The organism is Escherichia sp. MOD1-EC5433, from assembly GCF_002966005.1.
GTDB classification, from domain to species: domain Bacteria; phylum Pseudomonadota; class Gammaproteobacteria; order Enterobacterales; family Enterobacteriaceae; genus Escherichia; species Escherichia ruysiae.
On sequence record NZ_PTRL01000002.1, the window covers coordinates 461190 to 505028 of the forward strand.

Here is a 43839-nt window from a genome sequence, read left to right on the forward strand (position 1 = left end):
CCGCAACAATACCGCCGACAACCTGGGCAATCACATAGCCAACGACTTCTTTTGCCGGGAAACGACCGCCTGCCCATAAACCAATAGTGACAGCCGGGTTAAAATGACCACCAGAAATATGACCAACAGCGAAGGCCATGGTCAGTACGGTCAGACCAAAAGCCAGCGCGACACCAGCAAAACCAATGCCTAATTCCGGGAACGCTGCTGCCAGCACCGCGCTACCGCAGCCACCAAATACAAGCCAGAAAGTACCAAAACATTCAGCTGCTAATTTTCTGAACATATCCACCTCAATTAAAAATTGACCCTGTGAAAAATATGGTCGTTTTATAGGGTCGTCGTAAAAAAGTGACGACAGAAATAATGCGTGGGTATTTTAAAAACGAAGGCGACTCATTCGCCAGATAAATAAATCCAGTAATTTTGATTTAGGGCAATAGTCAGTTCCCTCATATAGTCATTTGCCTGATTGACATTGTAGTGCAAACAACTGAATTAAGCCTTTGGAGGTAATAAAAATAATTCATAATGTAATTATTTGATTTCGTTGTTTTTTCAGGGGGATCGTTAAGAGGGGATATAACACAATTATTCGCTCATTTTTCAGACATTTGCCATGCTTAATTGTGATGACATCACGTATTGCCACGGCCTTTCTCGTTATACTGCCGGAGTAAAAGATAAATAACATATTTCTGGAGGGGATATGATTCTTGAGCGCGTTGAAATTGTGGGTTTTCGCGGCATTAACCGATTGTCATTGATGCTGGAACAAAACAATGTCCTGATTGGGGAGAACGCGTGGGGTAAATCCAGCTTGCTGGATGCCTTAACCCTGCTGTTATCGCCAGAGTCAGATCTCTACCATTTTGAGCGCGACGATTTCTGGTTTCCGACGGGAGATATCAATGGGCGGGAACATCATCTGCATATCATTTTGACCTTCCGTGAATCGCTGCCAGGCCGGCATCGGGTGCGCCGCTATCGTCCGCTGGAAGCGTGCTGGACGCCGTGCGCCGATGGTTATCACCGTATTTTTTATCGCCTGGAAGGGGAGAGTGCGGAAGACGGCAGCGTAATGACACTCCGCAGTTTTCTCGATAAAGACGGACATCCAATTGATGTCGAGGATATTAACGATCAGGCACGCCATCTGGTGCGTTTAATGCCAGTGCTGCGCTTGCGTGATGCCCGCTTTATGCGCCGTATTCGTAGTGGCACGGTGCCAAATGTCCCCAATGTGGAAGTCACCGCACGCCAGCTCGATTTTCTCGCCCGTGAGTTATCCTCGCATCCACAAAATCTCTCTGATGGGCAGATTCGGCAGGGACTTTCGGCAATGGTGCAATTGCTTGAGCATTATTTCTCCGAGCAGGGAGCCGGACAGGCGAGATATCGTTTAATGCGGCGGCGAGCCAGCAATGAGCAACGAAGCTGGCGCTATCTGGATATCATCAACCGGATGATTGACCGGCCCGGAGGTCGTTCGTATCGGGTTATTTTGCTTGGCCTGTTTGCCACTTTATTGCAGGCAAAAGGGACATTGCGGCTGGATAAAGACGCCCGTCCATTATTGCTGATAGAAGATCCAGAAACCCGTTTACACCCCATTATGCTTTCAGTTGCCTGGCATCTGCTGAATCTTCTGCCATTGCAGCGTATTGCTACCACCAACTCTGGCGAACTGCTTTCGTTAACGCCGGTAGAACATGTTTGCCGCCTGGTGCGTGAATCTTCTCGCGTTGCCGCCTGGCGTCTGGGGCCGAGTGGCTTGAGTACCGAAGACAGCCGACGCATCTCCTTTCATATTCGTTTTAACCGTCCGTCATCGCTGTTTGCCCGTTGCTGGCTGCTGGTGGAAGGGGAAACAGAAACCTGGGTTATTAACGAACTGGCGCGTCAGTGCGGACATCATTTCGATGCCGAAGGGATTAAGGTCATTGAATTTGCCCAGTCCGGGCTAAAACCGCTGGTCAAATTTGCCCGGCGAATGGGGATTGAATGGCATGTGCTGGTCGATGGCGATGAAGCCGGGAAGAAATATGCCGCTACGGTGCGCAGCCTGCTGAATAACGATCGGGAAGCTGAACGAGAACATTTAACGGCGTTACCGGCGCTGGATATGGAACATTTTATGTATCGCCAGGGGTTTTCCGATGTGTTCCATCGTGTGGCGCAAATCCCGGAAAACGTGCCGATGAATCTGCGCAAAATTATCTCGAAGGCGATCCATCGCTCTTCCAAACCCGATCTCGCCATTGAAGTGGCAATGGAGGCCGGACGTCGTGGGGTGGAGTCCGTGCCGATGCTGCTGAAAAAAATGTTTTCACGCGTGCTGTGGCTGGCGCGCGGTCGGGCAGATTAACCGCGAAACATTGTTGTCATCTGTGGCTGAATGGCGTCGAGCATCTCATAGCGCCGACGGTATTCAGCTCGTTTTTTACTGGCGATTTCGGCAATCTCTTTTCGTGCTATCTGTGCCGGAAGGCGGTAATGGTGTTCAGCATCACATACGCCGCCAACCGATTCCCAGAAAGCGTTGTAATCAGCATGGATCTTGCCTTCTTTATCGCGATAACGCAGGCTGCGGTAAATATGCGTTTCATTACTGACGGCAATGATCTGCTCTACCTGTAAACGTTGGGCAAACAGGCAGGCCGCTTCCATCACGAGGCGTTTTGGAAATAGCCCGTGACAGGCTTTCGTCGCATTCTGGATTTCCTGATGCGGAATTTCCCATTTTGCACCTTGCAGTCCGCCAATAAACATCGTTCTTTTCCCCTGATATTCACACAGGGTAAAAGTGATCTCCGCCAGAGGAATACCCTCACTATTACGGAACAGGATTGTGCTGTCACCTTCTTTATCCATTGAGATCATCATGGTCAGCTCAAGCGTGAACTGCTCGCCGTTTTTGCCTTCCAGCTTCGCCAGTTGCAGGCCGGGGGTATTCAAATATAAGCTGAATTCTTCTGCCGACATACACGCACGCAGCAATGCATAATGGTAACGTAGCGCCTCGAGCAATTGCTTACGGTTAAGATTGGCGGCAAGGTAAGGGCGATGCAGACGAACAGGCAGTCGCGGCTGGCGTGTTAACAGCGTATTGAGATTAGGCCAGTGGGATAGTTCGTTCATCCACTCAACGCTTAAGCGCGGCATAATCAACGAGCGCAGCAAAAATTTCTGACGAAAGCTACGTCGGTGCCAGAATTTACCTGGTCGACACTGTCCGCGTGCCAGACTAAGAAAAAGAGACAGGCTGCTGAGAGATTCAGATGGCGTAAAGGACCGTTCAGTTAGCTGCGACATATTCATGAAATCAATGGTTATACATGACGCCGATTTCACCATTGCGTATCTTAACCAAACATCAATAGTGTGATTACTAACGTAAATTTTAGGGTTTTGTTGATATTTCGTTGAAGTTGATGACCCGGATTGGCATATGGAGTATTCAGAATATTTATGAAAAATCGGAGAACCGTGAAGAAACGTTACGTTATTGCGCTGGTGATAGTCATCGCCGGGCTGATTGCGTTATGGAGAATTCTCAACGCGCCCGTGCCGACTTATCAGACACTGATTGTGCGCCCCGGTGATTTGCAGCAAAGCGTACTGGCGACCGGAAAGCTGGACGCGCTGCGTAAGGTTGACGTGGGGGCGCAGGTCAGCGGTCAGTTGAAAACGCTGTCGGTGGCGATTGGCGATAAAGTTAAAAAAGATCAGCTTTTAGGGGTTATTGATCCTGAACAGGCAGAAAACCAGATCAAGGAAGTGGAAGCCACACTGATGGAGCTGCGCGCGCAGCGGCAGCAGGCGGAAGCGGAGCTGAAACTGGCGCGGGTGACGTATTCACGTCAACAACGTCTGGCGCAAACGCAGGCGGTTTCACAACAGGATCTCGACACCGCCGCGACGGAGATGGCTGTGAAACAGGCGCAAATCGGCACTATTGACGCGCAAATTAAGCGCAATCAGGCCTCTCTCGACACAGCTAAAACTAATCTCGATTACACCCGCATCGTGGCTCCAATGGCCGGGGAAGTCACGCAAATCACCACTCTGCAAGGTCAGACGGTGATTGCCGCACAACAAGCACCGAACATTCTGACGCTGGCAGATATGAGCACTATGCTGGTAAAAGCGCAGGTTTCTGAAGCGGATGTTATCCACCTGAAGCCGGGGCAAAAAGCCTGGTTTACGGTGCTTGGCGATCCGCTGACGCGCTACGAAGGGCAGATTAAAGACGTGCTACCGACGCCGGAAAAGGTTAACGATGCCATTTTCTACTATGCCCGTTTTGAAGTGCCAAACCCCAATGGTTTGCTGCGGCTGGATATGACGGCGCAGGTTCATATTCAGCTCACCGATGTGAAAAACGTGCTGACGATCCCTCTGTCAGCGTTAGGTGATCCGGTTGGTGATAATCGTTATAAGGTCAAATTGTTGCGTAATGGTGAAACACGCGAGCGTGAAGTGACGATTGGCGCACGTAACGATACCGATGTTGAGATTGTCAAAGGGCTGGAAGCGGGCGATGAAGTGGTGATTGGTGAGGCCAAACCAGGAGCTGCGCAATGACGCCTTTGCTCGAATTGAAGGATATTCGCCGCAGCTATCCCGCTGGGGATGAGCAGGTCGAAGTGCTGAAGGGCATCAGCCTTGATATTTATGCCGGTGAGATGGTGGCGATTGTCGGCGCTTCGGGTTCCGGTAAATCGACCCTGATGAATATTCTCGGCTGCCTGGATAAGGCCACCAGCGGCACCTATCGCGTAGCCGGTCAGGATGTTGCCACACTGGACGCCGATGCGCTGGCGCAACTGCGCCGCGAGCATTTCGGCTTTATTTTCCAGCGTTACCATTTGCTTTCGCATTTAACCGCCGAGCAGAACGTTGAAGTTCCCGCCGTCTATGCCGGTGTTGAGCGAAAACAGCGACTGCTGCGTGCCCAGGAATTGCTGCAACGACTGGGGCTGGAAGACCGTACAGAGTATTACCCGGCACAGCTTTCGGGTGGTCAGCAACAGCGCGTCAGTATCGCGCGGGCATTGATGAACGGCGGTCAGGTAATACTTGCCGATGAACCGACAGGCGCACTGGACAGCCATTCTGGCGAAGAGGTCATGGCGATCCTGCATCAGTTGCGCGATCGCGGGCACACGGTGATTATCGTCACCCACGATCCGCAGGTCGCGGCTCAGGCCGAGCGGGTGATCGAAATTCGCGACGGCGAAATCGTGCGCAATCCGCCCGCTATTGAAAAGGAGAATGTTGCTGGCGGGACGGAGCCTGTAGTCAAAACGGCGTCTGGCTGGCGGCAGTTTGTCAGCGGTTTTAACGAGGCGCTGACGATGGCGTGGCGGGCGCTGGCAGCGAATAAAATGCGTACCTTACTGACCATGCTGGGGATTATTATCGGTATTGCGTCGGTGGTTTCTATTGTCGTAGTGGGCGATGCCGCCAAACAAATGGTGCTGGCGGATATTCGTTCTATTGGTACGAATACTATTGATGTCTATCCCGGGAAAGATTTTGGCGATGACGATCCGCAATATCAACAGGCGCTAAAATACGACGATTTAATCGCTATTCAAAAACAACCGTGGGTCGCCTCTGCCACCCCCGCTGTCTCGCAAAACCTGCGCCTGCGTTATAACAATGTTGATGTTGCTGCCAGTGCCAACGGCGTGAGCGGCGATTATTTCAATGTCTATGGCATGACCTTCAGCGAAGGGAACACCTTTAATCAGGAGCAACTTAACGGTCGCGCGCAGGTCGTCGTTCTCGACAGTAATACCCGCCGTCAGCTTTTCCCGCATAAAGCGGATGTGGTTGGCGAGGTGATTCTGGTTGGTAATATGCCAGCGAGGGTCATCGGCGTGGCGGAAGAAAAACAGTCGATGTTTGGTAGTAGTAAAGTGCTGCGCGTGTGGTTGCCTTACAGCACGATGTCCGGGCGAGTTATGGGACAGTCGTGGCTTAACTCAATTACCGTAAGAGTGAAAGAAGGCTTTGACAGCGCCGAGGCGGAACAGCAATTGACGCGTTTGTTGTCGCTGCGTCACGGCAAAAAGGATTTCTTCACCTGGAACATGGACGGCGTCTTGAAAACCGTTGAAAAGACCACACGTACTCTACAACTGTTTCTGACGCTGGTAGCGGTGATTTCGCTGGTGGTCGGAGGCATTGGTGTAATGAACATTATGCTGGTGTCAGTGACCGAGCGAACGCGGGAAATTGGCATTCGCATGGCTGTAGGGGCGCGAGCCAGCGATGTACTGCAACAGTTTCTGATCGAAGCCGTGCTGGTTTGTCTGGTGGGCGGTGCGTTGGGGATCTCTCTTTCGCTGTTAATCGCTTTCACCTTGCAGCTTTTTTTACCCGGCTGGGAAATTGGCTTTTCTCCGTTGGCGCTGCTGCTGGCGTTTCTTTGCTCGACCATTACCGGGATTTTATTCGGCTGGCTGCCTGCGAGAAATGCGGCACGGCTGGATCCAGTGGATGCTCTGGCGCGAGAGTAGTATTTGAGATAAAAATGCCAGCCGATCGGGCTGGCATTTTGCCTGTAGGATGTACACAATGAGACAGAAGAGCTATGCGACTGCCGCTTCTACTTCGACGGGCACAATAACACTGGCATGATTGCCTTTTGGCCCCTGGTGGACATCAAACTGAACGGATTGCCCAGCTTTTAGCGTTCTGTAACCATCCATCTGGATGGTGGAATAATGAGCGAAAATATCTTCGCCGCCGCCTTCAGGGCAGATGAAACCAAACCCTTTGGCATTGTTGAACCACTTAACAGTACCCTTTTCCATGCTTCGACATCCTTCGCAAATCTTATACAAGTAAGATGGAATAAACCGGGGTCAGAGAGGGGGCAGTTCAAAACCTCGCCAACTCTAGAAATACAATTTAGAGAAATAGGGCGAGTCGTCAAGCGTTTGACAGAGGCCAGGGGGTAGGTATGCATCAAAAATTTGAAGCAGTTAACGCTATTGACAGTAATGTGACTGATGTCGCTGATGCCAACGATAGATGATACTTATCTATTATGTGGAGTAGATTGGTCAGGCAAATAAGCTCTTGTCAGCGGCAGAGCGTTCTGCCGATAACCGTAACCGAAGATGATAACTGACAATGGGTAAAACGAACGACTGGCTGGACTTTGATCAACTGGCGGAAGAAAAAGTGCGTGACGCGCTAAAACCGCCATCTATGTATAAAGTGATATTAGTCAATGATGATTACACTCCGATGGAGTTTGTTATTGACGTGTTACAAAAATTCTTTTCTTATGATGTAGAACGTGCAACGCAATTGATGCTCGCTGTTCACTACCAGGGGAAGGCCATTTGCGGAGTCTTTACCGCCGAGGTTGCAGAAACCAAAGTGGCGATGGTGAACAAGTACGCGAGGGAGAACGAGCATCCATTGCTGTGTACGCTGGAAAAAGCCTGAATGCAGGCATAAAAATTGGGGGAGGTGCCTATGCTCAATCAAGAACTGGAACTCAGTTTAAACATGGCTTTCGCCAGAGCGCGCGAGCACCGTCATGAGTTTATGACCGTCGAGCACTTGTTACTGGCATTGCTCAGTAATCCGTCTGCTCGGGAGGCGCTGGAAGCATGTTCCGTGGATCTGGTGGCGCTCCGTCAGGAACTGGAAGCCTTTATTGAACAAACCACACCCGTTCTGCCTGCCAGTGAAGAGGAGCGCGACACGCAGCCGACGCTGAGTTTTCAGCGGGTACTGCAACGTGCGGTCTTCCATGTTCAGTCCTCCGGTCGCAGTGAGGTTACCGGTGCGAATGTTCTGGTTGCTATCTTTAGCGAACAGGAGTCACAGGCGGCGTATCTGTTGCGCAAACATGAAGTCAGCCGTCTCGATGTGGTGAACTTTATTTCTCATGGCACGCGTAAAGACGAGCCATCTCAGTCTTCTGAACCCGGAAACCAGCCGAGCAGTGAAGAACAAGCTGGTGGGGAGGACCGTATGGAGAATTTCACGACTAACCTGAACCAGCTTGCACGCGTGGGAGGAATCGACCCGTTGATTGGTCGTGAGAAGGAACTGGAGCGCGCCATTCAGGTTCTCTGTCGCCGCCGTAAAAACAACCCGCTGCTGGTCGGGGAGTCTGGCGTCGGTAAAACCGCGATTGCGGAAGGTCTTGCCTGGCGTATTGTTCAGGGCGATGTACCGGAAGTGATGGCTGACTGTACGATTTACTCCCTCGATATCGGTTCTCTGTTAGCGGGCACCAAATATCGCGGCGACTTTGAAAAACGTTTCAAAGCATTGCTTAAACAACTTGAGCAGGATACAAACAGCATCCTGTTTATTGATGAGATCCACACCATCATCGGCGCAGGTGCAGCCTCTGGCGGTCAGGTGGATGCAGCTAACCTGATCAAGCCGTTGCTCTCCAGCGGTAAAATTCGCGTGATTGGTTCGACGACGTATCAGGAGTTCAGCAACATTTTCGAGAAAGACCGTGCTCTGGCGCGTCGCTTCCAGAAAATTGATATTACTGAACCGTCGATCGAAGAAACTGTTCAAATCATCAACGGCCTGAAACCGAAGTATGAAGCGCACCACGACGTGCGTTATACCGCGAAAGCGGTGCGTGCGGCGGTAGAGCTGGCGGTGAAATACATAAACGATCGTCATCTGCCGGATAAAGCGATTGACGTTATCGACGAAGCGGGCGCTCGTGCACGCCTGATGCCGGTAAGCAAGCGCAAGAAAACGGTCAATGTGGCGGATATTGAATCCGTGGTAGCCCGTATTGCACGTATTCCAGAGAAGAGCGTTTCTCAGAGTGACCGCGATACGCTGAGAAATCTCGGCGATCGCCTGAAAATGCTGGTCTTCGGTCAGGATAAAGCCATTGAAGCACTTACCGAAGCCATCAAGATGGCGCGTGCAGGCTTAGGTCATGAACATAAACCTGTCGGTTCGTTCCTGTTTGCCGGTCCAACCGGGGTCGGGAAAACCGAGGTGACGGTACAGCTTTCGAAAGCTTTGGGCATTGAGCTTCTGCGTTTTGATATGTCCGAGTATATGGAACGTCATACGGTTAGCCGCCTGATTGGAGCGCCTCCGGGGTACGTTGGTTTTGATCAGGGTGGTCTGCTAACCGATGCGGTGATCAAACATCCGCACGCGGTGCTGCTGCTGGACGAAATCGAGAAAGCGCATCCGGACGTGTTCAACATTCTGTTGCAGGTGATGGACAACGGCACGCTGACCGATAACAACGGACGCAAGGCAGACTTCCGTAACGTGGTGCTGGTAATGACCACCAACGCCGGGGTACGTGAAACCGAGCGTAAATCCATTGGCCTTATCCACCAGGATAACAGCACCGACGCGATGGAAGAGATCAAGAAGATCTTTACGCCGGAATTCCGTAACCGTCTCGACAACATTATCTGGTTCGATCATCTGTCAACTGACGTGATCCATCAGGTGGTGGATAAATTTATTGTCGAGTTGCAGGTTCAACTGGATCAGAAAGGTGTTTCTCTGGAAGTGAGTCAGGAAGCGCGTAACTGGCTGGCTGAGAAAGGTTATGACCGGGCAATGGGTGCACGTCCGATGGCACGCGTCATTCAGGACAACCTGAAAAAACCGCTCGCTAACGAACTGCTGTTTGGCTCGCTGGTGGACGGCGGCCAGGTCACCGTTGCACTGGATAAAGAGAAAAATGAGCTGACCTACGGGTTCCAGAGTGCGCAAAAGCACAAGGCGGAAGCAGCGCATTAATCTGATGGTGTAAAGCCTTTTAAGTAGGTTGATAAAGTCCGTAATCCTGTATGGGGTTACGGACTTTTTTCTTTGTGAGGTGAGGGCGGTTGTAACCCTAATTTTTATGGTTACTGTAACTTATTGATAATTAATGCTGCTGGAAGGTAAGGATAAAAAAGGGTAGCAGCAGGGAAATTAGATAGTTTTACTTTATTAACAACGGGCTAAACGTGTAGTATTTGAGTTCACTGCCGTACAGGCAGCTTAGAAAAGAAGATGTCTGCATTCATTACTGCGTATACCGTTCACTGCCGTACAGGCAGCTAAAATACAAAAAAAGCTCGTACTTTCGTACGAGCTCTTCTTTAAATATGGCGGTGAGGGGGGGATTCGAACCCCCGATACGTTGCCGTATACACACTTTCCAGGCGTGCTCCTTCAGCCACTCGGACACCTCACCAAATTGTTTTGTTGCCTGACCTCATGGGGGGCAACGGGGCGCTACTATAGGGAGTTGGAGTAAAACGGTCAAGAAGAATTTTAATGATAATTATTGTTTGCTCATACTGTAAACAAGTTGTGCAGTATATCTACATCGAGACAAGTTATGGATTTATACTTCCAAAGTATTTCATACATATCACAAAATAAAAAGGCCGGTTAAACCGACCTTTTACTCGTTCTTTCTCTTCGCCCATCAGGCGGTAAAACAATCAGCGACTACGGAAGACAATGCGGCCTTTGCTCAGGTCGTACGGGGTCAGTTCAACAGTCACTTTGTCGCCCGTCAGGATGCGGATGTAGTTTTTGCGCATTTTACCGGAGATGTGTGCAGTAACCACGTGACCGTTTTCTAACTCTACGCGGAACATGGTGTTAGGCAACGTTTCAAGAACGGTGCCTTGCATTTCAATATTGTCTTCTTTGGCCATCTAATCCTCTGGGGTATCACTACCGTAATTTGAACCGGCAAGATAATGCCGAAGTTCTGTAAATAAGTAAAGATTTGCGCGCTAAATCGCAACAAACAGGTTTGGCACATAACTCCGAAAACACACGGCTAAGCCGCACCAAAAGCGCAACGTATAAGGGAGCGGTGAGATAAACGATGGGCGTTACCTGACGCGAAAAATTCCTTATCGGCAGCGGAGTAATGAGCGTAACCAACTCTGCGACCGCAATTATAACACTCTGGAGAGAAATGTGCCGAAAACATTCATTTCTGAGGCGAAAACAATTGCCGTGGCACCCAGAAGTTATTTGGCAATCGTTCCGGGCGCATTTGATTAAGATAATTGAGGTAATCCCTGCGGGGAATTTCGCAGGCGCCAAGCGAAGCTGTGTGATCATTAAGCACCTGACAGTCGATTAATTTGCCGCCGTGATGGATAAATTCTTCGCAGAATACCAGGAGCGCCGTTTTGGACGCATTTTCCATGCGGCTGAACATCGACTCACCACAAAATAACGTTCCCTGCGCCACGCCATATATGCCGCCGACAAGCTCGTCTTCACGCCAGACTTCAATAGAGTGGGCATGACCCAGCTCGTGCAGGCGGTAGTAAGCTTCAACCACGTCGCGCGTGATCCAGGTTCCTTCATCGCGATCGCTGGCACAACCTTCAATAACCTGACCAAATGCGTAATTCATCGTGACACGATAGGGCGAGCGTCTATGAAAACGTTTCATACTGCGACTAATATGCAGTGATTCTGGCCATAATACCGCGCGAGGGTCGGGCGACCACCACAGAATAGGGTCGCCAGGAGAAAACCACGGAAAAATACCGCGTTGATAAGCCATCAACAGACGCGCAGGGCTTAGATCGCCCCCCAGCGCCAGCAAGCCGTTAGGCTCACGTAATGCGCCTTCCGGGGAAGGGAAGGCTATTGAATGGCGAGAAAGCTGAACCAGGCGCATGACCGCAAAACTCCACTACGCAAGTCGGATCGTTCAATAATAGCTTACAAACCCTGCTTAAACTGGTAATAACGCCCCTGTCTGGCAAGCAGTTCTGCATGAGTACCTTGCTCAATAATTTGTCCGTTGTCCATCACAATTATTTGTTGGAAACGAGAGAGTCCGCGAAGTCGATGTGTAACCATTAATACCGTTTTCTCGTGCATCATTTCTGCAAGCAATTCAAGGATCTGGCTTTCAGTTGTGGCATCTAAGCCTTCGGTTGGTTCGTCCAGCAATACCAGCGGCGCATCGTGTAATAGCGCACGGGCGATAGCCAGACGGCGCAGTTCGCCACCGGAGAGTTGGCGTCCACCTTCACCCAGCCAACTGTTGAGTCCTGCGTCTTCAAGCAGCTTCTCCAGACCGACGCGGCGCAAGATCTCCGCCAGAGCCTCATCACAGCTGCCTGGTGCTGCAAGTAACAGATTATCTCGCAGCGTTGCGCTAAACAGATGTACACGCTGTGGCACAACGCTGATGGCCTTACGCAGAGCCGTTTCATTCAGGCTGGCTATAGGGCTACCGTTAAGCAAAATCTCGCCCTGTTGCGGATCCCATGCGCGGGTCAGCAGTTGTAATAGTGTCGACTTGCCGCATCCCGTTCGACCGAGAATCGCAATATGTTCTCCGGCGTTTGCCTGAAGGGAAATCTCTTTAAGAGCTTGCTGTGATTGCTCAGGATAAGTGAACTGAACATCACGTAACGTCAGGGAAACCTGATCGGCAGCATGAGTTTGGGTATCAGGGAAGGTGACTTCTGGTTTTTGATCCGTTAAGTCAGTAATCCGTACTGCAGAGGCAATGACTTGCCCCAGATGCTGAAATGCACCTGTCACCGGCGCCAGAGCCTCAAACGCAGCTAACGCACAGAAGACAAACAAGGCAATTAACGCGCCCGGTTGAGCATTGCCGCCAACGCCGCCAGACGCCATCCACAGCATCAGGATCACCGCTAACGCGCCAATTAGCAGCATTATCGCTTGCGATAAAGCGGTCAGTTCAGATTGACGGCGTTGCGCTTCCAACCACTGTATTTCAGTATTCTCTAACTGCGTGCGATAACGATCGCTGGCACCAAAAATGGTCAGTTCAGCTTGCCCTTGCAGCCAGGCGGTCAGTTGCTGGCGATACTGCCCGCGAAGATGAGTCAGATTATGCCCTGTGCTTTTACCAGCACGATAAAATAGCGGAGGCATCAGGAACAACGTCAGCAACATAATGCCGCCCAGCGTGAAGGCGAGGGTGAAATCAAGGAAACTTAACCCGATTGTCACCACCATAATCACCACAAAAGCGCCCACCAGCGGTGAGATAACGCGCAAATAAAGATGATCGAGCGTATCAACATCCGCCACGACGCGGTTGAGCAATTCGCCCTGACGATAGCGCGCAAGCCCGGCAGGGGAGAGCGGCAAAAGTTTACTGAATGTGTAAATGCGCAGATGCTGCAATACGCGGAAAGTCGCGTCATGACTCACCAGACGTTCAAAATAACGCCCTGCGGTACGGGTGATTGCTGCGCCACGCACCCCTGCGGCGGGGAGCATATAGTTGAAGCTGTACAGTCCTGCAACGCCCGCAACCGCAGAGGCGGAGAGGAACCAGCCGGAAAGTGTCAACAGACCGATACTGGCGAGCAGAGTAATAATCGCCAGCACAATACCAAGGCTTAACATCCATTTATGACGTTTATACAGAGCCAGATAGGGTAGCAAAGCGCGCATTTAAATCTCCTCCTGACGATGGGCCAGCAATGTAGCGAAAGGACCGTTAGCCACGCTTAATTCCGCGTAACGTCCTTGCTCGACAATCTGACCATCCTGCATTACCCAAATGACATCCCAGTCAGCAAGATCTTCTAACTGGTGGGTGACCATTAACGTAGTCTGGCGTAGCGAGGCGGCATTCAGCGCCTCCATCACGCGCTGTTCGCTGTGTGCATCCAGGCTGGCAGCGGGTTCATCCAACAGTAATAGCGAACAGGGATGCAGTAATGCACGCGCCACCGCCACGCGCTGCGCCTGACCTACGGAAAGGCGGGCAGCCTGGTCGCCAACAGGCGTATCAACTCCTTGTGGCAGGAGCGGTAGAAACTCACTGACCCATGCGTTATCCAGTGCTGTTTGTAACTCTTGTTCGCTGGCATCAGGTCGCGCCAGTAGCACATTGTCCCGTAGTGTTGCTGCTGGTAGTTGTGGATTCTGCCCAACCCAGGAGAGATGTTTGCGCCATGATTCCGGTGATAAATCGCGCAATTCGATACCGTTGACCCGTAGCGATCCCTGATATGAGAGGAAACCGGAAAGTGCATTCAACAGTGAGCTTTTACCTGAACCGCTACGGCCAACCAATACAGCTCGTTGGCCTGCTGGCAAAGTAAAGTTCAGCGGTCCGGCCAGCGTTTTACCTTCCGGCGATGTGATAAACAGATCCTCGGCCTCAATGGTCACCGGATCGGTTGATGCTAATTCCGTCTCACCGCGCTGCGGATGGGCGAGCGGGGTTTCCATAAACGTTTTCAGACTGTCAGCCGCGCCAACAGCCTGGGCTTTAGCATGATAAAACGTACCGAGATCGCGCAATGGCTGGAAAAACTCCGGCGCAAGGATCAGTGCCAGAAAACCCGCAGCCAGCGTCACGCCAGTATCATAGTGACCAAAATCCAGCTCGCCGAGATAGGAAAAACCAAAGTACACCGCCACAAGGGCAATCGACAGCGAGGTAAAGAATTCCAGAATGCCGGAGGATAAAAATGCCAGTCGCAACACTTCCATTGTCCGTTGACGGAAATCTTCAGAAGCAGAACGAATGCTTTCAATTTCAGCTTCACCACGACCAAAAATACGCAGCGTTTCCATGCCGCGCAGGCGATCGAGGAAATGCCCACTTAAGCGAGCAAGTGCGAGAAAGTTACGTCGGTTAGCATCGGCGGCGCCCATTCCAACTAACGCCATAAACAACGGGATTAACGGCGCAGTGCCCAGCAGAATAAGCGCCGCAGCCCAGTTAGAAGGGAATATTGCTACCACAATCAGCAGCGGCACTGACACCGCCAGCGCCATTTGTGGCAGGTAGCGAGCATAGTAATCATGCATATCGTCAATTTGCTCAAGTACCAGCGTCGCCCAACTCCCCGCCGGTTTGCCCTGAATCCACGCCGGTCCTGCTTGCTGCAAACGGTCGAGAACCTGGCGGCGGATGGCAAAACGGATATGCTGTCCGGCGTGATACCCCACCCGTTCGCGCAACCAGACCACCCATGCGCGCAACACAAAGGTCAGTACCAGTAAAGTAAAGGGAAGAAGCAGGGCTTCGCGGGGGATGTTCTCCATAATCATGTGCTGCAGAATACGCGCCATGAACCAGGCCTGGGCAATTATCAATATGCCACTCACAAAGCCCAACAGACGAGAAATATTCAGCCAACGTTGGGAGATGACGCTTTGCTGTTTTAACCAGCGGGTTAACTCTTTTTGACGGGATTTATTCATTGCACGCTTAGCAGGTGAGTTATCAGAATTTTTTGCAGGGCAATGTTACAACGGAGGAATAATAAAGGCGACCCATAGTCGCATGGTGTCGCCTTCTTTACTTTTGTTACTGATTTGTAAAATTATTTTGCGTCAGCTAAACCGTCGAGGTAGCGTTCAGCATCAAGTGCCGCCATGCAGCCTGTACCGGCGGAAGTAATGGCCTGGCGATAAATATGATCCATCACGTCACCTGCCGCAAAGACGCCCGGAATGCTGGTCTGGGTGGCATTACCATGAATACCCGATTGTACTTTGATGTAGCCGTTTTCCAGTTCCAGTTGCCCTTCGAAAATGGCGGTATTCGGGCTGTGGCCGATAGCAACAAACAGACCGGCAACGTCGAGTGACTCGATGTTATCGCTGTTTTGCGTATCGCGAAGACGAACGCCAGTGACGCCCATCTGATCGCCGGTCACTTCTTCCAGCGTACGGTTGGTGTGCAGAATGATGTTGCCGTTCTCCACTTTATCCATCAGACGCTTAATCAGAATTTTTTCTGCGCGGAAAGTATCGCGGCGGTGAATCAGGTGTACTTCAGAAGCAATGTTAGACAGATACAGCGCCTCTTCAACAGCGGTATTACCGCCGCCGATAACCGCAACCTTCTGATTGCGATAGAAGAATCCATCGCAGGTCGCACAGGCAGAAACCCCACGCCCTTTAAAGGCTTCTTCTGAGGGCAGGCCGAGATAGCGTGCAGAAGCTCCGGTAGCAATAATCAGCGCATCGCAGGTGTACTCGCCGCTGTCGCCAGACAGACGGAACGGACGATTCTGCAAATCCACTTTGTTGATGTGATCAAAGATGATTTCAGTTTCAAATTTGGTGGCATGTTCATGCATGCGTTCCATTAATAACGGACCGGTCAGATCGTTTGGATCGCCTGGCCAGTTTTCCACTTCCGTGGTGGTGGTCAGTTGGCCGCCTTTTTCCATGCCGGTAATCAGCACGGGTTGCAGGTTGGCGCGCGCCGCGTAGACAGCAGCGGTATAGCCCGCCGGGCCTGAACCCAGGATAAGCAGTTTACTGTGTTTGGTCGTGCCCATGAGATCCCCATAGTTGTTGGCAGACAATGGGCAGGATTGTAGGGAATTTACAGACGTAAAAAAAGAGTATGACGATTTTGTTAACGATTTGTGCAATCGTCAGAAGCGATAAGCGTGTCAAATTCTTCTGTCATTATCACGCCTGCTACTTAATTTTTTCGGTTTATAAGCCGATTAAATGATGATTAAACGCGACTGTTAATGAATAACTGGCATGTTGTACTAAAAAACGATGTTTTGCTTTGACAATCACCTGGCGTTTTGCGAAAACATTCGAGGAAGAAAAAAACAGTATTCTTATATGCGCATAATCATGCATGTAAATACCATGTTTACCGTGCTAGTGAAATCTACGCATGGCGTGGACAGACGCCATTCGTGATGTCGATAGCGGCCTCCAGGCAACGGTCTTCTCACCGTAGACCCAGGCATTGCGCGCCGTGAATCTTAATGATTTCGGTCTATCGTGACGGGTAGCGACTCTGAACAGTGATGTTTTCAGGGTCAGACAGGAGTAGGGAAGGAATACAGAGAGACAATAATAATGGTAGATAGCAAGAAGCGCCCTGGCAAAGATCTCGACCGTATCGATCGTAACATTCTTAATGAGTTGCAAAAGGATGGGCGTATTTCTAACGTCGAGCTTTCTAAACGTGTGGGACTTTCCCCAACGCCGTGCCTTGAGCGCGTGCGTCGGCTGGAAAGACAAGGGTTTATCCAGGGCTATACGGCACTGCTGAACCCGCATTATCTGGATGCATCACTTCTGGTATTCGTTGAGATTACTCTGAATCGTGGTGCTCCGGATGTGTTTGAACAATTCAATACCGCTGTACAAAAACTTGAAGAAATTCAGGAGTGTCATTTAGTATCTGGTGATTTCGACTACCTGTTGAAAACACGCGTGCCGGATATGTCAGCTTACCGAAAGCTGCTGGGGGAAACTCTGCTGCGTCTGCCTGGCGTCAATGACACACGGACATACGTTGTTATGGAAGAAGTCAAGCAGAGTAATCGTCTGGTTATTAAGACGCGCTAACACGGAACAGGTGCAAAATCGGCGTATTTTGATTACACTCCTGTTAATCCATACAGCAACAGTACTGGGGTAACCTGGTACTGTTGTCCGTTTTAGCATCGGGCAGGAAAAGCCTGTAACCTGGAGAGCCTTTCTTGAGCCAGGAATACACTGAAGACAAAGAAGTCACATTGACAAAGTTAAGCAGCGGGCGCCGACTTCTGGAGGCGTTGCTGATTCTTATTGTCCTGTTTGCCGTCTGGTTGATGGCAGCTTTATTGAGTTTTAACCCTTCGGATCCTAGCTGGTCGCAAACGGCCTGGCATGAGCCTATCCATAATTTAGGCGGGGCACCTGGTGCGTGGCTGGCCGATACCCTGTTCTTCATTTTTGGCGTGATGGCTTACACCATCCCCGTCATCATTGTCGGTGGCTGTTGGTTTGCGTGGCGTCATCAGTCCAGCGACGAATACATTGATTATTTTGCCGTTTCGCTACGTATTATTGGCGTGCTGGCGCTCATCCTTACCTCCTGTGGTCTGGCAGCCATTAACGCCGACGATATCTGGTATTTTGCCTCCGGTGGCGTAATCGGTAGCTTATTAAGCACCACGTTACAGCCTCTGCTACACAGCAGTGGGGGAACAATTGCGCTGCTTTGCGTCTGGGCAGCGGGCCTGACGCTGTTTACCGGCTGGTCCTGGGTGACTATTGCCGAAAAACTGGGCGGCTGGATTTTAAACATTCTCACCTTCGCCAGTAATCGTACCCGTCGCGATGATACTTGGGTTGATGAAGATGAGTATGACGATGACGAAGAGTACGAAGATGAAAACCACGGTAAACAGCATGAATCGCGCCGTGCTCGTATTCTTCGTGGCGCGTTAGCGCGTCGTAAACGCCTGGCGGAAAAATTCATTAATCCGATGGGGCGGCAAACGGACGCTGCGTTGTTCTCCGGCAAGCGGATGGATGATGAAGAAGATGTTACCTACACTGCGCGCGGAGTAGCGGCCGATCCTGATGACGTCCTGTTTTCGGGCAATCGTGCAACGCAGCCTGAATATGACGAATACGATCCTTTATTAAATGGTGCGCCGATTACCGAGCCTGTAGCTGCCGCAGCGGCTGCAACCACGGCGACGCAAAGCTGGGCCGCGCCGGTTGAACCTGTTACTCAGACGCCGCCTGTTGCCTCTGTTGATGTTCCACCTGCGCAACCTACTGTATCCTGGCAGCCTGTACCGGGGCCGCAAACGGGCGAGCCGGTTATTGCTCCTGCAGCAGAAGGTTACCCACAGCAGCCACAATATGCGCAGCCTGCGGTGCAATATAATGAGCCGCTGCAACAGCCTGTACCGCCACAGCAGTCATACTATACGCCTGCAGCGGAACAACCTGTGCAACAACCTTACGACACCCCTGCGCCTGAACAGCCGGTTCAGCAACCATATTACGCGCCTGCAGCGGAACAACCGGTTCAACAGCCGTATTATACATCTGCACCGGAACAGCCGGTGGCAGGTAATGCCTGGCAAGCCGAAGAGACGCAATCCACTTTTGCTCCACAGCCTACATACCAGGCGGAGCAAACTTACCCGCAGCCAGCCGTTCAGGAGCCGTTGTACCAACAGCCGCAACCTGTTGAACAGCAGCCTGTCGCGACACCGGAGCCTGTTGTAGAAGAGACAAAGCCTGCGCGTCCGCCGCTTTACTATTTTGAAGAAGTGGAAGAGAAGCGTGCCCGTGAACGTGAACAACTTGCGGCCTGGTATCAACCAATTCCTGAACCGGTTAAGGAACCAGAACCGATCAAATCTTCGCTGAAAGCACCTTCTGTTGCAGCAGTACCTCCAGTAGAAGCCGCTGCCGCTGTTTCACCGCTGGCATCGGGCGTGAAAAAAGCGACCCTGGCGACGGGAGCCGCAGCGACGGTTGCTGCGCCTGTTTTCAGCCTGGCAAATAGCGGTGCGCCGCGTCCGCAAGTGAAAGAGGGCATTGGCCCGCAGTTACCTCGACCGAAGCGTATCCGCGTACCAACACGTCGTGAACTGGCGTCATATGGCATTAAGCTGCCATCGCGGAGAGCGGCGGAAGAAAAAGCCCGTGAAGCCCAGCGCAACCAGTACGATTCTGGCGGGCAGTATAACGATGATGAAATCGATGCGATGCAGCAGGATGAACTGGCTCGTCAGTTTGCCCAGACGCAGCAGCAACGCTATGGCGAGCAATATCAACATGATGTGCCAGTGAACGCGGAAGATGCAGATGCTGCGGCAGAGGCTGAGCTGGCTCGTCAGTTTGCCCAGACTCAGCAGCAGCGTTATTCCGGTGAACAACCGACTGGGGCGAATCCGTTCTCGCTGGATGATTTCGAATTTTCACCGATGAAAGCGTTAGTGGATGATGGTCCACACGAGCCGCTGTTTACGCCAATTGTTGAACCTATTCAGCAGCCGGTAGCACCGCAGCCGCAGTATCAACAGCCGCAGCAATCGGTAGCGCCGCAGCCGCAGTATCAACAGCCGCAGCAACCGGTAGCACCGCAGCAGCACTATCAGCAGCCGCAGCAACCGGTAGCGCCACAGCCGCAGTATCAGCAGCCGCAACAACCGGTAGCACCGCAGCATCACTATCAGCAGCCGCATCAACCGACAGCACCACAGCCGCAGGATACCCTGCTTCATCCGCTGTTAATGCGCAATGGCGACAGTCGTCCGCTACACAAACCGACGACGCCGTTGCCTTCTCTGGATTTGCTGACGCCGCCGCCGAGCGAAGTGGAACCCGTAGATACCTTTGCGCTTGAACAAATGGCGCGTCTGGTAGAGGCGCGCCTGGCTGACTTCCGCATTAAAGCCGATGTCGTCAACTATTCTCCGGGGCCAGTTATCACTCGCTTTGAGCTGAACCTGGCACCGGGCGTAAAAGCTGCGCGTATTTCTAACTTGTCACGTGACCTGGCCCGTTCGCTATCAACTGTGGCGGTTCGTGTCGTTGAAGTTATTCCGGGTAAACCTTACGTAGGTCTGGAGTTACCTAACAAAAAACGCCAAACCGTTTACCTGCGCGAAGTGCTGGACAACGCTAAGTTCCGCGATAACCCATCGCCATTAACGATAGTGCTGGGTAAAGATATCGCTGGTGATCCGGTCGTTGCCGATCTGGCAAAAATGCCGCACTTGTTGGTTGCGGGGACTACCGGTTCCGGTAAGTCTGTCGGTGTGAACGCTATGATTCTGAGTATGCTCTATAAAGCGCAGCCGGAAGATGTGCGTTTCATTATGATCGATCCGAAAATGCTCGAGCTTTCAGTTTATGAAGGTATCCCGCACCTGTTAACGGAAGTCGTGACCGACATGAAAGATGCTGCCAACGCTTTACGCTGGTGCGTCAACGAAATGGAGCGTCGATATAAACTGATGTCGGCTTTGGGTGTACGTAACCTGGCGGGTTATAACGAAAAAATTGCTGAAGCTGACCGTATGATGCGCCCAATACCAGACCCGTACTGGAAACCGGGCGACAGTATGGATGCTCAGCATCCGGTGCTGAAAAAAGAGCCTTATATTGTTGTTCTGGTGGACGAATTTGCCGACCTGATGATGACGGTGGGTAAAAAAGTGGAAGAGCTGATTGCACGTCTGGCGCAAAAAGCCCGTGCCGCAGGAATCCACCTCGTACTGGCAACGCAACGTCCATCAGTTGATGTTATTACAGGTCTGATTAAAGCGAATATTCCAACTCGTATCGCCTTTACGGTATCCAGTAAGATTGACTCGCGTACCATTCTTGATCAGGCTGGTGCCGAATCGTTACTGGGAATGGGCGATATGCTCTACTCCGGGCCGAACTCCACCATGCCGGTACGTGTTCATGGTGCCTTTGTTCGCGATCAGGAAGTTCATGCCGTGGTGCAGGACTGGAAAGCGCGTGGTCGTCCGCAGTATGTCGATGGCATCACTTCCGACAGTGAAAGTGAAGGTGGAGCCGGTGGTTTCGATGGCGCAGAAGAGCTGGATCCGTTGTTCGATCAGGCGGTGCAGTTTGTCACTGAAAAACGCAAAGCGTCAATTTCAGGCGTACAGCGTCAGTTCCGCATTGGTTATAACCGTGCGGCGCGTATTATCGAACAGATGGAAGCGCAGGGGATCGTCAGCGAACAGGGTCACAACGGTAATCGTGAAGTGCTGGCTCCACCGCCGTTTGACTGATTAGGGCATTGTAGGCCGGATAAGACGCGATAGCGTCGCATCCGGCACACTATCAACTGAAAATTCAGTATTTTCTTCTTTCCTCAAGCTGATTATTAGCCTGGAATAGAGAGTAGAGGGAACTCCCGTTTGGGAGTGACGTAATTTGAGGAACCATGATGAAAAAAATTGCCATCACCTGTGTATTACTCTCAAGCTTTGTGGCGAGCAGCGTTTGGGCTGATGCCGCAAGCGATCTGAAAAGTCGCCTGGATAAAGTCAGCAGCTTCCATGCCAGCTTCACGCAAAAAGTGACTGACGGTAGCGGCGCTGCAGTACAGGAAGGTCAGGGCGATCTGTGGGTGAAACGTCCTAACTTGTTCAACTGGCATATGACTCAACCTGATGAAAGTATCCTGGTTTCTGACGGTAAAACACTGTGGTTCTATAACCCGTTCGTTGAGCAGGCTACGGCAACCTGGCTGAAAGATGCTACCGGTAATACGCCGTTTATGCTGATTGCCCGCAACCAGTCCAGCGACTGGCAGCAGTACAATATCAAACAGAATGGTGATGACTTTGTCCTGACGCCAAAAGCCAGCAATGGCAACCTGAAGCAGTTCACCATTAACGTGGGGCGTGATGGCACAATCCATCAGTTTAGCGCGGTGGAGCAGGACGATCAGCGCAGCAGTTATCAGTTAAAGTCCCAGCAAAATGGCGTTGTGGATGCAGCGAAATTTACCTTCACCCCGCCGCAAGGCGTAACGGTAGATGACCAACGTAAGTAGAGGCACCTGAGTGAGCAATCTGTCGCTCGATTTTTCGGATAATACTTTTCAACCTCTGGCCGCGCGTATGCGGCCAGAAAATTTAGCACAGTATATCGGTCAGCAACATTTGCTGGCTGCGGGGAAGCCGTTGCCGCGCGCTATCGAAGCCGGGCACCTGCATTCTATGATCCTCTGGGGGCCGCCAGGTACGGGTAAAACGACCCTTGCCGAAGTGATCGCCCGCTACGCAAACGCTGATGTGGAACGTATTTCTGCCGTTACCTCTGGTGTGAAAGAGATTCGTGAGGCGATCGAGCGGGCGCGGCAGAACCGCAACGCCGGACGCCGCACCATTCTGTTTGTCGACGAAGTGCACCGCTTCAACAAGAGCCAGCAGGATGCTTTTCTACCGCATATTGAAGATGGCACCATCACTTTCATTGGCGCGACGACTGAAAACCCCTCGTTTGAGCTTAATTCGGCGCTGCTTTCCCGTGCCCGCGTTTATCTGCTGAAATCCTTGACGACCGAGGATATTGAGCGAGTACTTACTCAGGCAATGGAAGACAAAACGCGCGGCTATGGCGGGCAGGATATTGTTCTGCCAGATGAAACACGCCGTGCGATTGCTGAACTGGTGAATGGTGACGCGCGTCGGGCGTTGAATACGCTGGAAATGATGGCGGATATGGCCGAAGTCGATGGCTGCGGCAAACGCGTTTTGAAGCCCGAATTGCTGACGGAAATCGCCGGTGAGCGTAGCGCCCGCTTTGATAACAAAGGCGATCGCTTTTACGATCTGATTTCCGCGCTGCATAAATCTGTGCGTGGTAGTGCACCCGATGCGGCGCTGTACTGGTATGCGCGCATTATTACTGCTGGTGGTGATCCGTTATATGTCGCGCGTCGCTGCCTGGCGATAGCGTCTGAAGATGTCGGTAATGCTGATCCACGTGCGATGCAGGTAGCGATTGCTGCCTGGGATTGCTTTACCCGCGTTGGTCCGGCAGAAGGCGAACGCGCCATTGCCCAGGCGATTGTTTACCTGGCCTGTGCACCAAAAAGTAACGCTGTGTATACCGCGTTTAAAGCCGCGCTGGCCGATGCTCGCGAACGTCCGGATTATGACGTGCCGGTTCATTTGCGTAATGCGCCGACAAAATTAATGAAGGAAATGGGCTACGGGCAGGAATATCGTTACGCTCATGATGAAGCAAACGCTTATGCTGCCGGTGAGGTTTACTTCCCGCCGGAAATAGCACAAACACGCTATTATTTCCCGACAAACAGGGGGCTGGAAGGCAAGATTGGCGAAAAGCTCGCCTGGCTGGCTGAACAGGATCAAAATAGCCCCATAAAACGCTACCGTTAATGTTATCGTTGCGGTAATGTTGTTACTGTATCCCTGTGGTCGCAGGCTGTGGCCACATCTCCCATTTAATTCGATAAGCACAGGATAAGCATGCTCGATCCCAATCTGCTGCGTAATGAGCCAGACGCAGTCGCTGAAAAACTGGCACGCCGGGGCTTTAAGCTGGATGTAGATAAGCTGGGCGCTCTTGAAGAGCGTCGTAAAGTATTGCAGGTAAAAACGGAAAACCTGCAAGCGGAGCGTAACTCCCGATCGAAATCCATTGGCCAGGCGAAAGCGCGCGGGGAAGATATCGAGCCTTTACGTCTGGAAGTGAACAAACTGGGCGAAGAGCTGGATGCAGCAAAAGCCGAGCTGGATGCTTTACAGGCTGAAATTCGCGATATCGCGCTGACAATCCCTAACCTGCCTGCAGATGAAGTGCCGGTGGGTAAAGACGAAAATGACAACGTTGAAGTCAGCCGCTGGGGCACCCCGCGTGAGTTCGACTTTGAAGTTCGTGACCACGTGACGCTGGGTGAAATGCACTCTGGCCTCGACTTTGCAGCAGCGGTTAAGCTGACCGGTTCGCGCTTTGTGGTGATGAAAGGGCAGATCGCACGTATGCACCGCGCATTGTCGCAGTTTATGCTGGATCTGCATACCGAGCAGCATGGCTATAGTGAAAACTATGTCCCGTATCTGGTTAACCAGGATACGCTTTACGGTACAGGTCAGTTGCCGAAATTTGCTGGCGACCTGTTCCATACCCGTCCGCTGGAAGAAGAAGCAGACACCAGTAACTACGCGCTGATCCCAACGGCAGAAGTTCCGCTGACCAACCTGGTGCGCGGTGAAATCATTGATGAAGATGACCTGCCGATTAAGATGACCGCCCATACTCCATGCTTCCGTTCTGAAGCCGGTTCTTATGGTCGTGATACCCGTGGTCTGATCCGTATGCACCAGTTCGACAAAGTTGAAATGGTTCAGATCGTGCGCCCGGAAGACTCTATGGCGGCGCTGGAAGAGATGACCGGTCATGCAGAAAAAGTCCTGCAACTGTTGGGTCTGCCGTACCGTAAAATCATCCTTTGCACTGGCGACATGGGCTTTGGCGCTTGCAAAACGTACGACCTGGAAGTATGGATCCCGGCGCAGAACACCTACCGCGAAATTTCTTCCTGCTCTAATGTCTGGGACTTCCAGGCGCGTCGTATGCAGGCACGCTGCCGCAGCAAGTCTGACAAGAAAACCCGTCTGGTGCATACCCTGAACGGCTCCGGTCTGGCTGTTGGCCGTACACTAGTTGCGGTAATGGAAAACTACCAGCAGGCCGATGGTCGTATTGAAGTACCAGAAGTTCTGCGTCCATACATGAACGGACTGGAATATATTGGCTAATACCCAATTTTTCTGAATCTAAAAAGCGCCTGCGGGCGCTTTTTTTGTCTCCCTTTGATACCAAACAATAATTACTCGTTACTTAAGCGCAATACTACTTACGAGTGAAAATCTACCTATCCCGTTGATTTTCAAATCATTCGATGTATACAAACCTATATAGCGCCAGCTATAAAAATAATTACACAATACGGTTTGTTACTGGAATTAATCGTGAGCAAGCTTGAGTGAGCCATTATGAAAACGAAAATCCCTGATGCGGTATTGGCTGCTGAGGTGAGTCGCCGTGGTTTGGTTAAAACGACAGCGATCGGTGGCCTGGCGATGGCCAGCAGTGCATTAACATTACCTTTTAGTCGAATAGCGCACGCTGTCGATAACGCCATTGCGGCAAATTCTGACGAGAAGGTTATCTGGAGCGCATGTACAGTTAACTGCGGTAGCCGCTGCCCACTGCGAATGCATGTCGTGGACGGTGAAATCAAATACGTCGAAACGGATAATACCGGTGATGACAATTACGACGGCCTGCATCAGGTACGCGCCTGTCTGCGTGGGCGTTCGATGCGTCGTCGCGTTTATAACCCAGATCGCCTGAAATATCCGATGAAACGCGTCGGGGCGCGCGGTGAAGGCAAATTCGAGCGTATTAGCTGGGAAGAAGCCTACGACATTATCGCTACTAATATGCAGCGACTGATTAAAGAGTACGGTAACGAATCCATCTATCTGAACTATGGCACCGGTACGCTGGGCGGCACAATGACCCGTTCCTGGCCACCGGGAAATACCCTGGTCGCGCGCCTGATGAACTGCTGCGGCGGTTATCTGAACCATTATGGTGATTATTCCTCCGCGCAAATTGCAGAAGGGCTGAACTATACCTATGGTGGCTGGGCGGATGGCAACAGCCCGTCAGATATCGAAAACAGTAAGCTGGTGGTGCTGTTTGGTAATAACCCGGGCGAAACGCGAATGAGCGGTGGCGGGGTAACTTATTACCTTGAACAGGCTCGTCAGAAATCAAATGCTCGCATGATCATCATCGATCCGCGCTATACCGACACCGGTGCCGGGCGTGAAGATGAGTGGATCCCGATTCGTCCGGGGACAGATGCCGCACTGGTTAACGGTCTGGCGTACGTCATGATCACCGAAAATCTGGTTGATCAGGAATTCCTCGATAAATATTGCGTTGGCTACGACGAGAAAACCCTGCCAGCCAGTGCGCCGAAAAATGGTCACTACAAAGCCTATATTCTGGGTGAAGGGGCAGACGGCGTTGCCAAAACGCCGGAATGGGCATCGCAAATCACTGGCGTTCCGGCAGACAAAATCATCAAACTGGCACGTGAAATCGGCAGTACCAAACCGGCGTTTATCAGCCAGGGGTGGGGGCCGCAGCGTCACGCTAATGGTGAAATCGCTACTCGTGCTATCTCAATGCTGGCAATTCTGACCGGCAACGTCGGGATTAACGGTGGTAACAGCGGCGCGCGCGAAGGTTCATACAGCTTACCGTTTGTGCGGATGCCGACTCTCGAAAATCCGATCCAGACCAGCATTTCCATGTTTATGTGGACCGATGCCATTGAACGTGGCCCGGAAATGACGGCGCTGCGTGATGGTGTTCGCGGGAAAGATAAGCTGGATGTGCCGATCAAGATGATCTGGAACTATGCCGGTAACTGCCTGATTAACCAGCATTCAGAAATTAACCGTACCCATGAAATCCTTCAGGATGATAAGAAGTGTGAGCTGATTGTGGTTATCGACTGCCACATGACATCATCCGCGAAATACGCTGATATCCTGCTGCCGGACTGCACCGCTTCCGAACAGATGGACTTTGCGCTGGATGCATCCTGCGGGAATATGTCTTACGTGATTTTCAACGATCAGGTGATTAAACCGCGCTTTGAATGTAAGACCATCTATGAAATGACCAGCGAACTGGCAAAACGTCTTGGCGTTGAGCAACAGTTTACGGAAGGTCGTACTCAGGAAGAGTGGATGCGTCACCTGTATGCGCAGTCGCGGGAAGCGATCCCTGAGTTGCCGACCTTTGAAGAGTTCCGCAAGCAGGGGATCTTTAAAAAGCGCGACCCACAAGGGCATCACGTTGCTTATAAAGCCTTCCGTGAAGATCCGCAGGCTAATCCACTGACCACGCCATCGGGCAAAATTGAGATCTATTCCCAGGCGCTGGCTGACATTGCCGCTACCTGGGAATTGCCGGAAGGCGACGTGATCGATCCACTGCCGATCTACACGCCAGGTTTTGAAAGTTATCAGGATTCGCTGAACAAACAGTATCCGCTGCAACTTACAGGTTTCCACTATAAATCTCGCGTTCACTCCACCTACGGCAACGTAGACGTGCTGAAAGCGGCTTGCCGCCAGGAAATGTGGATCAACCCGCTTGATGCGCAAAAACGTGGTATCAGCAACGGCGATAAGGTCAGGATCTTTAACGATCGCGGTGAAGTTCATATTGAGGCGAAAGTGACGCCACGAATGATGCCGGGCGTGGTCGCACTGGGCGAAGGCGCCTGGTATGACCCGGATGCAAAACGTGTCGATAAGGGCGGTTGTATCAACGTACTGACCACTCAACGTCCGTCTCCTCTCGCCAAGGGGAATCCGTCGCATACAAACCTTGTTCAGGTTGAAAAGGTGTAAGGAGTAACCGATGACAACCCAGTATGGATTTTTTATTGATTCCAGCCGTTGCACCGGTTGCAAAACCTGCGAACTGGCTTGTAAAGACTACAAAGATTTGACGCCAGAAGTCAGCTTCCGCCGCATTTATGAATATGCTGGCGGCGACTGGCAGGAGGATAACGGTGTCTGGCATCAAAACGTGTTTGCCTACTATCTCTCGATTTCATGCAATCATTGCGAAGATCCGGCGTGTACCAAAGTCTGCCCGAGCGGTGCGATGCATAAACGTGAAGATGGTTTTGTCGTTGTTGATGAAGATGTGTGCATCGGCTGTCGTTACTGCCATATGGCTTGCCCGTACGGTGCACCGCAGTATAACGAAACCAAAGGGCATATGACCAAATGCGACGGCTGCTATGACCGCGTTGCGGAAGGTAAAAAGCCGATCTGCGTCGAATCTTGCCCGCTGCGGGCGCTGGATTTCGGCCCCATCGACGAGCTGCGTAAAAAACACGGCGATCTGGCGGCCGTTGCGCCATTGCCACGAGCGCACTTTACCAAACCGAATATTGTGATCAAACCTAACGCCAACAGCCGCCCAACCGGGGATACCACTGGCTATCTGGCAAATCCGAAGGAGGTGTGAGATGGGAAGTGGATGGCATGAATGGCCGTTGATGATCTTCACGGTCTTCGGGCAGTGCGTCGTGGGCGGTTTTATCGTTCTGGCATTCGCCTTGTTGAAAGGCGAGCTTCGGGCCGATACCCAACAGCGGGTGATTACCTGTATGTTTGGCTTGTGGGTACTGATGGGCATTGGCTTTATCGCCTCAATGCTTCACCTTGGCTCACCCATGCGCGCTTTTAACTCACTCAACCGGGTTGGCTCTTCGGCATTGAGTAACGAAATCGCCAGTGGTTCGATCTTTTTTGCCGTAGGTGGCATCGGCTGGTTGTTGGCAGTGCTGAAAAAGCTGTCACCGGCATTACGCACGCTGTGGCTGGTGGTGACGATGATTCTCGGCGTGGTGTTTGTCTGGATGATGGTGCGAGTTTATAACAGCATCGATACCGTACCGACCTGGTACAGCATCTGGACACCGATGGGCTTCTTCCTGACTATGTTTATGGGAGGCCCGCTGCTGGGATATTTGTTACTGCGTCTGGCGGGGGTTAATGGTTGGGTGATGCGTTTACTTCCGGCCATTTCAGTGCTGGCGCTGGTGGTGAGCGGCGTAATGTCTGTAATGCAGGGGGCTGAACTCGCTACGATTCACTCTTCTGTACAGCAGGCAGCGGCGTTAGTGCCGGATTACGGTGCGCTGATGGCCTGGCGGATTGTGCTTATCGCCGTGGCACTGTGCTTGTGGATTGTACCGCAGTTAAAAGGTTCTCAGCCTGCGGTATCGCTGCTTTCCGTGTCATTCATCCTGCTTCTGACTGGTGAGTTAATCGGGCGCGGCGTGTTCTACGGGTTGCATATGACTGTAGGGATGGCCGTTGCCAGCTAAGATGTTTATAACCGGGGTCTCGGCCCCGGTTTTCTTTTATTTCTGTTTCGTTAAGGTGTCATAACTGGTCATCAAATTACGATAATCAGGAATGTGGTTAGAGAACAGCGTCGCCAGACCTTCGATATCGTTGCGCCAGTCACGGTGCAGTTCGCAGGCGACACCAAACCACGTCATCAATTGTGCCCCTGCTTGTGACATACGATCCCATGCCGAATGCCGGGTAATTTCGTTAAAGGTTCCTGACGCGTCAGTCACCACAAAGACATCGAAACCTTCTTCAATCGCCGAAAGTGCCGGGAATGCTACGCAAACTTCGGTGACCACTCCGGCAATAATCAACTGCTTTTTACCTGTCGCCTTGACCGCTTTAACAAAATCTTCGTTATCCCAGGCGTTAATATTTCCCGGACGGGCAATATACGGTGCATCCGGGAACTGTGCTTTCAGTTCAGGGACTAATGGGCCGTTAGGACCGGTTTCAAAACTGGTAGTAAGAATGGTGGGTAGATTGAAATATTTGGCTAAGTCACCCAGCGCCAGCACGTTATTTTTAAATTTGTCAGGTTCAATATCCCGCACGAGGGAAAGTAAACCGGCCTGGTGATCAACTAACAAAACAGCAGCATCATTTTTATCGAGACGAACATACGGTTTGGTCATTCTCTTCTCCTTTCGAGAGTCAGTGGTACGCCTGAAATCGTTCAGACGCGATGCGTTGCCCTGAAAGCATAGACGGGAAATTCAGGTTTGCAGTGACCATGAAATTTTTCGACTGAACTAAACATATGAACGTTACGTTAGATCAATAAAAACAATTAGATGAGACTGATTATCTTTTCGTTATTAGTGTTATGAATGAGTAATATAAATCGATAATACAGCCGCTGCGTTATGTACGTATTTTCACCCATTGACAATGTTTTTGGCGGTGGCATGATGCGCATGAAATTTGAACTTCCTCACGGTTTTCATTCATGTCCACGTATACCCGGCCTGTCATGCTTTTGCTGTCTGGCCTACTTTTGTTGACTCTGGCGATCGCGGTGTTAAATACACTCGTGCCGCTATGGCTCGCCCAGGTACACTTGCCCACATGGCAGGTCGGCGTCGTCAGTTCGTCTTATTTTACCGGCAACCTGGTCGGTACTTTACTGACAGGGTATGTCATTAAACGCTTTGGGTTTAATCGCAGCTATTACCTTGCTTCCTTTATTTTTGCTGCGGGTTGTGCCGGGCTTGGCTTGATGATTGGTTTCTGGAGCTGGTTAGCCTGGCGTTTCGTCGCAGGCGTTGGTTGCGCCATGATTTGGGTGGTGGTAGAAAGCGCGCTGATGTGCAGCGGTACGTCACGTAACCGTGGGCGGTTACTTGCCGCCTATATGATGGTTTATTACGTGGGGACGTTTTTAGGTCAGTTACTGCTCAGTAAAGTTTCAACAGAGTTGATGAGCGTATTGCCGTGGGCTACAGGGTTGACCCTGGCAGGGATCTTGCCGCTGCTGTTTACTCGTATCGTGAATCAGCAGGCTGAGAACCATGCTTCGACGCCAATTACGTCAATGCTAAAACTTCGTCAGGCGCGGCTTGGCGTGAACGGCTGTATTATCTCGGGAATCGTTCTGGGTTCTTTGTATGGCCTGATGCCGCTGTACCTCAATCATAAAGGGATTAGCAACGCCAGCATTGGCTTCTGGATGGCGGTTCTGGTTAGTGCTGGTATCCTTGGGCAATGGCCAATTGGTCGTCTGGCAGATAAATTTGGTCGCCTGCTGGTACTACGCGTTCAGGTATTTGTCGTCATTCTCGGTAGCATTGCGATGTTAAGTCAGGCGGCAATGGCACCTGCGTTGTTCATCCTCGGTGCAGCCGGTTTTACGCTCTATCCGGTGGCGATGGCCTGGGCTTGCGAGAAAGTTGAACATCATCAGCTGGTGGCAATGAATCAGGCGTTATTGTTAAGCTATACCGTCGGTAGTCTGCTTGGCCCGTCTTTTACTGCCATGTTAATGCAGAATTTCTCTGATAATCTGCTGTTTATCATGATCGCCAGTGTGTCGTTTATTTATTTACTCATGCTGCTTCGTAACGCCGGTCATACACCAAAACCCGTTGCTCACGTGTAAATGAATGAGTGCAGAGTGTGAACTGCCTGTTTCGCACTCTGTTTTTTGTTTCCTCTGTACAACTATCTTTTAGCAAATTTTATTCGTAAAAAAATAAAGTGTGCAGCAGGTTATAATTTTGCATTCCGCTATTTCCGCACGTCTTGTTTGCCGCGCATAATTCCTCGTTTTCTAAATATCCATTAAATATTGGCGAAGGATCGATCTATGGCTGGGAACGTTCAGGAAAAACAGTTGCGATGGTACAACATTGCTTTGATGTCATTTATTACCGTTTGGGGCTTTGGCAACGTTGTAAATAACTATGCCAACCAGGGACTGGTGGTTGTTTTTTCATGGGTATTTATTTTTGCGCTCTATTTCACACCTTATGCCCTGATTGTCGGCCAGTTAGGTTCGACCTTTAAAGACGGGAGAGGGGGCGTTAGTACCTGGATTAAACATACCATGGGACCAGGGCTGGCTTACCTTGCAGCATGGACCTACTGGGTGGTGCATATTCCTTATTTGGCACAAAAACCACAGGCAATACTGATCGCGCTCGGTTGGGCGATGAAAGGCGATGGTTCGTTAATCAAAGAATATTCGGTCGTAGCGTTACAGGGGTTAACGCTGGTGCTGTTTATCTTCTTTATGTGGGTTGCCTCCCGAGGCATGAAGTCACTGAAAATTGTTGGTTCTGTGGCAGGGATTGCAATGTTTGTCATGTCGCTCCTTTATGTGGCGATGGCGGTAACCGCGCCTGCGATTACTGAAGTGCATATTGCGACTACTAACATTACCTGGGAAACATTCATACCACATATCGATTTCACCTACATTACCACCATTTCAATGCTGGTTTTTGCGGTTGGTGGTGCTGAGAAGATTTCTCCTTACGTTAACCAAACACGCAACCCAGGAAAAGAATTTCCAAAAGGGATGTTGTGTCTGGCGGGGATGGTAGCAGTATGTGCGATTCTCGGCTCACTGGCGATGGGGATGATGTTTGACTCGCGCAATATTCCCGATGATTTGATGACTAACGGTCAGTATTACGCCTTCCAGAAGCTGGGGGAGTATTACAATATGGGTAATACCTTAATGGTGATTTATGCCATTGCGAACACTCTGGGGCAAGTTGCCGCACTGGTATTTTCGATTGATGCACCGCTTAAAGTGTTATTAGGCGATGCCGACAGCAAATATATTCCTGCCAGTTTATGTCGTACCAACGCTTCCGGTACGCCCGTGAATGGCTATTTTCTGACTCTGGTGCTGGTGGCGATCCTGATTATGCTCCCGACTCTCGGCATCGGTGATATGAACAATCTCTATAAATGGCTGTTGAATCTTAACTCGGTAGTGATGCCACTGCGTTATTTGTGGGTATTTGTTGCGTTTATTGCTGTCGTTCGCCTGGCGCAGAAATATAAACCAGAGTATGTCTTTATTCGTAATAAGTCGCTGGCAATGACCGTTGGGATTTGGTGTTTTGCCTTTACCGCGTTTGCCTGCCTGACAGGAATCTTCCCGAAAATGGAAGCCTTCACTGCAGAGTGGACATTCCAACTGGCACTGAACATTACTACGCCATTTGTCCTCGTTGGACTGGGGCTGATATTCCCGCTGCTCGCACGTAAAGCGAATATAAAATAGTCATCATGCCCCGGTTCTCCGGGGCTATGATATTAAATAGATTAAAATTAGAGCAGGTCTACCAAGGCAAAAGTTAAGTTTTTCTTAAGGGATGAAAGAATATCAACGCTGCCGTGATAATACAAATTTTAGTTATCGGAGACCTTTATTTTTAGATATGGTGATAGTTTTAATTATTGGTTATTTTGCAAGTTATTATTTGGAGCTCTGGAGTAAACTCTTGCGCATCGTAATAACATGATTTTTACGGCTAAATTTTCAACAAAGAGTGGTAATGTAAACTTGGATTTTTTGATCTGCATCAATAAATTTGCACGTTGCTAATTATGGTTAAATTTTCTGAGAATGATTGCAATTATTGTTTGGTTATGCAGATGGTATATTGATTTCTTGGTGCAATATTCTGGTAAAGCTATATTTTATAGGATTTTAATCCAACAAGAATCATCTCCCGACAGAATCTTCTCATACCTGGTGTAGTTCACAGTCTTTTGTTTTAAAAATAAAATAGTGCTCTAATGTTGCATCTATTGTTTTATCGAACGTGTACTCCTGAAAATATTTATCTGTTAGGTTGATGGACAAATTACAGCCCTGGCAGTGAAATTTTCGCGATCACTTTCTGACTAAATCTTACTTTAAGGTTACTGATTAATATATTTTGGGCTAAGAGAGTCGTATTACACATGTCTTGAATAAGATAAATAAACAGAATGGATTACTGATAATAGATACTAATACCTCTTTTGGATAATTATAGAGTAGATGTCACAACTCGGCAGGATGTGCTAGTTGTGTTGTTATAGGGTAATTTTTTCATATCTAAATTATTTCGTTGAAAATTTAACGAAAGGCGGTAGCGTGGGTGAAAGATACAAAATGAGTGTTACATATAACAATATTACCTTGGTTAAAATAGAATGAATGATAATCACTTTTGGAAATTAAGAAAAAATTAATCTTCTCATCATGACATATTTGTTATATGGGAATAATGAAATTAAGAAAGTCATAAAGAGAAGGGTAACATCGTCTAATATACAGAACTTTATACGATATTATATTAAAGCAATTGATAACATTTTAGTCAGAACACCAGTATGTATAGCATTACCGAAAAATTAAACTCAAGATTTAACACTGCGGTTATATTAGCTGTTACTGTCTATATTGTCTTGTCATTTATTACCGCAATTGATTTCCATAAAAAAATAGCAGAAAACTCTTCACGGATTAACCTTATACTCATCAATAACAATTTGAATAATTTTTTTTCTAAAGTTGAAAAAGAGGCTGATGCATTAAAAGATGCAATTTATCTGTTAAATGATGAAGATGAGATAAAGCGAGCAGTCCTTCATCGCATGAAAAAAATAGACGCGGTTAATTTAGTGGGGATAATGCTCAATAATGGAAGCTATCTTAGCTTTATTCGAGCGGAGAATGGTGAGGTAAAATTCCTGGGAAAATCAGAACCCGGTAAACCTTTTATTGGGGACGATGGTAATATTAGCGATAACTACTTTAACCCGGAATCACGTCCCTGGAATAAATTACCGGCAGGGACTTATTCAAAATGGTCACCATGGTATAATTGTTATGGTATTGCCGGAAAAAAATGTTTTTCATTTTCTCTACGACCATCCGAAGAAGAAAAAGATTCATTTGCTCTGAAGTTAATACATCTGGATCTTGATGAAAGATATTTCAGTAATTTTTTAAATAAACTAGGTGGTGATGCTGATATTCTATTCATGGAACAAAATAAAAGGATTATGGTAGGTAATGAAAAATCAATGTTACATCTTATTGTCCGCGAGTCATCGGGAAGTTATAACATAAGTAATAATAGTGGCAACTATATAGACAATATTATCTCACTCCCCAGGCTTCCTGATGTCAGATTCCATTACTTTTACTATCAAAAAGCAGAAGATGCAAACATCAATAAATATTTTACATTGATGTTTTTATGTGGCTTGGTTTGTTTTTGTTTATTATGGTATATCGTTGAAAAAATAACAAAAAAAATTAAAGGCGAATCCAGCAAACTAATAGAACATCTGAAAAAATTAGCTAATTCAGTATATCGCAACGACACAATTGATATTGTGCAAAATGATAGTAGCGAGATTGTTGAACTCAAAAAAATCATTAATAATATCAGTTATAAATACAAGGAGCGTATGGATCGTTTACTTAATCTTGTGTCCTATGAACAAGGAAGTAGCTTCTATATAAATAAGGCTGTTATTGAAACTAATAATAAAACCTATTTGGCAGTTGGTATGCTTTGCATCTATGGATTAGAGTTTGTTGAGGCGATATATGGAAGTCAGAAATTTTATGAAATTGTTAATGATATAAAATCGAAGATATCACAAAAATATTCAAAATATTGTGATATCGTAAAAGTCTCAACTGAAACATACTTGTTGCTGTGCCACACTCACTGCGAAGAGTTCATCGAAAGATTATCTGTTTTAAACTTCCCTGAACATATATTTTGCATAAGAAATATTTATATTCATAAGATTGCCATTTGTGAAACTTTTTCAGGGGAAAATGTTTCGATTTATGAAGGGAAGCTGAAACTGGCATTAACAGCTATGCGGGAAAATAAAGAATCTGAATTTATGTTTTATGATGACATCAAAGTTCATGAACTTGATCAGAAGGTCTGGGTGGCAGGAAATATAAAAAAAGCGATTTCGAGTAGTGAAGTTTATTTAGTATATCAACCGATTGTTGATATGGATAATAATAGGGTTGTAGGCGCTGAGGCGTTATGCCGCTGGTTATCCGTCGAAAATGGGGCAATACCGCCATCAATTTTTGTACCTGTTGCTGAAGAAATAGGATTAATTAAAGAACTGGGTGATTTTGTTCTCGAAACGGCTATTAGCGAATTTGGTGTCTTTAGTCGTGAATATGAGGTTGCTAATGATTTTCTCCTGCATATCAATGTTTCTCCATGGCAATTAAATGAATTTGACTTCCACACTCGTGTTCTTACTTTAATTAATGCATTTGATGTAAATGCTGAACAAATCTGTCTGGAGATCACCGAGTCAGCAGTAAAAGATATAAATGATAGCTTTTACAATAATATAAAAATTTTAAAAGAAAACGGTATCAAGATTTCTCTTGATGATTTCGGTAGTGGATTAGCTGACCTGAAAAAACTTTATAAAGTAAGACCTGATAGTATTAAAATTGATTCAGAGTTTACCTCTGGTATTTTCAATGAAACTAACAAAATTGTGTATTTTATATCCAGTCTTGCTCGTGAAGAAAATATGCCGGTAATAGCAGAAGGTGTTGAAACTGAAAGTCAGGCCAGAGAATTGCAAAAATTAGGGTTCTCTCATGTTCAGGGATACTTATACCAGAAACCGTTACCGTTTTCAGAATGGCATATAGACAGCAAACCGAAAAAAAGAAAATAAAGCAATGTTCAAGTATAAGAAAAAGGCGGCAGTAATCTGTTTTTTGTATTTTTTGTTCGTCGCTGTAGTAACTTGTTATTTATACACCATTTATGTTAAGGGCCGCATTAATTCGGTGAATGTATCTATTGTAGATAGTGGGCTTGCAATAGCTAATGTTTCTGAGTATCGCCGCTCAGTATCTAATAATATATTTTATGAACTAGATATTGCTCCAGAAGAATTGGTGAAAAAAATACGCAATAGCTTTGCTGGCTATGAAAATCCTGGATATTTGTATGATCTCGGTCCTTATATTATTAGCGATGGTAAATGTATCAAAGTTACAACGAAATGGGATGATTTTTGTGACGACATACTTTCCTCTATTCGGGTAATGAACGAATTTGAGAGAGGCGTTATTGGTTTAAAAGATAAGTACTATGTTTATTATGCTCATCCCATTGCCAAACGAACAAGTCTGATATCAGTGGTAGATCCTGAACGTTATTTATCTTTGATTAGAAATCAGTCAGGGGAACGAGAAGATATCTATATCTCATTTTATGATATTAATGATAATGAAAAGAAAATCGCAGGTGATGATTTTTTGATAAATGATGCTGTATTTGAGATGTCAGCTATCACTCTGTCGTATTCTTACCTTCCAGAAATGATGTTTATTGTTGCCTATAAAAAAAGTAAATATCTCTATATATGTATGCTATTCGTTTTTGCATCGGCAATATCTGCAATCATACTGTATATTAATTATATTAAATTACTGCGGAATATTATAAATAAGGGTAGATTGGAAAAAGAATCTATATTGTCGAATCATCAATATGATTTACGTGGAGAAAATCTATTCTTTAATGCGGAAGAGATTAATGCAATTCGAGAGATATATGACTTTGGCACTTGTGATGCATTAACTCGGGCTTCTGGTCGCCGGAGTTTTGATAAGGAAATCAAGATGCTGAGCAAGAATTTTGGCTACCTGTGTCTATTTGATGTGGATAAATTTAAAACCATTAATGATAAGTTTGGCCATCTGTTTGGTGATGAAGTACTCATCAAACTTGTTAACCTTATTAAAGATGAGTTACCCCGTCGTGAAGGGGAAATATACCGGTTTGGCGGTGATGAATTTGCTATTATTTATTATGAGAAGGATAAAAATAAACTATCAAGAATTTTGCACAGAGTTGTTCATTTCGCAATCGGTGGGTTAAATTGTAGTTGCAGCATAGGGGTTGCCAGTACAGATGAGTGCATGAATAACATTGAACGGTTGAAATTGCTGGCAGATGAACGGTTATACAAAAGTAAGCAAAATGGTCGAGCGCAGATAACGTGGTGTTGATATTTTAATTTGCATAGCAATGGTCGTCTATGTTTATAAAACTCACACTGTTTAAGTTATAGTATTAATGAATCGTTAAGTGCAATGATCTTAAAAAATAAAGAAGTGTCAAACAAAATCCTTGTGGTTGTTGCTATATTGCTATGTTTTGTTTTTTTATCAATTGTTGAGCAGCCACTTGGATTTTATCAACAAACATTATTTTCAATTATTATTTGCATCGCTGTCATTATCCTTAATTTGCTCAAGGGAAGGATGATTACCCTGATTTTAATGGGTGTTGGAATACTCATATCATCCCGATATCTATGGTGGCGTTACTCCTCTTCAGTCATCCTGAATGAATTTCCAGACTGCTTATTTTCAGTCACGTTATTAGCTGCTGAAACGTATGCCTGGTTTGTTTTATTACTTGGTTACTTTCAGGTTTGCTTCCCGCTGAACAGAGAAAGTATACCCTTACCAGAGAATAAAGAAGAATGGCCCATCGTAGATATATTAATACCCACATATAACGAACCCTTTACAGTCGTGAAGAATACAGTTTATGGTGCGTTGGCTTTAGACTGGCCAAAGGATAAATTACATATCTGGATCCTTGATGATGGCGCCAGGGACGAGTTCAGGAAATTCGCGAACGAGTCAGGAATTTACTATGTCGCAAGAGAAACACATGAACATGCTAAGGCCGGAAATATAAATAATGCGCTTAAAATAGCTAATGGCGAATTTGTTGCTATTTTCGATTGCGATCATATACCGTCGGTATCTTTTTTAAAGAAAACGATGGGCTGGTTTATTGCCGATAAAAAATTATCGATGTTGCAAACACCACATCATTTTTTTTCCCCCGATCCTTTTGAGCGAAATTTGGGGCAGTTTCGGCAAAAGCCAAATGAAGGACACCTCTTTTATGGGTTAATCCAGAATGGTACGGATACATGGAATGCTTCATTTTTTTGCGGTTCATGTGCAATCATCCGTAGATCTGCTCTGGATGAGGTTGGAGGCATTGCAGTCGAAACAGTAACTGAAGATGCGCATACGTCGTTACGCTTGCATCGTGCAGGTTATAGCTCTGCATATCTTCGCTATCCTCTGGCTGCCGGGCTAGCCACAGAAACATTGTCTGCTCATATTGGGCAACGGATTCGATGGGCTCGAGGCATGATTCAAATCTTGCGTATTGACAATCCATTATTGGGCAAGGGGCTGACATTATCACAGCGCCTTTGCTATCTCAGCAGCATGATGCATTTTTTATCAGGTGTGCCACGACTGATTTTCTTGTTCGCACCTTTATGTCCTATTTTCTTTTCAGTCAACCTGATCGATGCATCAGTTGCAGATATTATGTCTTATGTTTTACCTTATCTATTTGTTATTATTTTAACTAATTCAAGAGTACAAGGTAAATACAGACATTCATTCTGGAATGAGATTTATGAAATGGTTCTGGCCTGGTATATTACGCTACCAACGCTTGTAGCTTTACTTGCGCCAGCAAAAGGGCGTTTCAACGTTACGGCCAAAGGAGGGCTGATAAAAAATAAGTTTGTTGACTGGCGAATTTCCTACCCCTATCTTATTTTTGCCATTTTAAATGTAATTGGACTGATAATAGGTATTGTTAATGTTTATAGTTTGCAAGGGCATATCGCCATCCTGAATTTGTTTTGTTTGATTTGGCTGTTTTATAATACAATTATTATTGGCGCAACTTTGGCTGTTTCTATTGAACAAAAGCAGGTGCGTTTTTCTCCCCGTATTGATGTTTCTTTCAAGGGCGTTTTACAACTGAAAGATGGACGGAGCTATCCTTGTTCTGTTCTTGATTTTTCCGAAGGAGGATTAGGCGTTATCCTTGATAATATCTCCGACGTAAAAACTATTGTTAAAACACAGCGGTTGTCTCTTTATCTGGATGATAGTAACGAAAAGTGTGATATACCGGTAGAAATAGTTCATGCCTACAATAATAAAATTGGTCTGAAGATTATGCCAATGAGTCATGAACAAAATGTTAATTATGTAAGAGCAACGTTTTCTCGTGATTCACTATGGAAAGAGTGGAATGATAAAATTAAACGAGACAATATTCTAAAGAGTTTTATTGAAATATGTTTTATTTCTCTGAAAGGTTATTGCAATATGGTTTTTTATATTCTCCGGACACTGAAAGGCAGTTCCAAAAGTTAGTTCTAATTTCTAATTAAATATATTGTTTTTATTTATTATGGTTGTTGAATTTTTTAAAATGGAAAGAAAATTTTTGAGATTAAGTGCTGCAATAATTGGCTTGGGGTTATTATGTTTTTACCAGGCAAATACAGCATCGGCTACAGTAATTCATAAGCCTTCCTCAGGAGGAGTATTACCCGCTATCCAGAAGGAAAATATCTCTGCTTATGCGAAAGAACCATCTCGCCATTTTAAACTCCCATTTACACAAATCGCACCAACGCCAGGAAACATAGTCCTGAATGGAGTTAACCCACAGGGGCAAATTGAGTTTGGTATGCGTAGCGATGAAATAGTGTCAGAAGCGAAACTAAAACTTGAATACACTCCATCACCGTCGCTGATCCCTGTCCAGTCACAGCTTAAGGTCTATCTTAATGACGAGTTGATGGGGGTATTGCCGATTACCAAAGAACAACTGGGAAAGAAAACGCTGGCGGAAATAACTCTTAACCCATTGTATTTTTCGGATTTTAATCTCTTGCGCCTCGAATTAATTAGTCACTACCAGAGCGCCTGCGAAAACCCGACCAGCAGCAATTTGTGGCTTGATATTGGACGTACCAGTGAACTTGAACTGGTAGTTCAGAGACTCAATTTGAAAAATGATCTTTCATATCTTCCTGTACCGTTCTTTGATCCGCGAGATAACCGCCCTAATACATTGCCGATGGTTTTTGCCGGTACTCCTGGGACTGGTTTGCAGCAGGCATCAGCTATTGTCGCTTCGTGGTTTGGTTCGCAATCTGGCTGGCGTGGTCACCGATTTCCGGTTTTCTATAACCAGTTACCGGAAAGTAATGCAGTAGTCTTTGCCACTAACAATAGACGCCCAGACTTTCTGCGCGAGCATCCGTTGGTGAATGCGCCTGTTATTAAAATGATCAGTCATCCACAAAATCCCTTTGTCAAATTGCTGGTGCTTTTTGGCCGCGATGATAAAGATTTATTACAGGCGGCAAAAGGTCTTGCACAGGGAAATATACTATTTCGCGGCGATAGCGTGGTCGTAAATGACGTGAAGCCGTTACTGCCGCGTAAACCTTATGATGCGCCAAACTGGGTACGCACTGATCGTCCTGTAACTTTCGCAGAGCTTAAAAATTATGAAGGGCAGTTACAGGCAAGTGCCCTGGAGTCTGCGGCAATTAATGTTTCATTTAATTTGCCACCTGATCTCTTTCTATTGCGTAATCGTGGGGGTGAGATGAAGATTAACTATCGTTATACCACGCCAACGACAGGTGGTTCACGCATGGATGTCAGTCTTAATAACCAGTACCTTGAATCTTTCCGGCTAAGTCCGAAATCTGCTACCGATAGATTGTTGTTACGTTTACCGTTATTGCAAGAATTGTTGGATGGTAATAATGAAATTAACATTCCTGCGCTGACGTTAGGGGCGCTTAATCAATTGCGATTTAATTTCGAGTACGTTAATACTATGCCGCGCTCTGATGCCGATAGCTGTATTATTTCCCGGCCTCTAAAAAATCATGCGGTTATTGCAGATGATTCCACTATCGATTTTTCAAAGTACCATCACTTTATCGCAATGCCAGATTTACGCGCTTTTGCCAGCTCAGGCTTTCCATTTAGCCGCATGGCCGATCTATCAGAAACGGTTGTGGTTATGCCTGAAAACCCTGGCACAACGCAAGTTGAAACATTATTAAATACCCTTGGACTGATTGGTGCTCAAACTGGATTCCCGGCAATTAATCTGACAATTACTAATGATATAGGTTCTGTTCAGGGCAAGGATTCAGATATCCTGTTAATAGGAAGACTTCCGCAAGAATTTGCAGACAATCAGCAAATTAACCTGCTCATTGAGGCAACAACAAGTTGGGTAAAAAGCCCAATACGACACTCTGATTACGCCAAAATTATGACAGATAACGACGATCAAAAACCTGAAATACAAACAACTATAAATTCGCCATTGCCAATGGCGGCGATAGTTGGTTTTCAGTCTCCATATCATACCCAACGCAGCGTAATTGCTTTAATGTCCGAGGGATCACGCGGAGATACGCTACTCAACAATGCGTTAATTAATAGTACAAAACGCAGCAATATTTTTGGTTCAGTCGCGGTTATTCGTGAATCTGGCGTCAATAGTTTACGAGTTGGAGATACTTATTACGTTGGGCATCTCCCCTGGATTGAACGAGTGCAATATGTGTTAGCCAGACACCCCATTCTACTGGCAGTGCTGGCAACTCTCAGTGTGGTGCTATTGGCGTGGGTTGTATGGCGTCTGTTACGTAACATTAGTCGCCGTCGTCTGAACCCTCATCAACAGTAATTCATCATCATTTCTATTTTGCGGCTCCATTCTGTCCTGACTTTATACAGGCAGGGAGCTGCGCCCGTTCTGTTTTTAATAAAAAGTGAGTTAACACCTGATTGAGGCAGGCATGTACAAATTCACCCTAAATTTACTCACAATATCCCTTGGTTTGGCGGTAATGTCGATGGCGAAAGCCACACCAACTGCACACAAGCTGTTAATGGCGCAGATTAGGTTAGGCGAAGACATTCATCGTGAAGATCTGGTCGAACAGTCGCTTTATCGTCTTGAATTGGCGGAGCCTGATAATCCAGATGTCGTTGCGGCGCGTTTTCGCTATCTGCTGCGTAAGGGGGATATTGAAGGCGCGCAAAAACAACTTGCCAGACTTTCTCTGCTCGCTCCTGATTCAAAAATATATAAAGCATCGCGCACGGCCATGCGACTTTCTTCGCCTGAGGGGCGTCAGGCACTACAAATGGCACGCTTACAAGCTATCTCCGGGCGGCATAAAGAGGCTATCGACAGTTACGACAAGCTATTTAACGGGGCACCGCCAGATATCGAAATGGCGCTGGAATACTGGGGGGCAATGACGCAAATTGCCTCCCGTCGCAACGAAGCGATTCGTCAGTTGAATATACTTAATATTGATAATCCTGACTCTGGTGCCATATTTGGGGCGCTGGGGCAGGCGTATTCCCAGAATGGCGATCGCGCTAATGCGGTGGCGAATCTGGAAAAAGCCCTCGCGCTGGACCCGAACAGCAGCAACAACGACAAATGGAACAGTCTGCTGAAGGTGAACCGCTACTGGCTGGCGATCCAGCAGGGCGATGCTGCGCTGAAAGCCAATAATCCTGACCGGGCGGAACGGTTGTTCCAGCAGGCACGTAATGTCGATAACACCGACAGTTATGCAGTGCTGGGGCTGGGCGATGTGGCGATGGCGCGAAAAGATTATCCCGCCGCCGAACGTTATTATCAGCAGACCTTGCGTATGGACAGCGGCAACACTAACGCCGTGCGCGGGCTGGCGAATATATACCGCCAGCAATCGCCAGAAAAAGCTGAAGCGTTTATCGCCTCGCTCTCTGCCAGCCAGCGGCGCAGCATTGATGATATCGAACGCAGCCTGCAAAACGACCGTCTGGCACAGCAGGCAGAGGCACTGGAAAACCAGGGGAAATGGGCGCAGGCGGCAGCACTTCAGCGGCAACGACTGGCGCTGGACCCCGGCAGTGTATGGATTACTTACCGGCTTTCGCAGGATCTCTGGCAGGCCGGACAACGCAGCCAGGCCGATACGTTAATGCGCCATCTGGCGCAGCAGAAGCCGAACGACCCGGAGCAGGTTTACGCTTACGGGCTGTACCTCTCTGGTCATGACCAGGACAGAGCGGCGCTGGCGCATATCAACAGCCTGCCGCGCGCGCAGTGGAACAGCAATATTCAGGAACTGGCAAACCGCCTGCAAAGCGATCAGGTACTGGAAACCGCCAGCCGCCTGCGTGAAAGCGGTAAAGAGG

30 protein-coding genes and 1 tRNA gene (1 of these 31 cut by a window edge) are annotated in these 43839 nt (G+C 48.2%); 21 read left to right on the forward strand and 10 right to left on the reverse strand.

The genetic code is table 11. The features are described 5' to 3' along the window. Window positions 1–286, reverse strand: the start of a protein-coding gene (gene aqpZ / locus C3D30_RS06745; protein WP_105286641.1) for an aquaporin Z. The gene continues 410 nt to the left of window position 1, outside the view; only the first 286 of its 696 coding nucleotides appear in the window; the start codon lies at window positions 284–286; its stop codon lies beyond the left edge, outside the window. A gap of 423 nt (window positions 287–709) precedes the next feature. On the opposite strand from aqpZ, the gene C3D30_RS06750 reads away from it, so the two are divergent. Continuing rightward, window positions 710–2368, forward strand: a complete 1659-nt coding sequence (locus C3D30_RS06750) for an ATP-dependent endonuclease (protein WP_105286642.1) — start codon at window positions 710–712, stop codon at window positions 2366–2368. Here C3D30_RS06750 and C3D30_RS06755 read toward each other — a convergent pair. Continuing rightward, window positions 2365–3321, reverse strand: a complete 957-nt coding sequence (locus C3D30_RS06755; protein WP_133174890.1) for a VirK/YbjX family protein — start codon at window positions 3319–3321, stop codon at window positions 2365–2367. The two genes, C3D30_RS06750 and C3D30_RS06755, sit on opposite strands and share 4 nt — an antisense overlap. A gap of 150 nt (window positions 3322–3471) precedes the next feature. Here C3D30_RS06755 and macA point away from each other — a divergent pair, with 150 nt between their 5' ends. Together macA and macB are read left to right on the forward strand one after the other, a co-directional pair. After that, window positions 3472–4587: a macrolide transporter subunit MacA gene (macA, locus tag C3D30_RS06760; RefSeq protein ID WP_000797455.1), complete on the forward strand. Its 1116-nt coding sequence runs from the start codon at window positions 3472–3474 to the stop codon at window positions 4585–4587. Further along, window positions 4584–6530, forward strand: coding sequence for a macrolide ABC transporter ATP-binding protein/permease MacB (macB, locus tag C3D30_RS06765; protein WP_021550525.1), 1947 nt, complete (start codon window positions 4584–4586; stop codon window positions 6528–6530). The genes macA and macB overlap by 4 nt, the downstream gene beginning before the upstream one ends. A gap of 72 nt (window positions 6531–6602) precedes the next feature. On the opposite strand, the gene cspD is transcribed toward macB, so the two are convergent. Further along, window positions 6603–6827: a cold shock-like protein CspD gene (cspD, locus tag C3D30_RS06770; protein WP_000410785.1), complete on the reverse strand. Its 225-nt coding sequence runs from the start codon at window positions 6825–6827 to the stop codon at window positions 6603–6605. A gap of 149 nt (window positions 6828–6976) precedes the next feature. On the opposite strand from cspD, the gene C3D30_RS20565 reads away from it, so the two are divergent. The 3 genes from C3D30_RS20565 (at window position 6977) to clpA (ending at window position 9777) form a co-directional block, all read left to right on the forward strand. Continuing rightward, window positions 6977–7051 (forward strand): hypothetical protein, encoded by a 75-nt coding sequence (locus tag C3D30_RS20565; protein ID WP_212741843.1) that lies wholly within the window; start codon window positions 6977–6979, stop codon window positions 7049–7051. Window positions 7052–7149: 98 nt separating this feature from the next. Continuing rightward, the gene (gene clpS, locus C3D30_RS06775; RefSeq protein ID WP_000520781.1) at window positions 7150–7470 is read left to right on the forward strand and encodes an ATP-dependent Clp protease adapter ClpS; all 321 of its coding nucleotides are present in this window, start codon (window positions 7150–7152) and stop codon (window positions 7468–7470) included. A gap of 30 nt (window positions 7471–7500) precedes the next feature. Next, the gene (gene clpA / locus C3D30_RS06780; protein ID WP_000934072.1) at window positions 7501–9777 is read left to right on the forward strand and encodes an ATP-dependent Clp protease ATP-binding subunit ClpA; all 2277 of its coding nucleotides are present in this window, start codon (window positions 7501–7503) and stop codon (window positions 9775–9777) included. Window positions 9778–10131: 354 nt separating this feature from the next. Here clpA and C3D30_RS06785 read toward each other — a convergent pair. The 6 genes from C3D30_RS06785 to trxB all read right to left on the reverse strand — a co-directional run bounded on the left by C3D30_RS06785 (window position 10132) and on the right by trxB (window position 16301). Continuing rightward, window positions 10132–10219: transfer RNA gene (locus tag C3D30_RS06785), tRNA-Ser, on the reverse strand. A gap of 253 nt (window positions 10220–10472) precedes the next feature. Continuing rightward, the gene (gene infA, locus C3D30_RS06790; protein ID WP_001040187.1) at window positions 10473–10691 is read right to left on the reverse strand and encodes a translation initiation factor IF-1; all 219 of its coding nucleotides are present in this window, start codon (window positions 10689–10691) and stop codon (window positions 10473–10475) included. Window positions 10692–10975: 284 nt separating this feature from the next. Then, window positions 10976–11680, reverse strand: a complete 705-nt coding sequence (gene aat, locus C3D30_RS06795; protein ID WP_001241693.1) for a leucyl/phenylalanyl-tRNA--protein transferase — start codon at window positions 11678–11680, stop codon at window positions 10976–10978. Between the two features lie 44 nt (window positions 11681–11724). After that, complete coding sequence (gene cydC / locus C3D30_RS06800) at window positions 11725–13446, reverse strand: heme ABC transporter ATP-binding protein/permease CydC (protein ID WP_105286643.1); 1722 nt, start codon at window positions 13444–13446, stop codon at window positions 11725–11727. Continuing rightward, window positions 13447–15213: a heme ABC transporter permease/ATP-binding protein CydD gene (gene cydD, locus C3D30_RS06805; RefSeq protein ID WP_016231648.1), complete on the reverse strand. Its 1767-nt coding sequence runs from the start codon at window positions 15211–15213 to the stop codon at window positions 13447–13449. Between the two features lie 122 nt (window positions 15214–15335). Next, a complete protein-coding gene (gene trxB / locus C3D30_RS06810; RefSeq protein ID WP_000537426.1) occupies window positions 15336–16301 on the reverse strand; it encodes a thioredoxin-disulfide reductase in 966 nt (321 codons plus the stop codon). Window positions 16302–16845: 544 nt separating this feature from the next. On the opposite strand from trxB, the gene lrp reads away from it, so the two are divergent. The 8 genes from lrp (at window position 16846) to C3D30_RS06855 (ending at window position 29215) form a co-directional block, all read left to right on the forward strand. After that, a complete protein-coding gene (gene lrp, locus C3D30_RS06820) occupies window positions 16846–17340 on the forward strand; it encodes a leucine-responsive transcriptional regulator Lrp (RefSeq protein ID WP_000228473.1) in 495 nt (164 codons plus the stop codon). Window positions 17341–17474: 134 nt separating this feature from the next. Next, entirely contained in the window at window positions 17475–21533 is a 4059-nt protein-coding gene (gene ftsK, locus C3D30_RS06825) for a DNA translocase FtsK (protein ID WP_105286644.1), read from the forward strand. 158 nt (window positions 21534–21691) lie between these two features. Beyond that, window positions 21692–22303 (forward strand): outer membrane lipoprotein periplasmic chaperone LolA, encoded by a 612-nt coding sequence (gene lolA / locus C3D30_RS06830; RefSeq protein WP_105285195.1) that lies wholly within the window; start codon window positions 21692–21694, stop codon window positions 22301–22303. Between the two features lie 10 nt (window positions 22304–22313). Then, on the forward strand, window positions 22314–23657 hold the full coding sequence (gene rarA, locus C3D30_RS06835; RefSeq protein ID WP_105286645.1) for a replication-associated recombination protein RarA: 1344 nt from the start codon (window positions 22314–22316) through the stop codon (window positions 23655–23657). A 90-nt stretch (window positions 23658–23747) separates the two neighbouring features. Further along, window positions 23748–25040 carry a serine--tRNA ligase gene (gene serS / locus C3D30_RS06840; protein ID WP_000886683.1) on the forward strand — a complete coding sequence of 431 codons (1293 nt, stop codon included), beginning with the start codon at window positions 23748–23750 and terminating at the stop codon, window positions 25038–25040. Between the two features lie 237 nt (window positions 25041–25277). Then, on the forward strand, window positions 25278–27722 hold the full coding sequence (gene dmsA / locus C3D30_RS06845; protein WP_105286646.1) for a dimethylsulfoxide reductase subunit A: 2445 nt from the start codon (window positions 25278–25280) through the stop codon (window positions 27720–27722). 10 nt (window positions 27723–27732) lie between these two features. Beyond that, window positions 27733–28350 (forward strand): dimethylsulfoxide reductase iron-sulfur subunit DmsB, encoded by a 618-nt coding sequence (gene dmsB / locus C3D30_RS06850; RefSeq protein WP_000213098.1) that lies wholly within the window; start codon window positions 27733–27735, stop codon window positions 28348–28350. A gap of 1 nt (window position 28351) precedes the next feature. Next, window positions 28352–29215 carry a dimethyl sulfoxide reductase anchor subunit family protein gene (locus C3D30_RS06855; RefSeq protein WP_105286647.1) on the forward strand — a complete coding sequence of 288 codons (864 nt, stop codon included), beginning with the start codon at window positions 28352–28354 and terminating at the stop codon, window positions 29213–29215. Between the two features lie 36 nt (window positions 29216–29251). On the opposite strand, the gene ycaC is transcribed toward C3D30_RS06855, so the two are convergent. Next, a complete protein-coding gene (gene ycaC / locus C3D30_RS06860; protein WP_000165876.1) occupies window positions 29252–29878 on the reverse strand; it encodes an isochorismate family cysteine hydrolase YcaC in 627 nt (208 codons plus the stop codon). Window positions 29879–30192: 314 nt separating this feature from the next. Here ycaC and C3D30_RS06865 point away from each other — a divergent pair, with 314 nt between their 5' ends. The 7 genes from C3D30_RS06865 to C3D30_RS06895 form a co-directional block, all read left to right on the forward strand. After that, window positions 30193–31341, forward strand: a complete 1149-nt coding sequence (locus C3D30_RS06865; protein ID WP_000109306.1) for an MFS transporter — start codon at window positions 30193–30195, stop codon at window positions 31339–31341. A gap of 207 nt (window positions 31342–31548) precedes the next feature. Then, window positions 31549–32979 carry an APC family permease gene (locus tag C3D30_RS06870; protein WP_000918533.1) on the forward strand — a complete coding sequence of 477 codons (1431 nt, stop codon included), beginning with the start codon at window positions 31549–31551 and terminating at the stop codon, window positions 32977–32979. Window positions 32980–34079: 1100 nt separating this feature from the next. Then, window positions 34080–36428: a sensor domain-containing phosphodiesterase gene (locus C3D30_RS06875; protein ID WP_000286959.1), complete on the forward strand. Its 2349-nt coding sequence runs from the start codon at window positions 34080–34082 to the stop codon at window positions 36426–36428. Between the two features lie 4 nt (window positions 36429–36432). After that, window positions 36433–37773, forward strand: coding sequence for a GGDEF domain-containing protein (locus C3D30_RS06880; RefSeq protein ID WP_105286648.1), 1341 nt, complete (start codon window positions 36433–36435; stop codon window positions 37771–37773). A gap of 84 nt (window positions 37774–37857) precedes the next feature. Then, on the forward strand, window positions 37858–39972 hold the full coding sequence (bcsA, locus tag C3D30_RS06885; RefSeq protein ID WP_105286649.1) for a UDP-forming cellulose synthase catalytic subunit: 2115 nt from the start codon (window positions 37858–37860) through the stop codon (window positions 39970–39972). A 58-nt stretch (window positions 39973–40030) separates the two neighbouring features. Next, entirely contained in the window at window positions 40031–42325 is a 2295-nt protein-coding gene (gene bcsB, locus C3D30_RS06890; protein WP_445297902.1) for a cellulose biosynthesis cyclic di-GMP-binding regulatory protein BcsB, read from the forward strand. Window positions 42326–42437: 112 nt separating this feature from the next. Then, a partial coding sequence (locus tag C3D30_RS06895) for a tetratricopeptide repeat protein (RefSeq protein WP_157945284.1) occupies window positions 42438–43839 on the forward strand: 1402 nt, incomplete at its 3' end.

Bases quoted from the DNA above. Each gene is read 5' to 3' on its own strand.
- C3D30_RS06875 (WP_000286959.1), top strand. From the start codon at position 34,080: ATGTATAGCATTACCGAAAAATTAAACTCAAGATTTAACACTGCGGTT.
- clpA (WP_000934072.1), top strand. From the start codon at position 7,501: ATGCTCAATCAAGAACTGGAACTCAGTTTAAACATGGCTTTCGCCAGA.
- ycaC (WP_000165876.1), bottom strand. From the start codon at position 29,878: ATGACCAAACCGTATGTTCGTCTCGATAAAAATGATGCTGCTGTTTTG.
- C3D30_RS06880 (WP_105286648.1), top strand. From the start codon at position 36,433: ATGTTCAAGTATAAGAAAAAGGCGGCAGTAATCTGTTTTTTGTATTTT.
- aat (WP_001241693.1), bottom strand. From the start codon at position 11,680: ATGCGCCTGGTTCAGCTTTCTCGCCATTCAATAGCCTTCCCTTCCCCG.
- serS (WP_000886683.1), top strand. From the start codon at position 23,748: ATGCTCGATCCCAATCTGCTGCGTAATGAGCCAGACGCAGTCGCTGAA.
- lrp (WP_000228473.1), top strand. From the start codon at position 16,846: ATGGTAGATAGCAAGAAGCGCCCTGGCAAAGATCTCGACCGTATCGAT.
- cydC (WP_105286643.1), bottom strand. From the start codon at position 13,446: ATGCGCGCTTTGCTACCCTATCTGGCTCTGTATAAACGTCATAAATGG.
- trxB (WP_000537426.1), bottom strand. From the start codon at position 16,301: ATGGGCACGACCAAACACAGTAAACTGCTTATCCTGGGTTCAGGCCCG.
- dmsB (WP_000213098.1), top strand. From the start codon at position 27,733: ATGACAACCCAGTATGGATTTTTTATTGATTCCAGCCGTTGCACCGGT.
- bcsA (WP_105286649.1), top strand. From the start codon at position 37,858: ATGATCTTAAAAAATAAAGAAGTGTCAAACAAAATCCTTGTGGTTGTT.
- clpS (WP_000520781.1), top strand. From the start codon at position 7,150: ATGGGTAAAACGAACGACTGGCTGGACTTTGATCAACTGGCGGAAGAA.
- C3D30_RS06855 (WP_105286647.1), top strand. From the start codon at position 28,352: ATGGGAAGTGGATGGCATGAATGGCCGTTGATGATCTTCACGGTCTTC.
- C3D30_RS06750 (WP_105286642.1), top strand. From the start codon at position 710: ATGATTCTTGAGCGCGTTGAAATTGTGGGTTTTCGCGGCATTAACCGA.
- C3D30_RS06865 (WP_000109306.1), top strand. From the start codon at position 30,193: ATGTCCACGTATACCCGGCCTGTCATGCTTTTGCTGTCTGGCCTACTT.
- macA (WP_000797455.1), top strand. From the start codon at position 3,472: ATGAAAAATCGGAGAACCGTGAAGAAACGTTACGTTATTGCGCTGGTG.
- cspD (WP_000410785.1), bottom strand. From the start codon at position 6,827: ATGGAAAAGGGTACTGTTAAGTGGTTCAACAATGCCAAAGGGTTTGGT.
- dmsA (WP_105286646.1), top strand. From the start codon at position 25,278: ATGAAAACGAAAATCCCTGATGCGGTATTGGCTGCTGAGGTGAGTCGC.
- C3D30_RS06870 (WP_000918533.1), top strand. From the start codon at position 31,549: ATGGCTGGGAACGTTCAGGAAAAACAGTTGCGATGGTACAACATTGCT.
- lolA (WP_105285195.1), top strand. From the start codon at position 21,692: ATGAAAAAAATTGCCATCACCTGTGTATTACTCTCAAGCTTTGTGGCG.
- cydD (WP_016231648.1), bottom strand. From the start codon at position 15,213: ATGAATAAATCCCGTCAAAAAGAGTTAACCCGCTGGTTAAAACAGCAA.
- macB (WP_021550525.1), top strand. From the start codon at position 4,584: ATGACGCCTTTGCTCGAATTGAAGGATATTCGCCGCAGCTATCCCGCT.
- infA (WP_001040187.1), bottom strand. From the start codon at position 10,691: ATGGCCAAAGAAGACAATATTGAAATGCAAGGCACCGTTCTTGAAACG.
- bcsB (WP_445297902.1), top strand. From the start codon at position 40,031: ATGGAAAGAAAATTTTTGAGATTAAGTGCTGCAATAATTGGCTTGGGG.
- C3D30_RS06755 (WP_133174890.1), bottom strand. From the start codon at position 3,321: ATGAATATGTCGCAGCTAACTGAACGGTCCTTTACGCCATCTGAATCT.